This window comes from Roseateles koreensis (assembly GCF_028595305.1).
Lineage (GTDB): Bacteria > Pseudomonadota > Gammaproteobacteria > Burkholderiales > Burkholderiaceae_C > Paucibacter_A > Paucibacter_A koreensis.
In genome coordinates this window covers 111,344-169,014 of record NZ_JAQQXS010000002.1, presented here as the reverse complement: position 1 = coordinate 169,014, position 57,671 = coordinate 111,344, and the positions used below count along the sequence as shown (strand labels likewise).

General features: G+C 63.2%; 40 protein-coding genes (2 of these 40 running past the window's edge). 28 read left to right on the top strand and 12 right to left on the bottom strand.

All coding sequences use genetic code 11. The features are described from left to right. On the bottom strand, positions 1-2,152 hold the 5' portion of the coding sequence (locus tag PRZ01_RS02540) for an Rne/Rng family ribonuclease (RefSeq protein WP_273595186.1). 908 nt of this gene lie to the left of the window's left edge; only the first 2,152 of its 3,060 coding nucleotides appear in the window; the start codon lies at positions 2,150-2,152; the stop codon falls past the left edge of the window. A gap of 414 nt (positions 2,153-2,566) precedes the next feature. Further along, the gene (locus tag PRZ01_RS02535) at positions 2,567-2,815 is read right to left on the bottom strand and encodes a hypothetical protein (protein ID WP_273595185.1); all 249 of its coding nucleotides are present in this window, start codon (positions 2,813-2,815) and stop codon (positions 2,567-2,569) included. 249 nt (positions 2,816-3,064) lie between these two features. On the opposite strand from PRZ01_RS02535, the gene PRZ01_RS02530 reads away from it, so the two are divergent. The 5 genes from PRZ01_RS02530 (at position 3,065) to argJ (ending at position 7,593) form a co-directional block, all read left to right on the top strand. After that, positions 3,065-4,066: an RluA family pseudouridine synthase gene (locus PRZ01_RS02530; RefSeq protein ID WP_273595184.1), complete on the top strand. Its 1,002-nt coding sequence runs from the start codon at positions 3,065-3,067 to the stop codon at positions 4,064-4,066. Between the two features lie 50 nt (positions 4,067-4,116). Beyond that, on the top strand, positions 4,117-4,776 hold the full coding sequence (locus PRZ01_RS02525; RefSeq protein WP_273595183.1) for an HAD family hydrolase: 660 nt from the start codon (positions 4,117-4,119) through the stop codon (positions 4,774-4,776). Beyond that, positions 4,769-5,164 carry a Rieske (2Fe-2S) protein gene (locus PRZ01_RS02520; protein ID WP_273595182.1) on the top strand — a complete coding sequence of 132 codons (396 nt, stop codon included), beginning with the start codon at positions 4,769-4,771 and terminating at the stop codon, positions 5,162-5,164. The genes PRZ01_RS02525 and PRZ01_RS02520 overlap by 8 nt, the downstream gene beginning before the upstream one ends. A gap of 18 nt (positions 5,165-5,182) precedes the next feature. Next, positions 5,183-6,229 (top strand): S49 family peptidase, encoded by a 1,047-nt coding sequence (locus tag PRZ01_RS02515; RefSeq protein ID WP_273595181.1) that lies wholly within the window; start codon positions 5,183-5,185, stop codon positions 6,227-6,229. 134 nt (positions 6,230-6,363) lie between these two features. Beyond that, positions 6,364-7,593 (top strand): bifunctional glutamate N-acetyltransferase/amino-acid acetyltransferase ArgJ, encoded by a 1,230-nt coding sequence (argJ, locus tag PRZ01_RS02510; RefSeq protein ID WP_273595180.1) that lies wholly within the window; start codon positions 6,364-6,366, stop codon positions 7,591-7,593. A 64-nt stretch (positions 7,594-7,657) separates the two neighbouring features. On the opposite strand, the gene PRZ01_RS02505 is transcribed toward argJ, so the two are convergent. Then, on the bottom strand, positions 7,658-9,271 hold the full coding sequence (locus PRZ01_RS02505) for a hypothetical protein (RefSeq protein WP_273595179.1): 1,614 nt from the start codon (positions 9,269-9,271) through the stop codon (positions 7,658-7,660). Positions 9,272-9,765: 494 nt separating this feature from the next. Between PRZ01_RS02505 and PRZ01_RS02500 the strand changes: the two genes are divergently transcribed. Further along, positions 9,766-10,809, top strand: coding sequence for a response regulator (locus tag PRZ01_RS02500; RefSeq protein ID WP_273595178.1), 1,044 nt, complete (start codon positions 9,766-9,768; stop codon positions 10,807-10,809). Between the two features lie 60 nt (positions 10,810-10,869). On the opposite strand, the gene PRZ01_RS02495 is transcribed toward PRZ01_RS02500, so the two are convergent. Next, a complete protein-coding gene (locus PRZ01_RS02495; protein ID WP_273595177.1) occupies positions 10,870-11,355 on the bottom strand; it encodes a GNAT family N-acetyltransferase in 486 nt (161 codons plus the stop codon). A gap of 134 nt (positions 11,356-11,489) precedes the next feature. On the opposite strand from PRZ01_RS02495, the gene PRZ01_RS02490 reads away from it, so the two are divergent. The 3 genes from PRZ01_RS02490 to PRZ01_RS02480 all read left to right on the top strand — a co-directional run bounded on the left by PRZ01_RS02490 (position 11,490) and on the right by PRZ01_RS02480 (position 14,543). Continuing rightward, positions 11,490-12,170 carry a histidine phosphatase family protein gene (locus tag PRZ01_RS02490; RefSeq protein ID WP_273595176.1) on the top strand — a complete coding sequence of 227 codons (681 nt, stop codon included), beginning with the start codon at positions 11,490-11,492 and terminating at the stop codon, positions 12,168-12,170. 127 nt (positions 12,171-12,297) lie between these two features. Next, the gene (locus PRZ01_RS02485) at positions 12,298-14,304 is read left to right on the top strand and encodes a S9 family peptidase (protein ID WP_273595175.1); all 2,007 of its coding nucleotides are present in this window, start codon (positions 12,298-12,300) and stop codon (positions 14,302-14,304) included. A 44-nt stretch (positions 14,305-14,348) separates the two neighbouring features. Further along, positions 14,349-14,543, top strand: coding sequence for a hypothetical protein (locus PRZ01_RS02480; protein WP_276597945.1), 195 nt, complete (start codon positions 14,349-14,351; stop codon positions 14,541-14,543). 11 nt (positions 14,544-14,554) lie between these two features. On the opposite strand, the gene PRZ01_RS02475 is transcribed toward PRZ01_RS02480, so the two are convergent. Further along, entirely contained in the window at positions 14,555-16,870 is a 2,316-nt protein-coding gene (locus tag PRZ01_RS02475; RefSeq protein ID WP_273595174.1) for a TonB-dependent receptor plug domain-containing protein, read from the bottom strand. Positions 16,871-17,267: 397 nt separating this feature from the next. Then, entirely contained in the window at positions 17,268-18,905 is a 1,638-nt protein-coding gene (locus PRZ01_RS02470) for a S8 family serine peptidase (protein ID WP_273595173.1), read from the bottom strand. A gap of 209 nt (positions 18,906-19,114) precedes the next feature. On the opposite strand from PRZ01_RS02470, the gene epsA reads away from it, so the two are divergent. The 12 genes from epsA to PRZ01_RS02410 all read left to right on the top strand — a co-directional run bounded on the left by epsA (position 19,115) and on the right by PRZ01_RS02410 (position 44,337). Further along, complete coding sequence (gene epsA / locus PRZ01_RS02465; RefSeq protein ID WP_273595172.1) at positions 19,115-20,059, top strand: XrtB/PEP-CTERM-associated transcriptional regulator EpsA; 945 nt, start codon at positions 19,115-19,117, stop codon at positions 20,057-20,059. A gap of 328 nt (positions 20,060-20,387) precedes the next feature. Continuing rightward, positions 20,388-21,245 (top strand): PEP-CTERM sorting domain-containing protein, encoded by an 858-nt coding sequence (locus PRZ01_RS02460; protein ID WP_273595171.1) that lies wholly within the window; start codon positions 20,388-20,390, stop codon positions 21,243-21,245. Positions 21,246-21,370: 125 nt separating this feature from the next. After that, complete coding sequence (locus tag PRZ01_RS02455) at positions 21,371-22,924, top strand: hypothetical protein (RefSeq protein ID WP_273595170.1); 1,554 nt, start codon at positions 21,371-21,373, stop codon at positions 22,922-22,924. 127 nt (positions 22,925-23,051) lie between these two features. Next, a complete protein-coding gene (locus PRZ01_RS02450; protein ID WP_273595169.1) occupies positions 23,052-24,221 on the top strand; it encodes a PEP-CTERM sorting domain-containing protein in 1,170 nt (389 codons plus the stop codon). A 322-nt stretch (positions 24,222-24,543) separates the two neighbouring features. After that, complete coding sequence (locus PRZ01_RS02445) at positions 24,544-26,205, top strand: ShlB/FhaC/HecB family hemolysin secretion/activation protein (RefSeq protein ID WP_273595168.1); 1,662 nt, start codon at positions 24,544-24,546, stop codon at positions 26,203-26,205. Positions 26,206-26,245: 40 nt separating this feature from the next. Further along, the gene (locus PRZ01_RS02440) at positions 26,246-38,440 is read left to right on the top strand and encodes a filamentous haemagglutinin family protein (protein WP_273595167.1); all 12,195 of its coding nucleotides are present in this window, start codon (positions 26,246-26,248) and stop codon (positions 38,438-38,440) included. Positions 38,441-38,509: 69 nt separating this feature from the next. Beyond that, the gene (locus tag PRZ01_RS02435; protein ID WP_273595166.1) at positions 38,510-40,207 is read left to right on the top strand and encodes a DUF2341 domain-containing protein; all 1,698 of its coding nucleotides are present in this window, start codon (positions 38,510-38,512) and stop codon (positions 40,205-40,207) included. Positions 40,208-40,240: 33 nt separating this feature from the next. Next, on the top strand, positions 40,241-40,654 hold the full coding sequence (locus tag PRZ01_RS02430) for an ExbD/TolR family protein (RefSeq protein ID WP_273595165.1): 414 nt from the start codon (positions 40,241-40,243) through the stop codon (positions 40,652-40,654). A 3-nt stretch (positions 40,655-40,657) separates the two neighbouring features. Further along, positions 40,658-41,059, top strand: coding sequence for an ExbD/TolR family protein (locus tag PRZ01_RS02425; RefSeq protein WP_273595164.1), 402 nt, complete (start codon positions 40,658-40,660; stop codon positions 41,057-41,059). Then, the gene (locus PRZ01_RS02420) at positions 41,056-41,787 is read left to right on the top strand and encodes a TonB C-terminal domain-containing protein (RefSeq protein ID WP_273595163.1); all 732 of its coding nucleotides are present in this window, start codon (positions 41,056-41,058) and stop codon (positions 41,785-41,787) included. The genes PRZ01_RS02425 and PRZ01_RS02420 overlap by 4 nt, the downstream gene beginning before the upstream one ends. A 25-nt stretch (positions 41,788-41,812) precedes the next feature. Continuing rightward, positions 41,813-43,627 (top strand): putative porin, encoded by a 1,815-nt coding sequence (locus PRZ01_RS02415; protein WP_273595162.1) that lies wholly within the window; start codon positions 41,813-41,815, stop codon positions 43,625-43,627. 17 nt (positions 43,628-43,644) lie between these two features. Further along, positions 43,645-44,337 (top strand): hypothetical protein, encoded by a 693-nt coding sequence (locus PRZ01_RS02410; protein ID WP_273595161.1) that lies wholly within the window; start codon positions 43,645-43,647, stop codon positions 44,335-44,337. Positions 44,338-44,433: 96 nt separating this feature from the next. Here the strand turns inward: PRZ01_RS02410 and PRZ01_RS02405 are convergent, their stop codons facing one another. The 4 genes from PRZ01_RS02405 to PRZ01_RS02390 form a co-directional block, all read right to left on the bottom strand. Beyond that, positions 44,434-45,981, bottom strand: a complete 1,548-nt coding sequence (locus tag PRZ01_RS02405; RefSeq protein WP_273595160.1) for an alanine/glycine:cation symporter family protein — start codon at positions 45,979-45,981, stop codon at positions 44,434-44,436. 292 nt (positions 45,982-46,273) lie between these two features. Beyond that, positions 46,274-47,242, bottom strand: a complete 969-nt coding sequence (locus tag PRZ01_RS02400) for a GlcNAc-transferase family protein (protein ID WP_273595159.1) — start codon at positions 47,240-47,242, stop codon at positions 46,274-46,276. A 36-nt stretch (positions 47,243-47,278) separates the two neighbouring features. Continuing rightward, a complete protein-coding gene (locus PRZ01_RS02395) occupies positions 47,279-47,938 on the bottom strand; it encodes a class I SAM-dependent methyltransferase (RefSeq protein WP_273595158.1) in 660 nt (219 codons plus the stop codon). Between the two features lie 153 nt (positions 47,939-48,091). Continuing rightward, positions 48,092-48,568 (bottom strand): hypothetical protein, encoded by a 477-nt coding sequence (locus PRZ01_RS02390; RefSeq protein ID WP_273595157.1) that lies wholly within the window; start codon positions 48,566-48,568, stop codon positions 48,092-48,094. A 470-nt stretch (positions 48,569-49,038) separates the two neighbouring features. On the opposite strand from PRZ01_RS02390, the gene PRZ01_RS02385 reads away from it, so the two are divergent. From PRZ01_RS02385 to PRZ01_RS02365, 5 genes are all read left to right on the top strand, one after another. Further along, positions 49,039-51,528 (top strand): type VI secretion system Vgr family protein, encoded by a 2,490-nt coding sequence (locus PRZ01_RS02385; protein ID WP_273595156.1) that lies wholly within the window; start codon positions 49,039-49,041, stop codon positions 51,526-51,528. Continuing rightward, positions 51,525-52,535, top strand: a complete 1,011-nt coding sequence (locus PRZ01_RS02380) for a hypothetical protein (protein ID WP_273595155.1) — start codon at positions 51,525-51,527, stop codon at positions 52,533-52,535. Before PRZ01_RS02385 ends, PRZ01_RS02380 begins: the two co-directional genes overlap by 4 nt. Positions 52,536-52,576: 41 nt before the next feature. Then, entirely contained in the window at positions 52,577-53,806 is a 1,230-nt protein-coding gene (locus tag PRZ01_RS02375) for a type VI immunity family protein (RefSeq protein WP_273595154.1), read from the top strand. Between the two features lie 49 nt (positions 53,807-53,855). Further along, positions 53,856-54,122 (top strand): hypothetical protein, encoded by a 267-nt coding sequence (locus PRZ01_RS02370; RefSeq protein ID WP_273595153.1) that lies wholly within the window; start codon positions 53,856-53,858, stop codon positions 54,120-54,122. Between the two features lie 234 nt (positions 54,123-54,356). Next, positions 54,357-55,088: a hypothetical protein gene (locus PRZ01_RS02365; protein WP_273595152.1), complete on the top strand. Its 732-nt coding sequence runs from the start codon at positions 54,357-54,359 to the stop codon at positions 55,086-55,088. Here the strand turns inward: PRZ01_RS02365 and PRZ01_RS02360 are convergent. Next, on the bottom strand, positions 55,039-55,329 hold the full coding sequence (locus PRZ01_RS02360; RefSeq protein ID WP_273595151.1) for a hypothetical protein: 291 nt from the start codon (positions 55,327-55,329) through the stop codon (positions 55,039-55,041). The two genes, PRZ01_RS02365 and PRZ01_RS02360, sit on opposite strands and share 50 nt — an antisense overlap. A gap of 251 nt (positions 55,330-55,580) precedes the next feature. On the opposite strand from PRZ01_RS02360, the gene PRZ01_RS02355 reads away from it, so the two are divergent. Both PRZ01_RS02355 and PRZ01_RS02350 read left to right on the top strand, forming a co-directional pair. Then, positions 55,581-57,005 carry an MFS transporter gene (locus PRZ01_RS02355; protein ID WP_273595150.1) on the top strand — a complete coding sequence of 475 codons (1,425 nt, stop codon included), beginning with the start codon at positions 55,581-55,583 and terminating at the stop codon, positions 57,003-57,005. Continuing rightward, positions 56,992-57,573 (top strand): GNAT family N-acetyltransferase, encoded by a 582-nt coding sequence (locus tag PRZ01_RS02350; protein WP_273595149.1) that lies wholly within the window; start codon positions 56,992-56,994, stop codon positions 57,571-57,573. The genes PRZ01_RS02355 and PRZ01_RS02350 overlap by 14 nt, the downstream gene beginning before the upstream one ends. A gap of 9 nt (positions 57,574-57,582) precedes the next feature. Here the strand turns inward: PRZ01_RS02350 and ugpQ are convergent, their stop codons facing one another. After that, positions 57,583-57,671: the 3' end of a glycerophosphodiester phosphodiesterase gene (ugpQ, locus tag PRZ01_RS02345; RefSeq protein WP_273595148.1), read on the bottom strand. It continues 676 nt past the right edge of the window; only the last 89 of its 765 coding nucleotides appear in the window; its start codon lies beyond the right edge, outside the window; it ends in the stop codon at positions 57,583-57,585.

Below are 57,671 nucleotides of genomic sequence, written 5' to 3'. Positions count from 1 at the left end.
GAGGGCGGCGGCCGCCTTCGTTGCGCTCAGTGCGATCACCGCGCTCGCCACGTTCTGTGCGCTCAGTGTTGCGGCCTTCAGCGTTGGCCACGGTGGTATCGGGCTTGGCCTCCGAACGCTCGCCACGCTCGTTGCGGCGGTTGCCACCTCGTTCATTGCGCTCGCCGCGTTCAGCACGTTCGCCACGCTCGGGGCGTTGCTGGCCGTTCTCGCCACGGGCTTCTTGAGGCTTGTCGCCGCGCGAGCCGTCGCGTCCGCCGTCACGCTTGGCGTTGCGATCGCCGCGCTCATTGCGTTCGCCGTTGCGGCCGCGACCATCACGTCCACCGCGCCCACCATCACGGCCGCCTTCACGCTTGCTGCGCTCGCCGTTGGTGGGCTTGGTTTCGGTTGCCGGCGTTGCCACAGGGGCGGGCGCCGGTGCGCCAAACAGCCCCTTGATCCAGCCGAAGAAGCCGCCGCTCGAAGCCGGGGCTGCCGCCACGGCCACTGGTGCAGCCGCGGGTGCCGCCTTGGGCGGAGCCGCCACGGGCATGGGCGCGGGCTGCTCGGGCAAGATACCCTTGATGACAGGCTCTTGTTTGCTACGACCCTTGTCGGAGTCGCTGCGGCGGGTGATGCCCACCTCGTCTTGCGGCTCTTCGATCATGGTGTAGCTGGCTTGCAGGTTCTCCAGACGTGGGTCGTCGTGGCGCAGGCGCTCCAGCTTGTAGTTGGGCGTCTCCAGGTGCTTGTTGGGCACCAGCAAGACGGTGACGCGCTGCTTCAACTCGATCTTGGTGATCTCGGTGCGCTTTTCGTTCAGCAAGAAGCTGGTCACTTCCACCGGCACTTGCACGTGCACGGCGGCGGTGTTGTCCTTCATGGACTCTTCTTGCACCATACGCAGGATCTGCAGCGCCGAGGACTCGGTGTCGCGGATGTGGCCGGTGCCGTTGCAACGCGGGCAGGTGATGTGGTTGCCTTCGCTCAGCGCTGGGCGCAGGCGTTGGCGGCTCATCTCCAGCAGGCCGAACTTGCTGATGGAGGCGAACTGCACGCGGGCGCGGTCCTGGCGCAGGGCGTCACGCAGGCGCTGCTCGACTTCGCGGCGGTTCTTCGACTCTTCCATGTCGATGAAGTCGACCACGATCAGGCCGCCCAGGTCGCGCAGGCGCATCTGGCGTGCGATTTCGTCGGCGGCTTCCAGATTGGTGCGGGTGGCGGTTTCTTCGATGTCGCCACCCCGGGTGGAGCGGGCCGAGTTGACGTCCACCGAAACCAGGGCCTCGGTGTGGTCGATCACGATGGCGCCGCCTGAAGGCAGGTTGACCGTGCGGCTGAAGGCGGTTTCGATCTGGTGCTCGATCTGGAAGCGGCTGAACAGCGGCGCATCGTCGCGATAGCGCTTCACGCGATGGCCCTGGTCGGGCATCACGTGGTTCATGAACTGGCTGGCCTGCTCGTACAGGTCGTCCGTATCGATCAGGATTTCACCGACATCGGCGGTGAAATAGTCGCGAATGGCGCGGATCACCAGGCTGGATTCCTGGTAAATCAGGTAGGCGCCCTTGCCGCCCTTGGCCGCATCGTCGATGGCGGTCCAGAGCTTGAGCATGTAGTTCAGGTCCCACTGCAGTTCGGCGGCGGAGCGGCCAATGCCTGCGGTGCGAGCGATCAGGCTCATGCCCTTGGGGTACTCGAGTTGGTCGAGGTTTTCTTTCAGCTCTTCACGGTCTTCGCCTTCGATGCGGCGCGAAACGCCACCGCCGCGGGGGTTGTTGGGCATCAACACCAGATAGCGGCCGGCCAGCGAGACAAAGGTGGTCAGGGCTGCGCCCTTGTTGCCGCGCTCTTCTTTTTCAACTTGAACCAGCAGTTCCTGGCCCTCTTTGATGGCATCTTGCACGCGGGCGGTGCGCACGTCCACGCCTTCGCGGAAGTACTGGCGGGCCACTTCCTTGAAGGGCAGGAAACCGTGGCGGTCTTCGCCGTAATCGACGAAACAGGCTTCGAGCGAGGGCTCGACGCGTGTGACGACGGCTTTGTAAATATTGCCTTTTCGTTGTTCGCGGCCTTCGATTTCGGTTTCGAAATCGAGCAGTTTCTGGCCATCAACGATTGCGAGGCGCCGTTCTTCCGGCTGCGTCGCATTGATCAGCATGCGTTTCATTGACATCACTCCTCGCGCGCCGCCCGGGGCATTTCAGCCGTTGTCGAGGGCACGCAGCATCAAGTCACCGCTTGGATTCGCACCCAAACGGCAACACCAGATGCACGGGCAATGTTGGAGGAACCGAGGAAGGAACCGCCCTGGACTGGCCGTGGATTCGACGTCGAAAAACCGAAGTCGATCAGGTGGTCAGCGTTGGCGCGTGCGGCTCAGCAGGTGGCGCAGATGCCTGTTCCCATGAACGCGCTGCACGGGTCAAACCCCGTTGCTGCAGCGCGGCCCGGCCACGGCCAAGCACAGCAGCCTCGCCGGCGTCTGGCCGGGGCTGCGCACAAGGGCGGTGGGGGGTGATGAGGGGAGTGAAGGGAATCATCTGCGGGGAGGACTGCTGGACGCTGGCACAAGACGGTCCGATCATGGATCGACCAGCCTCATGCCTTTGAATACCTTGTCTGTACCCGGCAGCATCATCTTCAGTCGGATGCTGCCCGGCGTGGTTCGTTCTACATTGCTCTGCCACGCAACACCGGAAGCCGCCTTGTCACTTGGGGACAAGGCCCTCTGCCGATTGATGCGCGTTGCATCACCTATTTTCACCGGGGCAAAATTCTTTGTCCCGGTGTACCACTTGCTCGCCGCTTGTACAGCCCCTTCGCCGGGCATGCCCCGCGCCGGGTAAAATTAAAAAAATCAAATACTTACGGCGGTTACGTGGTGAGCAACATTATAAGGGCGAAAGCCAGCGCGCCTGCCGCCGAAAAAACCCGCAGAAAAAGCACTTCCGGCGGGGCTGCGGTGCGCACCCATGACAAAGGGCGCGGTGAGCGCTCGCCAACTTCACGGGCAGGCGCTGCGGCGGCGCCCAGGGCGCAACGGGCGAATCCCCAGCCTGTGGCTCGGGCACAGGCAAGCGTGCCCGTGTCGCCCAAACCACCTGCCTCCCCCACTCCCGCTGTGGCGCCGGCCGTTCGCCGCGTCATCGTGGACGAAGGCTCGGCGGGGCAGCGCCTGGATAATTTTTTGCTCCGCGAACTCAAAGGCGTGCCCAAAACGCATGTGTACCGCGTCATCCGTGCCGGGGAAGTGCGGGTCAACAAGGGGCGTGCCCATGCCGATACCCGGCTGGAGTTGGGGGATGAAGTGCGCATTCCGCCGGTGCGCCTGCCGGAGCGGGTCGAAGCGGCCGCGCGGGAGTTTGTGCCGGCGCGCGAGTTTCCGGTGCTGTTCGAAGATGATCATCTGATCGCCATCAACAAACCTGCCGGCGTGGCCGTTCACGGTGGGTCAGGGGTGAGCTTTGGTGTGATCGAGCAACTTCGCCAGGCCCGGCCCGAGGCCAAGTTTTTGGAGTTGGTGCACCGACTGGACAAAGAAACCTCTGGGCTGCTGCTGATCGCCAAAAAGCGCAGCGCCCTGGTGGCCCTGCAGGAACAGTTTCGTGAACGCGAGACGGGCAAGACCTACGCCGCCCTGGTCTGGGGGGACTGGGCCGAGAACAAAAAAGTGATCGACGTGGCCCTGCTGAAATTCACCGGCAGCGACGGTGAGCGCTGGGTGAGGGCGGTTGAAAACTCTCACGATCCGCAGGCCGACCAGGCCAAGCGGTCTATCAGCTTGGTCAAGGTGCTCAAGCGCTTGAAGGGCGCCAGCCTGCTGGACGTAACTATCAAGACCGGCCGCACGCATCAGATTCGCGTCCACCTGGCCCATGCTGGGCATTCGATTGTGGGCGATCCCAAATATGGTGACTTTGAAGCCAACCGTGCCATGGCGCGCGGGGCCCACCGTTTCGAGCGTATGTTTTTGCACGCCAAGCGCCTACGCTTTGTCCATCCTTCCACCGAGCTTGAATTGGAGCTGCAAGCGCCCTTGCCGCCTGAATGTGAAAAACTTCTGCAAGATTTGAGTCCTTGAACTTTTGAGCCTTTGACTTGCTGTTTTCTGACCCTCGCCTTGGTTTTCGCATGCGCCCACAACAATTTGACTTGATCGCCTTCGATTGGGACGGCACCCTGTTTGACTCCACCGCCTTGATCACCCGTTGCATTCAGGCGGCGGCGGTCGATCTGGGCTTGCCCCGGCCCAGCGACGAGGCGGCCAGCTACGTCATCGGCATGGGTTTGCAAGAGGCCCTGGCGCACGCGGTGCCCGGCTTGGCGCGTGAGCGCTATCCCGAGCTGGGCTTGCGCTACCGCCACCACTACTTTGCCGCGCAGCACGAAATCACGCTGTTTCACGGCACGCTGGAGATGCTGGCTGCCTTGAAGGCGCGACACCATTGGCTGGCCGTGGCCACGGGCAAGAGCCGGCGCGGCCTGGACGAGGTCTTGCATACGGTGGAACTCAAAGGCATGTTCGACGGCACTCGCACTGCGGATGAAACCGCCGGCAAGCCCGATCCCACCATGTTGAACGAGTTAATGCGCGAGTTTGGCGCCGAGCCCGAGCGCACCCTGATGATCGGCGACACCACCCACGACCTGCAGATGGCTTTGAATGCCGGTGCTGCCAGCGTGGGGGTCAGCTATGGCGCGCACGACCCTGAAACCTTCGCCGGATTGCGGCCCTTGCACATTGCCCATTCCGTTCCTGACCTGCACGATTGGTTGATCCGCAATGCCTGAGTCAACGCACCCCGCCCAACCCGCAGCGCAGTGGGTCTGCACCAGCGAAGCCTTGGAAGAACGGGGCCGTGCGGTCGCCTTCGATGTGCTTCAGTACCGTGAACCGGCCCGCGCCTTTGCCCTGAGATTTGACGGTCAGGTGGTGGCGTATCTGAATCGTTGCGCCCATGTGCCTACCGAGATGGATTGGCAAGAAGGCGAGTTTCTAGACCGTGACAAGCGCTACATCATGTGCTCCATCCACGGCGCGGTGTACGACCCCTTGACGGGGCGCTGTGTGACCGGCATGTGCGGTCGCATGGGTCTGACCAAGCTTGAGGTGCAAGAGCGCGAAGGCAAGGTCTATTGGTATCCTTCCCGCGATACCCGTCCAGTTTTTGAAGATTGATTGAAAAAGAGTATGGCCATGAATTCAAACGATGATCTGCCCCCGCCCATGCAAGACCCCTCGGTCGAGCCCGGCGTTGTGGCCTCTGCGGCGGTGTCGGCCGCGCCTGCTCAATCCGCGAAGATCGAAGACCCCCGGCTTTCCGGCTTCGAGCCGCTGCTGGCCGAGTTCGCCAAAGAGTACTTGCGGGATCGCCGCAGCGAACGTCGCTGGAAGCTGTTCATGCGCCTGTTCTGGTTGGCGCTGTTGGTGTTTTTCGGCTGGGCCGTCTTTTCGCAGCAGCATCACCACACCGCATCAACCAGCAGCCCGCACACGGCCCTGGTCGAATTGCAGGGTGAAATTGCGGCGGACACTGAAGCCAGCGCCGAGCAACTGCTGTCCGGCCTGCGCGCAGCCTTTGAAGACCAGGGTTCACAAGCGGTGGTCTTGCGCATCAACTCGCCCGGCGGCAGCCCCGTGCAGGCGGGCATCGTCTATGACGAAATCAAGCGCCTGAAAGCCAAGCACGGCAAGAAACTCTACGTCGTGGTGGACGAAATGTGCGCCTCGGGCGCCTACTACATTGCGGCTGGCGCGGACGAAATCTTTGTGGACAAGGCCTCGGTGGTGGGCTCCATCGGCGTGCTGATGGACGGCTTTGGTTTCACCGGCTTGATGAACAAGCTGGGGGTCGAGCGGCGACTGATGACGGCGGGCGAAAACAAGGGCATGTTGGATCCCTTCAAGGTGGTTTCGCCCAAACAGCAGGCGTTTGCCCAGGCCATGCTGGATCAGATTCACCAGCAATTCATCGCGGTCGTTCGGGAGGGCCGGGGAGATCGCCTGAAGGAAACCCCGGAAATGTTCTCGGGCCTGTTCTGGAATGGCGAGCAAGCCGTCAAGCTCGGGCTGGCCGATCACTTTGGCACGCTCGATTTTGTGGCCCGTGAAGTGGTCAAGGCCGAAGAGGTGGTCGACTACACCCCTCACGACAATGTGGCCGAACGACTGGCCAAGCGTTTCGGCGCCTCGCTGGGCGAGGCCGCAGTCAAGTCGGTGCAACGCTGGCCGGGCCTGCGCTGATCGACCCGTCAAGCCGTAAGGCTGACGCGTTAAACACCGGCACAGACCCCGCGTGCCCAGCCGCCGCGTGCGGCAGAAGCAGGCCTCGGGAACCTACAATCCGCCATCTCTTTGAAGCCCCCTCACACACCACCATGCCCGTCAATCTTGTCGCCCCTGATCCAGCTGCCCTGCACCCCGTTCGTGGTGTGCGACTGGGCATTACCATGGCGGGTGTCCGCAAGGCCAACCGACGCGACCTGAGCGTGATTGCGCTGGACGCGGGCTCCAGCGTGGCGGGTGTCTTCACCCAAAACCGTTTTTGCGCAGCACCGGTGCAGGTTTGCCGGGAACATCTGGCGGGGGGGGCGGAGATTCGCGCCATCCTGGTCAACACCGGCAACGCCAATGCGGGCACAGGTGAAGACGGCTTGGCGCGTGCGCGCCAAAGCTGTGTAGCCTTGGGGGATTTGCTGGGTGTGAGCGCACAGCAGGTCTTGCCTTTCTCTACCGGTGTGATCATGGAGACCCTGCCGGTGGACCGCATCATCGCGGGCCTGCCTTCGGCCATCGCGGCCCTGCGCGGCGATGCCTGGGGCGAGGCCGCCGAGGGCATCATGACCACCGACACCTTGCCCAAGGCTGCGTCCATCCAAGTGCAGATTGGCGGCCAAACGGTCACGCTCACCGGGATCAGCAAGGGGGCCGGCATGATCCGCCCGAACATGGCCACCATGCTGGGCTATGTAGCGACCGACGCCCACGTGAACCCGGCGCTGCTGCAAGCCCTGGTGACCGAAGCGGCTGACGCTTCATTCAACCGCATCACCATCGACGGCGACACCTCCACCAACGACTCTTTCGTGTTGATCGCAACGCACCAGGCCGGCCATGCCCGCATCGAATCGCTGGACAGCGAGGAGGGGCGCATTCTGCGTGCCGCCTTGATCCAGGTCTCGCAGCAACTGGCCCAAGCCATCGTGCGCGACGGCGAGGGGGCCACCAAATTCATCACCGTGACCATCGAAGGTGGCCGTGATGAGGCTGAGTGCAAATTGGCGGCCTATGCCATCGCCCATTCACCGCTGGTGAAGACGGCCTTCTTCGCCAGCGACCCGAATCTGGGGCGCATTCTGGCGGCCGTGGGCTATGCCGGCATCGCCGATCTGGATCAAACTCTGATCGACCTGTACCTGGATGATGTCCATGTGGTGCGCGCGGGCGGCCGCCACCCCGACTACCGAGAGGAAGACGGCCAGCGCGTGATGAAGCAGTCTGAAATCACCGTGCGGGTCAAGCTGAACCGGGGCACTGCCGTGGCCACGGTCTGGACTTGCGACCTGAGCCACGAGTACGTCACGATCAACGCCGACTACCGCTCGTGAACACCCACTGAATCGGCGCGCCCACCCCTGCAAGGAGGGTTGAACGGCGCGTTCAGGGGCAGGCTCAGAAATCCACCGCCTTGGTCTTCAGGCCGCGGGCCACCAGCGTGGCGTTGATCAACTGTGCTTCTTGCCGATTGTCAAAGGGCCACACCGCGGGCCGCCAACCGTCCGGGGTTTGAACCACGCTGGTATGCAGCGCGCCCGGATGCAGCGGCGCGATCAGGCCCAGCAGACGGGTGGCGGCGGCTTGCGCATCGACTTGGCTGCTCACGACGGGGCCGACCAAGGCGACCACGGTCTTGGCCTCTTGCTTGGCATCGGGCTTCAAGACGGAATGGATGGTGCGGTCTTCCGCCTTGCCGAGCGGGCCGAGTTTTTCAACGAGCGCCGCCGCAGGGGGTTCCTCGCCATGTTTGGCGGAGGCGGAGGTTTTACCGTCTACAGGGCGGGCTTCCTGTGGCTTGCCCGTTGAGGTGCCAGCGTCTTTTTCAGCTGTTTTTCCTGCCGCTGATTTTTCATCCGGCTTGTCTGTCTTTTCGGTTTTGCCCGTTTTCAGCGCCTTGCTGCCAGCCTCTGCTTCATCTGCTTTGGGGCTTGAAAATGGCATGCGCTTGGGAATGGGCGTGACCAACTGCGGGCGAATGTCGGGCGGCGGTGCGCTGGCGGGTGTCGCAGCGGCCGATGCACCGGATTCAGCGCCAGACGCCGCACTGGATGCAGCACCGGACGCCATCGCCCCGGGCGTGAGGCTTGCCGTTGGCGATCCCGAGGCGGCAGGCTCAACCGCGTCGGCTCCTGTTTGTGAGGCCGCCGAAGCTGGCTCCGCCTCAGTCACCCGCCCGGATGCGGCGTTGGAAGATGCGCTAGCAACGTCTGATCCGGAGGCTGCAGAAGCCGCCGCCGTCGGTGCAGATGCCGGCGTTTCAGCCGTCTTGCCGAGTGACAGCCGCAGCGCCAAGCCCATCGCCAGCAAGCCCACCAACACCAGGGTTGCCAAGCCCAGGCGCAGTGGGCTCCAGCAACGCGGGCCGATAATTTTGGGCTGACGCCCCATGCCGATCAAGACCCGCGTGCGGGAGGTGCCGGCGTCGATGGCGGCGGTGAGCAGATAGATTTCATAGGGCCAGGCACCGCTATGCTTGCCCAGCAACTTTTCATCAATAGGCACAACGCGCTGGGGCCAACTGGCATCGCCCGGCGGGTTCAAGAAACCCTGGCGCTGCGCGAAATCGGCGACACGGCGCACGCTGATCGAGATGAAACGTTCACTGTAGGCGGGCCAACTGCCTGAGCTAGATTTTCCAGATTTTCTCGGCTGGCCTCTGCGCCAGAACGCCGCTGAGGCCAAGACACTCAGGCGCTGTTGCCAAGTCAGCTTGGCGAGTGCACGTGCCGGCGGTTCCTCCTGATCGGCCAGGGCATCCAGGTGCTCCGCTGTGGTGTTTGCGGCGTGTGCGTCCAGCGTGCTCTCACCCAGCGCAACCGCGCCCATCGCGGGCATGCCGTGCCCGTTGTCCAACATCGGCTCGACAGGCGCGCCGCCGCCATGGCTGCCGCCGCTGCGTAAAAAAGGCAGGGCGACGACCCCCATGGTGTGGACGTCGTAAATCGTGATTTTCTTTGCCAGTGGATGGCTGTTGTGCCATGCCACCACATGCTCGACCAATCGGTCCATACTTGTTATTTCAGGTTGGCGCAGGCGCTGCGAGGCCCCTGTCCGTCAAAAAGTCAATGTGTTCGGCGGCCGATTAGAACGCAATGCTGCATCCCGCCCGTCTCGCCGCCCATGTCTTGCCGATTGACAGACCCGTTTCAATGCATCGGCCGAACACCGTCGTTCGACCTCGTTCAATGAAGTATCGGCCAGCTGGGGGCACAACTTTGGCCTGAAGTCTCGATTCAATTGCGAAAAAAGCAGGTGAATTGCCCGCCGGGCCATGTCCTTGGCGCGTGTTGACGTCCAAAACGGGCGCGCGCTCGTGGTGCTTCGCAAAAACTCCTAGGGAGCTGCGAGGTCCGTAGTACCCCAATATGGTGCAAAAGCACCGTCATGGGGTGTGAAGGCGGTCCGGCACGTGCATGAAAGATGGCACGCCCTTTGCTGTAGAAGGCTTGTCTCTCGCCTTGCTCCCTTCTTTTCGTCAATTTGCGACGCCACCGAGTGTTCTTATGAGTTCATCCTTGCCCATCAAACCTATTGCCGCCAACGCAGGGTCGGCGACACGGGTCTGGTTGATGGTCAAAGCGCCTGAGCCAAGTTTGGTGCATGTGCTGCAAGATGTGCTGGAAGAGTCGGGTTACGCCGTCAGCCTGCACGGCTTCACGCTCAAGGACTTGGCCGAGGCCTCCGTTCCTGATGCGGTCTTGCTGGAATTGCGTGAGGCTGACGATATTGCATCGCTGTGCGAATTTGCAGCGCAACTCAAAATGCAGCCCGGTTGGGGCGAGGTGCCCTTGTTTTTGCTGGGCACCTACAGCGAGCCAGTTCAGACCGAAATGGCTTTGGCCGCAGGCGTAACGTTGTGTCTGGACCGTCCGGTGCGGCCGCGTGATTTGTTGAATTGCCTGGCCTCACTGGTCAGCAAGCGACCCAGCAAGCCGCTCTCGGGTGTGCCCGCCCTGGGCATGCTGGACCACGACAGCATGGTGGTCCAAGAGCAAACCGGGCGCTGCATCTGGCACACCACCCGGGTGCGCGGCTTGATGGCGGACTACTTCAGCGGCGGGCATTTCGAGCGGGGATTTCTACCGCCCGAATTGACGCTGTGGATGCACCGCGAAACGCTGCGCCGCAGCGCCGGCGGTGAAAGCAAAGGCTTGACCGTCCTGCCACAAGCGCAAGCCGGCGCCCGTGCGTTGCGCTCCTCATCGACAGGGGCGGGCGGCAAACGGCTCAGCTTTGACTTGCACGCCGTAGACCCTGATTTTGTCGGCGAGGGGCACTGCCTCATCGTCATGCGCGAGGCCGACGACTGGGCCATGCGCCAGGGGCTGGCGCGGGCCTTGACGCTGAATGCCGCCGAGGCGCAATGGCTGGTGTGGCTGCTGCTGGGGAAAAGCCAGCAAAACATGGCCGCACTGCAAGGGTGCAGCGCGAGCGAGTGGCATCAACTGCTGCAAGGGCTGCAGCAAAAACTGGGCGTCACGTCGCTCGACGCTGCACTGACCCTGGCCCGTAGCCAATTGCAAGCTTTGGGCATGCCATTGGTTTGAGCGGGGCCAGTCTTTTGGGGGAACAGGGCGATTCAGCGCTTCTAAACCACGTCGCCGGCCTCAAGCTGCGGGATGTCTTGCGAGATGCTGCCCCACGTCGGTGGGCCGCGCCATCTCAAACCGCAGTTCCGCCTCCTCGGCGTCATGGGTCTTGCCCATGCTTTGCCAACCGGCGCGGCGGTAGAAGGCTTCGGCGCGGGTGCCGGGGGTGGTGGTGAGCCAGACTTTGTTGAGGCCCTGCGCCCACATCCACGCCAACATTGTGTCGTGCAGGCGCCGGCCGTGGCCCTGGCCGGCATGCTCGGGGTCGACGAACAAAGCCCAGATGTTGCCGTTGCGGGCATTGGCAATCGCAAAGCCCATGAGGGTCGGGGCCTGGGCTGAAGCGGGTTCGCCAGGCTTTTCAATCACCCAGCCGCGCCCGGTCACTTCAATCTGTTCGTGCAGTTCGATGTCGGGGATGCGGCCAAACGGCAAGGTGTTTTCGCGCACGGCATAGCGCACGCGCCATAGCTCAGCGGTGTCGCCCCGTGTGGCTTCACGCAAGAGGGGCAGGGACGATGGGGGAGCAAGGGTTTGAGACTGAGGCTGCATGCCGCATTCTGGATGGATTTGGCGCCAAAGTGCAGGGGGTCCCGGCGGAGACAGCAGGGCAAGGACGATACGGCGATGATGGCGGCATGGGAACCATCTACCTTGTGCGCCATGGGCAGGCTTCTTTGGGGGCTGACGATTACGACCAACTCAGCCAATTGGGGCGCCAGCAGTGCGAGTTGCTGGGGCGCTATTGGCGGGCGCGGGGCCTGCGTTTTGATGCGGTGCTGACCGGCACGCTGAAGCGCCACACTCAGTCGCTCGCCGGCATTGCTGAAGGCTTGGGTGAGGCCTTGCCTGCTGAAGCCTGGCCGGGCTTGAACGAGTACGACAGCGAGGCCTTGATTCAGGCGATTCATCCCGGTGTGCTGGATCGCCCCACAACGGCCGAGGGTGCGCGCCAGCACTTTCGCTTGTTGCGGGACGGGCTGAAGGCCTGGATGGAAGGCCGCACTGCGCCTACGGGCATGCCCAGTCACGTCGACTTCACGGCTGGTGTGATGGGCGCGCTGGCGCATGTGCAGCAGATGGCGGCGGACCGCCCGGAGGCGAAGATTCTGCTGGTGTCCAGCGGCGGGCCGATCTCGACGGCGGTTGCGCAGGTACTTGGTGTACCCGGCGAGGGTGCGATCGAGTTGAACCTGCGCCTGCGCAACTGCGCGGTGACCGAGTTTGCGCTCTCGCCCAGGCGCATGGCGCTGTTGAGCTTCAACAGCGTGGCGCATCTGGATGAACCTGGGCTACAGGCCTTGCAAAGCTACGCTTGAGATTGTCCGCACGTTCATCCGCTTCAATCCACGTTTCGTCGCCTGAGGGCTTGTCAAGGCGCGCACGCCTTTTATAGTCGCGCTCAGCTGAGGGCGGCCTTGGCATTGACGAGAAAAGCGACGCACCATGACCATGACCTCGACCCACTTCTCCCAGAGGCTGCTGCCCCGCTTGCTGATCGTTGCGGGGGTGTTTGCGGCAGGGGCGTCGGGTTCTGCTCAGGCGGCCGATACGCCATCGCCAGCGGGGTCAGTGGCGACTCAGGCAGCCCGACCCAGCCTGCAGTCTGCCCACGTCAAGCGTTATGCCATCGAGCAGTTCATGGCTACCACCTCGATCATGGGGGCCTCGTTCAGTGCGGACGAAAAGCGCATTTTGTTCAGCAGCAATGCCAGCGGCATTTTCAATGTCTACAGCCAAGACATCGCGGGCGGCGCCCCCCAGGCGCTGACCCATTCCACCACCGACAGCCACTACGCGGTCAGCTATTTTCCCAAGGATGACCGGGTGCTGTTCACCCGCGACAAAGGCGGTGATGAGCAAAACCACCTGCTGGTGCGCCAGCTCGACGGCAGCGAGCAAGACCTGACCCCAGGTGAAAAACTCAAGGCAGGCTTTGAAGGGTGGACGCCCGATGGCAGCGCGTTCTATGTCAGCAGCAATGAGCGAGATCCCAAATTCTTTGACCTCTACCGCTTTGATGCCAACACCTACGCGCGCACGCTGATCTACAAAAACGAGTCGGGCTACGACCTGTCGGGTATCAGCCCAGATGGCCGCTGGATCGCCCTGGACAAAGTCAACACCACTGCAGACTCCGATGTGTATTTGTGGGACACCCAGACGCAGCAGCTGAAGCACCTCACGCCGCATCAGGGCGTGGCCAGCCATCGCGCGGCCAGCTTTACGCCCGACTCCACCGGTTTGATCCTGCAAAGCAATGCTGACGCTGAATTTGATCGGCTGCTGCAGTACGACTTGGCCAGCGGCAAGCTCCAGGAGCTGGAAAAGGCCGATTGGGACATCGCCTTTACCTTTTTCTCGTTGGATGGCCGCTACCGGGTCAGCGGCATCAACGCCGACGCCAGCACGCAGATTCGCCTGACGGAGCGGGTGAACGGGCGCGAGCGTCCGCTGGCGCTGCCGCAACTGCCGGGGGGTGAAATTCGAGGGGTGAAGTTCTCCCGGAGTGCCGCCAAAATGGCCTTCTACTTGAACGGTGACCGCTCGCCCAACAACTTGTTCGTCTACGACATGGCGACCCGCAAGGTGTCGCAGCTGACGCACAGCCTGTCGAAAGACATCGATCCGGCCGATCTGGTGGACGCCCGCGTTGTGCGCTTCAAATCGTTCGACGGCATGGTGATTCCTTCGGTGTACTACCAGCCCAGGGAGGCGTCTGCGGCGCACAAGGTGCCCGCTGTGTTGTTGGTGCACGGCGGCCCGGGCGGGCAGACCACGCGTGGCTATTCGGCGCTGGCGCAGTACCTGGCGAATCATGGTTATGCGGTGCTGGGCATCAATAACCGGGGCAGTTCGGGCTATGGAAAAAGCTTTTTCACGGCTGACGACGGCAAGCACGGGCGTGAGCCTCTGTGGGACTGTGTGGAGGCCAAAACTTACCTGGCAAGCTTGGGCGTGATCGACCCCGAGCGTATTGGCATCATGGGCGGCTCCTACGGCGGCTACATGACGCTGGCAGCACTGGCGTTCAGGCCCGAGGCGTTCAAGGTGGGCGTCGATATCTTCGGAGTTAGCAACTGGCTGCGCACCCTGGAGAGCATTCCGCCGTACTGGGAGTCGTATCGGCTGGCGCTGTACCAGGAGATTGGCGATCCGGTGAAAGACCGCGAGCATCTGATCGCTACCTCGCCCCTGTTCCATGCCAAGGAAATTCGGCGTCCGCTGATGGTGATCCAAGGCGCCAACGACCCACGTGTGATCAAGCCGGAGAGCGACGAAATTGTCGAGGCCGTGAAGAAGAACGGCGTGCCCGTGGAATACCTTGTGTTTGATGATGAGGGCCATGGTTTTTCCAAGAAGAAAAACCAGATCGAGGCGAACCGGCGCATTCTGGAATTTCTGGACCACTACCTGCGCCCAGGTGTTGGCGCCGAGCCTGCTGCCCGCTGATCACTGAGCACTGAGCACTGAACGTCAAGCCCTGTGAGGAAATCATGAAACTGCTTCTATGGCTGTTGCTGTTTGTGCTTTGCTGGCCACTCGCACTGGCCGCATTGGTTTTGTGGCCGATTTTCTGGCTGCTGTCGCTGCCATTCCGTTTGATCGGCATCAGTGTTGAAGCGGTCTTTGCCTTGTTGCGCGCAGTGCTGTTTCTGCCGGCGCGTCTGCTGGGCTACAAGGGCGCCTAAACCTTCGGGGCTTAAACCTTCATCTCCAGGCGCAGCTGCCACAGCGTGTAGCTGCGCCCGCCGCTGTTGGTGGTGATGACCTGATCGCCCGTGTTGATGATGTTGCCGTTGGCGTAGCTCAGTGGGTCCAGATTGGTGGCGGACAGGCGCAGCTGGGTGTTGAGCTGGAGGCTCCACAACGCAAAGGCATCCAGCACCACCTTGCGCGAGTTGTGCACCTCCGTCAGCAGGCTTTGCTGCACCGTGACAGCGGGCGTCCAGTTGAGCCCGGCACCCAGTGACAGCGGGAGCGAGCGCAGCTTGTAGTCCGCGCCGAGATTTGCGGTGCCGCGGGGCTGCTGATCCAGTCGGTTATTGGGGCCGGGTATCCCGTCCACCTGCGAGCGGAACAGGCTCAGGTTGCTGCGCACCGAAACCGGCCAAGCCCCGTCGAAGAATTCATCCAGCCTGAACTTGGCCTCCAACTCCAAACCCATGGTGCTGGCGTTGCCGATGTTTTGCGGCTGCGACACCCAGCGTGGTACGGCGGCATAACTCACAGTCTGCAGGGTGGTGAGAGTGCGCATCAGGTCGCTGATGCGCCGATAAAACACGTTGGCGCTGAGCACCCCGCCCTTGGAGAGGTAGCTCTCATAGGCAACGTCAAGACCGGTGGCCAATTCAGGTTTCAGATTGGGATTGCCACTGCGGTCAGGGTAGTTGGCGGCATTGGCGCCGCAGGCCTGGGTGTCGGGGCAAGGGTATTGGGCATTGATCGTGGGTTGTGCGATCAAGTCTTGCAGACTGGGGCTGCGGTAGCTGCGGGTGAGGCTGGCGCGAATTTGGTCGCGCGTGGGCTTGCCCTTGTCGTCCAAAAATTTCCAAACGGCGTGAAGCAGCGGTGTCCAGACGGCGGACTGGTTGCTCACCGAGAAATTGCGCGCCGTGCTGCGCGTGGCAATGCGCTCGCCCCGTATGCCGGCGTAGAAGGCCCATTGCTGGCCCACGCTCCATTCATCTTGTCCATACAGGGCAACGCGCTGCGTGGCGGCTGAAAGATCGTCGCCAAATTCAAGCGCGTTGCGGCAGGCGAGGCCGTTTTGCAGGCATGCGCGGTCTTGCGTGCGCGTGGTGCCTTCACCTTCCAGCCCGGCGACCAAGCTGTGCTCGTTGGCCAGTTGCTGAGAATATTTGCCGTTCAGGCTCCACGAGCGGTCTGTGCTGACCGTGGTGTCGTCTTGCGTGCGGGTGAGCGCCGCTTTGTAGAACTCTTGCCGCAGGCTGTGGCTCTCTGTGCGTGCCTGCCCCAGGCCGCCTCGCAACTCCAGCTTGCTGTCATCGTTGATGCGGTGCTGCCACTGGCTGTTCAGGCGCAACAGATTGAAGGTGTTGTCGCCGGCTATCTGTGCGTGATCAAAGTCCCCTGGCGAGGCTAACGAGTGGAACTGGTCAAAGACGTTGCTGCTTTTCCCTTTGGCGGCGACCATAAAAGGTTGCAGGCTCAAGGCATCGCCGTCCGGCAACTTCCACTGCAGACGCAGGCTCATATTGAGGCTGCGGCGCTCGTCTTCGCTCTGGCCTTGGGTGGCCAAGAGGCTGTCTCCGCTGCCGTCGAGGTTGTGGGTCAAGGCCGTGGTGTTTACGGCATCGCGATGGTTCACCTGTTGGGCATTGAGACTCAGGTTGTAGGCACCACCCTGGTCGTCGAGCTTGTCATTGCGGGTCCAGCCCACGCTGGGGGTGAGTATGTCGCGCTCCGCACCGAGGCCCAGGCGCACATCATTGATGCGCTTTTGCAGGGCTTCGCGCAGCACGATGTTGATGGTGCCGGCCACGGCGCGTGCGCCATATTCGGCCGAGGGTGCGCGCAGAATTTCGATGCGCTCCACCTGGTCGGGCGGCAATTGGTCCAGCGCGAAGCCCGGTGGCATACGCTCACCGTTGACCAAAATTTGGGTGTAGCCATTGCCCATGCCGCGCATGCGGATTTCACCGCCGCGGCCGGGCCGCCCGCCCGTGCTGACACCGGGCAAGCGTTTGAGCACTTCGCCGAGCGAGCTGTCGCCAAAGCGCTCAATCTCATCGCGGCCGATGACGATCTTGGCCGCCGTGGCATTGCGGCGCAAGTCTTCATCGCTGGCGCGAACGCTGACGTCAACACGATCAAGCTGAGCAGTGGCTTTGGGCTTGGGGTTGGCGACAGGCCGCTGGGTCGCGCTCGCCGCTGAATCGGGCGGATTGTCCGTCTGAGCTGGTGCATTCTGGGCCCACGCCGGCAGCAGCGTGGGCAGCAGCAATACCAGGCCCAGCCTCAAGCCGGTTGGGGCGGCGCGTGCTGAAACGGACAAGATGGGACGCGAAGTAGACAAGCGCAAAGTAGACGGGCGCAAAGACTTGGGGGCAGACATCACAACAGAGCAGCGGCGACTCGAATGGGGCGAAGCATCGCATGCTTTGACCGCATCTCGCTGCTGCATACACCGCGTCGCAGGGACTTCAATTTTCTTTACGCGAGCCTGGCCCTTGTGCTTGCTAGAACATTGGGCAAGTACAAAGCAAAAGGGCCACAACCCAACGGCTGCAGCCCATTTGACATCCGGACACCTGTGAAGGAGACGGATTCTCGGCGCTGGTGACGGGTTCCAGAATTCTGCCCAATCTGCAGTCGGTTTGTCGCCTCGAATGCTTTGCAGTATGCCCGCGTTTTATGACTGCTTCTTGACGGGAAGCGGTGAATCCTCCCTCTTATTGCGTTGAATCAAAGTCCTCATCACGGCGGCGCAACAAGGCGGCAGCGGCTGCAACACCCAACACCCACAAGGGGGCTGCGGCGCCGCCACCGTGGCCGGAGGCGGGGGCCGGGGTGGGCGCGGGCGTGGGTGCAGGCGTAGGGGCCGGTGTTGGCGCGGGTGTGGGGGCGGTACCTTGCTGCAAGCCGCATTGGTCGAGCGCCGCGCTACTCAAGCTTACCGGGGTGCGCGTGGGTGCCACGTAGCTGGTGGGGACTTGTGCATAACGCAAAGCTTCTTCGGCGTCGAGCACGCCGGTGCCGCAGGTGTCGGTGGTGCAACCGCAGCGGCTGGTGTTGCTGCTACTGCAGGTGCCCAGCGCCGCAGCGGCTACGTGGGGGCGGGCCGTTATCTTCAGTCCGGCTTCAACCTGGGCGAGTGTCAAGGCCGGGTTGGCCGCCCACATCAACGACGCGACGCCCGCCACCTGTGGTGCAGCGAAGCTGGTGCCCGAGGCAGCAGCGTAGTCTTCACCCGTGGGTGAGGGCGTGCTGCCGGGGCCGTTGGTTGAAAAAATGCCGTCGTCTGGAATGCCGCTGATGTCGTCGCAGGTGTGGCTGTTGGCTGCATCGCCGCCGGTGGCGGCCAGCGCCACCTGGGCGCCCATATTCGCGTACAGCGCCTTGAAGCCCTGGCGGTTGACCGCCGTGACCCCCAGCACGCCGGCGCAGTTGGCGGGGCGGCCCACGGCGCCGCGCGAGTTGCCGGCTGCAGCAACCACCAGCACATTGTTGGCGCGCAGGTCGGCAATGGCGGCCTGATACAGCTTGGCTGCCGCGGCGACATCGGCATTGCTGTCGTTGGCGTCGCACGAGGCCGCGCTGGAGAAACCAATCACCACAATTTTCGCCGGGTGGGTGTTGGTGGGTACGCCGCTGACGGGCATACCCGCCGCCCAGCGCATGCCGTCCACCATGTCTTGCACGGAGGCGCCGCATTTGCCAGCCACCCGAACCGGGAGGATCTGGGCATGCCAATTGATGCCGGCCACACCTTTACCGTTGTTGCTGACCGCGCCGAGTTGTCCGGCCACGAGGGTGCCGTGCCAACTGTTGGAGGTTTGTACCGGGCAGCCGTCCCACAGCGTCGGGTTGGCGTCTTTTTCAGCCTGAGTGAGGGCGTCGCCGGTGTCGGTGGGGTCATTGTTGCGGCCCATGCCGCCGTTGTTGGCGTACTCGGGTGTGCTGATGAAGTTGTAGCCCGGCAGCACCAGGTTGGCACGCAAGTCCGGATGGTCGCGCACGCCGGAGTCCAGCACCGCAATGACCGGCGCGGCCCCTGAAACGGGACTGCCCGTGCTCAAATCCCACGCCTTGGGGTAGTTGGCCAACCCGGCATTGGCGCTGCTGTCCAGCGCGCCCAGCCACCATTGTTTGTTGGTGTACAGGCTGTCGTTGGGCGTTGCCGCCTGCAGCCCGTTCAGCGGTTGCAGGGTGAAGCACAAGGTCAACACGGCGCAGGCAACAGGGCTGCGGCGGCGTGGAAATTGAAGGGTGGAGATCATGCGGGGCAGGCTAACCACCGCTGGTGAAGGCTGCGTGACAACCGCGCCAAAAAGCACATGTCGGACACAGGCGTAGTCCGAATGGCTCATTTGATTTTCACTTCTTCAAACACCAGTCACATCCGACACATATCCTGCGCACCGAGACGAGGCATGGGTTTGGTGCTGTTGCGGCAGACCGTATGTTTAACGAGTTATCAACTGTGACCTGATCGCCCGGCGGGAGTCGATGCGGTCTGTCGTTCCCAATCCATCGGGTGCGGAACCCACGAATGCGCAATAAAAGAGGTCAAACCTTTATGCATGCTTTGCCTGACCAGGAGGAACCGCTGGGCTTGAGGTGCACCGCTGTGCAGGGCCCCGTCGTCAAGCCCATCGAGGACGTGATTGTGCAAGCTTTGGGCGCGGCTGCGGCATTGCCACGCATCGTCCCTGGGCCTATCAATGCGGACCAGGTGGACGCCATGGTGCGCGCCGTCGAGGCGTCGCTGGAGGTGCGCAGGCGTTATCAGTTCTTTGTATGGAGCCAAAGCAATCTGCAGGCCCTGCTGCCGCATCAACTGGCAATCTGTGGTGCCTATGCCCGGCAACGGCGTGAGTTGGAGTTTGAGGCCTTCAACAGCGTGTCGGTGCCGCCCGACTTGTTGGTGAGTTTGACGGATGGCCGCAGCGCCTTGATGCAGCAACTGCAGGGCCGCTGGATTGACGCACGCTGCAAACCTTGCGCCGTGAGCGTGGAGAGCCTGCAAGGCCAGGCCTTGCAGGCGACGCGTGTAGACCTGCTAGCGGCCGGCTTTGTCGAGTTGCTGGTTCACGGGGTGTCGCGCCCGCAGCGCCCTACCGAAATCGAGAGCTTCTTCATTCTCTCCAGCCATGACCGCGTTGCCACCCAGCCGCAGCGCCTGATGATGGAATTGCTGATGCCTTATCTGCACGGGACCTGGCTGCGCGTGCAATCTGTCGAACGTGACATCAACGAATCACCCCGGCCCATGGGCGCGCGCCTGCCTCAGGGCAGTGCGGTCACTGAGCGCGAGCGAGAAATTCTCTCCTGGCTACGCGAGGGCATGAGCAATCAGCAAATCGGCGAGCAACTGGGCATCAGCGCCTTGACGGTGAAGAACCATGTGCAGAAGATTTTGCGAAAACTCGGTGCCGCCAACCGCGCCCAAGCCGTGGCGCGGGCAATGTCCATGAATCTGTTGGGGCGATTCAACGCCGAGAGTGGTCGGGAAGGGCGCTGAGGCCCTGATCCAGCGTCGTCCGAACTGGCGTACCCCTTCATCTGCGGGGCGGCAGCTAACACCTGATCCAAACGGACTAGTTGGTGCTTTGTTTCTGGTGTGTTTTTTAACCTTGCTCTGACATTATTTGATGGTTGGTGCCAAGCGCACAAAGCTCTTTTCCCTTGCAGGCCTTGCTGGCCTGCCCCGCCCGAAAGCGGCCGCCGCAACGTTTGAAATTTCAGACGCTCGCCAGTGGTTGCTCCTTAGGCGGCGCCGATCTTCATGGGGCCTGTTCGGGCCACGGTCGGCACCTGTCCTTTCGAGTTCAATCCACTGGAGTTTTCAAATGAGCATCAAGAAAATCGCTGCTGCTGCAGCTTTGCTGGCCCTGGGCGTGAGCCCGGCTTTCGCGACGATCACCGGTGACGGTACCACTCCCTCTACCGGTGCGGGCAAGCCTGGTGAAATGTTCCTGACGGTGTACGACGCCGTTGCCAAGGTGTCTTACACCAAGGACCTGGGTGACCAGTTTCCCGACCAGGCTTCTTTCCTGGCCGTGGCCACCACGGCTGGCTATAGCACGACCTGGGACTTCGCGGGCGATGCCAACTGGAAGACCTATTTGGCCAATGCCAATCTGGCCACCTCTTCTTGGTTGGTGATGGGCTGGCAGTCCACCACGTTTGGCACCACGGTGCCGGGCCACACCAATATGGTGGTGACGGTTAAAAATGGCGACGAGAGCAAGTTGGGCGTACAAGGTCAGAGCCTAGTGACGGCCTCTTTCTTTGCCTTCAAGGGCCAAGTCGCTAATTTCTACAATGCGGTCAATGCTACGGGCACGCATGCTACGCAGGCCAATGGCTCCAGCTACAACACCGTGTTGGACGGCAAGGCGCTGGCCGGTGAGGACTTCACGGGCGCTGTGCTGACCCCCACTTTCAACGGCAATGCGCAAATCCATGACGTCAACGTGATCGGCGCTACCGCCAACGTCACGGTGCAGACCAACAACACGCAAGCCGCCACTGACCCGACCAAGTTCACCATGCTGGGCTCGTTCACGCTGAACGCTTCCACCACCGGTAATGCCACGCTGGTCTACAACGCACCTGCCGCTGCCGTGCCTGAGCCAAGCTCTTACGCCTTGCTGCTGGCTGGCCTGATGGGTGTCGGCTTCGTGGTGCGTCGCCGCCAAGCCTGATCGCTCAGCACTTGGCCTGAAGTGGGTGCCTTGCCACCCACTTCAATGTGCCCTGATTTCTATTTTTTTGTCGAGTGCCCGGCGCGTGCCGGGCACGGGTCCGACTCGTCCAAAGGTTGAATTTCATGAAAATCCGCTCCATCGCTCTTGCCGCCGCCGCCCTTGTCGGTGCATCTTCCGCTTTTGCGGCTCCTGCCGTTAACGTCAACAGCAGCAGCACGGTCAAGATCTATCTGGCTGGCTCTTCCGCCCTGCGCCTGGCTGTGGCCGGCATCGTCGGCAATGACGTGTGCGGTGGCGCTTCCGCTGCTTCCGTCACGCTGTACAACATTGCTGCCGACTTGACCACCATCAGCGGCAACGACTGGGCCATCACCTGCAACGCGGCTTCGGGCAACACCCTGGGCCTCACCGCCGGCACGCCGGTCGCGTTTTTCAAGACTGACGCTGGTGGCTCCGCCCAAGGCGTGTTCCCGATTGCCGCCAACACCGCCATCCCCTTTGTCAATGTGGCTGACGTGAGCAAGTGCACCATGGTCACGGCTGACCATGTGTACACCGGCTGCCCGGTGACTGATTCCAAAGTGCCTAACTTCGGTATTTCCGACTTGGAGCCCGGCATGTTCAAGGGCATCAACGTGCCCAACGACCAAGGCCTGGGTGCACCGACTTATAGCGCCAATGGCCTTAGCGCCGGCGACATCAGCGCTTTGTCCATCACACCTGTGGTGCAAACAGTCTTCGGCGTGGTGGTCAATGACAATTTGTATGCCGACATGTTCGACTACCAAGGCTTGTCGGCCAAGAAGGACGCTTCGGGCGTCGCTTGCACAACCACTTCGACGGACGAGACTTGCATTCCGTCTATCGGCCAAGCTGTGGCCCGCACCGTGTTCACAGGCGCGCCCAGCTGGAACTTGTTGGTGAAGAGCACTGCGGCCAAGGTGGGCACCCAGTTCAACATCTGCCGCCGCGTGCAGGGTTCGGGCACTCAGACCGCCGCCAACTTGCAATTTGGTGCCTATGGCTGCAGCAACAATTCGCTGACCTCGTTGGACGTCAATGCCTCCACGTCAGCTGCGCCTGACTTCATGTCGGCATGGACTGGCAAGACTGTGAATGGAAATCTGACCCCGATCAACTACGCCCGCGCCAATATGGGTGGCACCTCGGCCGACGGCATCACCTTTGCCGACGGCACGATGCCCACAGGCGGCGTGTTTGTGTTTGAAGGCCCCGGCACTGGCGACGTGGTGAGCTGCATCAACAGCGCACAAAAGGCAGGCGGCTACGCCATCGGCCACGTGTCCAAGGAAAATATCCGCAAGTCCACCGACTCGTGGAAGCACATCCGTGTTGAAGGCGCTTACCCCACCAGCACCAACGCCAAGGGTGGCAACTACGACTACGTGGTGGAGTCCACCATGCAGTACGGCACAAGCGCTTTGGCAACCCTGGGCGCCACGCAACAACTGTTCGTGAAGAACTTTGTCAAGGCCATGGGCAAGCCTGCCACCTTGAACTACCTGTCGGCGGGTTCGCAGCAAGGCGTGTTGACCCTGTCCAACAGCTATACCGATGCTGACCCGACCTTGAGCGCCGATGCCAACGTCGTCAAGTTTGGTTCGCGGGTTACTCGCCTGGGTAACAGTTGCAACCCCTTGACACGCGCCAACTGATCGTGCGGAAGCACTGAATCCCAGCTCTCATGCAAGGCACTTTGCAGTGCATGACGGTTGGGTTGGGCAGGAAATGCGGGCAGAAGGGGCAGAACCCTTCTGCCCTTGAACTATTTTGGAGAATGTGATGATCAAGAAGCGAGCTCAATCCCCTGGTGGCGCGGCGTGGGCATTGTTCGACTTTCTTTTTTGTGCACGAAAGGGCCTCGGGCAAATCGGCTTTCTGAGCTTGAGCGTTGCGGCGGGCGGCTCTGCTCTGGCGGCAATTTCGCCAGGCGTGGGCACCAATTCGACCAATCTGTACAACTCCAACGGCGAGTTGGCGTTGTCGGTGTTCGATGCGACGGCCCAGGTGTCTTACACCCTGGACCTGGGCTTGGACATCAATCATTTTTTCGTGGCCGCGCAGCAGGAAATTGGGGTGCACCAATACATTCCGATCAGCGATGCGGCTTGGACCGACTTTTTGACCAACCACAATGTGGATGCCAGCAATTTGCGGTGGATGGTGTTTGGCATGAAGCAAACCGGCTCCACCGGGAGTACCGGTGGTGTGCCCGGTGATGGCAAATTTTTTGGCGTGGGCCCGCGCCTGTTCACGACCATTCAACAAGGTGATGAAGGCAACGTGGCCAGCTTGAAAAATAGCTTGCTGGGTAATGCGCTCAATCAGGCGGGAAATTTCTATACCCAGGTGAATGTGACGGGAACCCAAGGGAGCGGCGTTGCCGACTACACCGTCAATGGCAGCAGCGTCAATGCCCTGTCTGATTCGACAGTCAATGCCTATGACGGCACGGGCGGTAAGTCCATGACCCCGACCCTGAACGGCAACGCGCCGTTTGACATCAGCAACAAGGTGGGTGTTTCCTCCTGGTTCTACTACCTTTCGTCGTCCGGCGGCAGCAATGCGAACAACACCATCGTGACCGACAAAATGGACAACCTCAGCGCCAACGGCTACTGGGGTTTTACCAAGGTGCCGAGCGATGCCAACTCGATTTACGCGGGGCAGTATTTGCTGAGCTACACGCTGAATTCTTCATTGCCGGTGGCGACCTCTGCGGCAGGAATGCAGCGCCTGAGCTTCACCGATTTTGCGGCGGGCTTCAGCACAAGTTTTTATGTACCGGCGGTGGCGGAGTTTGCGAATTACAAGCCCTCGTCGCTGGTGGTGGGCACGCTGTTGGCCAGTTCGCTCGCAGCCACTGTCACGGCGGTGCCTGAGCCATCAAGCTGGGCCTTGATGGGGCTGGGCTTGGCGGCTATGGGATGGCGGGTGCGTCGCCGCGCTTGAGCCGGTTTTGAGCCGGGTTTGCGTGCGCACCTTGTTGCGCAATGCAGAAAAACAGGGGCTGGTGAGGCGACTCGCTGCCCCTTTTTGTTGCGGCGTCATGTCAACGTTTACATGACCGTTCATCGACCCCTTGGCTTGTGGGGTCTGAGCCGAACGGACCATGCCTGTTCATCGGCGATTCATCGCGCCGGCCCATACTTTTTCCATCATGAAATATCTCGCGGCGTCTCTGCCGGCGAGGCTTTGCCTCGCCCTTGCTGGAAAGTTCTCTCTTCGGAAAGCCGAGTCTTCGGCGGGTCCGGCGATGTGTCTTGGTTTGCTCGTGTTGGGGGGGCTTCTGGCGCCTGAGGCGTCCCGGGCGCAGGCATTTTCAGCCGCTGCTGCCGCTGCTGCCGCTGCTACCGCGTTTCCCGAGGTACCACGTTTTGCCATTCTCGAATTCGAGATTGACGGCAACACCGTGCTGCCTGTGGCAGTGGTGGAGCAGACCGTCACGCCCTTCATGGGTGATGACCGCCAGATGAGCGATGTCGAGGCCGCGCGTGACGCTTTGGAAAAGCGTTATCAGCAGGCGGGCTATCTCACGGTGTTTGTTGATGTGCCCGAGCAGCGGGTGGACGGCGGCGTCGTGCGCCTGCATGTCACCGAGGGCCGTGTGGAGCGCTTGCGCGTGACGGGCGCGCGCTACTACGACCAAGGCGTGATTCGCGAACGGGTCAGCCAGATGGCGCCCGGCCAGGTGCCCGACTTCAACGAAGCAGCGCGGCAGATTAGCGAAATCACGCGCGATGAACGGCAGATCCAGCAATTGCTCAAACCCGGCCTGACGCCCGGTACCTTTGATGTGGAGTTGCGGGTGGCTGACAAGCTGCCCATGTCCGCCAGCCTGGAGATCAACAATCGGCATACGGCCGACACCGATCCTTGGCGTGCATCGCTCAATGTGCGGTATGACAACCTCTGGCAACGCGACCACAGCCTGTCGTTGACCTTGACTACGGCGCCGCGTGAAGTGCGCCAGTCCAGCGTGTTTGTGGCCAACTACAGCGCGCCCTTGGGCGGACAAGACAGCGTGCTGGGCTATGCCGTCTTGTCTGACAGTTTGGTGGCCCCCTTGGGCGCCGGCACGGTGATTGGCAAGGGCGCCACTTACGGCTTGCGCTGGGTGCGCACGGTGGGCCTTGCCGATGAGGCGCACAGCTTCAGCCTGGGGGCCGATTACAAAGACGTGCGCCAACGCCAACAGTTCGGCGGTACGGATCTCTCGACACCCGTGCGCTACCTGCCTTTTCAAGCGGGCTATACCGGCAACTGGTTTGGCACTAGCGGCCAGACTCAGCTGACCACCAGCCTGGTGTTTGCCAGCCGCAGTCTGTTTGCTCAGCAAATCGATTGCCCTGGCAATGTGGGGCAGGTGGATCAATTCCAATGCTCCCGCGATGGTGCCGATGGCAGCTTCGCCTATTGGCGTGGCGACCTGCGGGGCAATCGTTCCGTCACGCGCCTGCTGGGGCAAGACAGCGCTGACGCGGGCAGTTGGGGCGATCTGCATCTGCACTTGGGTTGGCAGCTGAGCACTCAGCCGCTGGTGTCGGGTGAGCAGATGGCCATGGGTGGCGCCGATACGGTGCGAGGTTATCTTGACGCCGAAGCCGCGGGTGATACCGCATGGCTGGGCTCGCTGGAGTGGCGCAGCCGCAATCTGCTGAGCGGTTGGGCTGCCTCCGGCGCGGCTGCGGCGGGCGCAGGCCGGCCGCGTGAGCTGAACCTGCTGGGCTTTGTCGAAGCCGGCCAGGCACGCACGTTGCAACCTTTGCCGGAACAGCAAGAGCATGTGTCGCTGGCCGGAACCGGCTTGGGCCTGCGGTTTCGCGCCGCGCCGAATATCAATGCCGATCTGGATGTGGGCTGGCCCTTGAAGACCACCCGCCTGAGCCCCAAGGGCGAACCCCGCCTTCATGTGCGCCTGAGCGCACAGATCTGACCCCGGGCGTCACCACGTCCTGTGACCCGCGAAAGCCACCATGTCTCCCAACGCCCGCACTCCGTTCAAAGCCTATCGCCGGTCTGAGGCCTCGTCAGGGGCAAGAGGTTTTGCGCCTGCCGCAACTTCTTTCGTGCCCGCATTTGCGCCCGCCGTGGCGCCGTTGGTGGTCAGCCTGCTGGCGATTTGGCCGTTGCAGTCGATGGCGCAGGTTCGCGCGGGCGTGGTGCCGCCCGCTACCACTGCCTTGCCCGCAGGCATGCGGGTGATCAACGGTAAGGCGGTGCAGTCGGTCAGCACGAACAGCGCAGGCACCGGGCGCAGCATGGTGATCGACCAAAGCACCGCTCGCACGATCTACCAGTGGAACAGCTTTGACATCGGCGCCAACAGCAGCGTGGAGTTCCGCATGCCCTCGGTGGGCAGCGCGGCGCTCAACCGGGTGGACAACACCAGCGCGCCCAGCTTGGTGTTTGGCAAGCTGTCTTCCACGGTGCCCAATCCGGCTTTTGTGACAGGCGGCAGCCAGGCCGCGCGCATCACGGGTGGCGATGTGTTCGTGCTGAATGGCAACGGCGTCTTGTTCGGACCTAACGCGCAAGTCAATGTGAGTTCTTTGGTGGCCGCCACGTTGAACGTGGACAACGATGATTTCTTGAACGGCCTGACTAAATCGATTTACAGCGGCATCCCCAGCTTTCAGCGGGACCCGAACGGCTTGGGCGTGCCGCTGGTGGGCGCCGGTTTTGTCGAGGTGTCGAAAGGCGCCTCCATCGTCACGCCGGAAGGTGGGCGGGTGTTCTTGTTCGCTGAAGAAGTGGTGAACAAGGGCCACGTCGAAACCCCCGGGGGGCAGACCGTGTTAGCTGCGGGCCAGCAGGTGTATTTGCAGGCGCCGACCGCTGAAAAGCTCTATGCCTCTGAGGTCAACCCCGCCGTGCCGGCTGTGCGTGGCCTGCTGGTTGAAGTGGGCACGGGCGTGGGCCGTGTCGATCAGCTGGGCGAGATCATCAGCAACCGGGGCAACACCACGCTGGTAGGCATGGCGGTGAATCAGCTGGGGCGCATCAGTGCCAGCACCAGTGTGAGCGAAAACGGCTCCGTCTTCTTGCTGGCGCGCGGCGGCGCGACTTCGGGGAGCAGCACGCCCATTACCAAGCGAGCCACCGTGGGCGGTGTGCTGACCTTGGGTTCGGGCAGCACTGTGGAGATCACGCCCGATGCGGGCACCGCCACCGCAACGTCGACCAGCGACCAGTTCACCGCCTCGCGCATCGAGATGAATGCCCAGAGCATCATCTTGCAAGGCGCCGCCGGCACAGACCCCGGTGCCAAGGTGACAGCACCGGGCGCGGTGGTGCGCCTGCGCGCTGAAACAACGCCGAATTACGACGGCTACTCCGGCACCAGCTTCACTGCTTTGGCACCGCCCAATCTGAGCCGCAACTACGATCCGCAAGCCCGCCTGGTGATGGGCACCGGCGCGGCCATCGACGTCTCCGGCACGAGCGACACCGTGGTGTCCGCTGCGCGCAATTTCGTCACCACCGACTTGCTGGGGGCCAATGACCTGAAAGATGCGCCCCTGCAGAAGGACGGGCCCCTGTACCGCGCGAAAGTGACGTTTGACATTCGCGCCGGTTCGCCCATCCTGGGTGACATCAGCAGCTACAAGGCCGGTATCGCCAAGACGGCGGACGAGCGCATGGCCGCCGGCGGCACGCTCTTGCTGGAAAGCACAGGTTTGGTCGCGGCCCAGTCTGGCTCATCGCTGAACGTGTCGGGCGGGCAAGTCAGCTACACCGCCGCCAAGGTGCAGCCTACCGTCTTGACGGCTCAAGACGGTAGCCCCTACACGCTCAATAACGCGCCAAGCACACTCACCTACACCGGCATCAGCAATGCCAGCTACGGGCTCTACGGGCGCTGGGGCAAGGTGCTGGGCTTTGGCGCCAGCACGCAGGGCATCGTCACGCCCGGTTATGTGGATGGGCAAGCCGCTGGCACCGTGCGTGTACTGGGCCAGCAGGTGGTGCTGGACGCCAAACTGAGCGCCAACACGGTGACGGGCAGCCGGCAATTGGCTGGGCAAGACGCCTTGCCCACCCTGGGCACCTTGCAGATCGGGCAGATGCCTTTGACCGCTGCCAGTGCCGAGGGCGCCACCACCGGTGTGGACAGCGCCATCGCGCTGCGCAACACGCTGACTGACATCGACGCCAGCTTCTGGGCCAACCCTGGGATGGACTTGAGCGCCGCGCCCTTGCGCAATGGGCGAACCGAGCTCAGCGTAGGCTTGCTCCAGGCCTCGGGCCTGGGGCGCATCGTGCTGGCAACTGACCAAGGCATTTCCAGCGATGCGGGCGCTGCGCTGAGTTTGCCGGACGCCGGTGCGCTCAATTTGTACGCACGCGGTGGGCAGGGCATTGACCTGGCGGCAGACGTGACGATGGCTGGCGGCAGCCTGACGGCGCAGACCGTGGCCAACAACCAGCGCGGCACCACGCCGGGCAACATCAAGGTGGCCACAGGCGTTACCTTGGATTTGGCGGGGCGTCTACTCAATCAAGAGCGTGATGGCTTGACGGCGCAGCGTGCCATCACCGGCGGCAGCGTGACGCTCAATTCGGGCGCAGGCTTGGTGTTGGGCCAGGCTGCCGTGGTGGATGTGTCAGGTGGCGCACGTGTGAACGCCGCAGGCGGTGTGCTGGCGGGTGATGCGGGCAGCATCGCCTTGAGCAGCAGCTTGGTGGGCGGGGTCAATCAAGTCTTTGATCCGGGTGCTGCCGGCGCCTTGCGGGCGTTTGGTCTGAGCAAGGGCGGCAGCCTGACATTGCGCACGGCTGAGATCCAGATCGACGGCACACAAGCAGCTAACACCCATGGCACCCTCACAGGCCAGTTGAATCTGGCTGCTGACTTTTTCTCGCAGGGCGGGTTTGGCAGCATCGCTTTGGACGGTCAGCGTGAATTGAGCGTCACGTCAGGCACCCAGATTGCACCGGTGCTGCATTCCTATTTGAACGCAAACCCCAGCCTGCGCCAGGGGCACACCGGGGCGGTATTGTCGCAGTTGCTGCCTGTCACCGTGCAGGATGTGAGCTTGCGCCGGCCTGTGAACCTGGCGTTGCAATCCAGCGGCGATGCGGTCAATGGTTCGGCCGGCCAGTTGACCCTGTCTGCGGGCAGTACAGTGCAGCTCGACCCGCTGGCGAATTTGGTACTCAAATCCGGTGGCACCGTGCAGGTGGATGGGCAGTTGAGCGCAGCCGGCGGCACGGTGTCGCTTGCCGCCAAGACGGGTGCGGTCAAGTTGGGCAGCACCAGCGCGATCGATGTGTCCGGGCGCTTGCTGCAAACGCCGAGTACCGATGGCTTGTTGCGCGGCAAGGTCTTGAATGGCGGCAGTGTCACCCTGACAGGATCGGCCTTGAATCTGGCGGCCGGCTCGGTGATCAGCGCCAATGGCGCGCAGGCCGTGCTGGATGGCGGCGCCACGGGTGCCGCCTTTGCGGAAGGCCGGCAGACAGTGGCCAGTGCGGCGGGCCAACTCACGGTCAATGTGGCGGTGGACAATGCGGGCGACAGCCTGCTGGCCAGCAAGTTTCAAGCGGCCGCAGGTGGCGCTGGGCAGGCCGCGGGTCAATTGACGGTGAGCACCTTCAAGGCGGACCCGACCAGCACGGGCGTGGTGGCGCATCGCTTGCTGGTGATGGCGGGCGCCGCGCAGGCGCAAGCTGTGAGCGGCGTCAAAACCGTTGCCTTGGGGCAGGAGTTGCTGGGCATGCCGGGCAGCCTGGCTGATATCAGTCTCAGCTCGCTGGACAGCCTGGTGCTGGGCGACTCGCTCAATCTGGGTGCTGCGCGTCACTTGAACTTGAACGCAGGCCTGGTCCAGCTGGACCCGGCGGCGCAGGCGATGCTGAGCGGCGCGTCGGTGACGCTGAGCAATAACAATGTGGGCTATGCCGCTTCGACGCAGGCGCAAGCCGGCTCGGGCAAGCTCACGGTGGTGGCGGCACCCACGGCCACAGCCGGCACGCTGGCTGCCAGCCAGGGCGGGGCGAGCAGCATTGATGTGGTGGGCCAGGTGCAAATCGGCGGCGCCTCGGCGGTGGCGTTGAACAGCCAGGGCGACATCCGGCTGCAAGGCGTTGCGGGTACCAACGGCAGCATCACAGGCGGCTTGAGCAGCCCCGCCGATCTCTCACTGGCGGCTTTGCAGGTCTATGGCACGACGGCCAGCCAGTTCAGCGTGGATGCGGGGGCGCACACGCTGACGATCTCGCGTCCGGCGACAGCCAGTGACGCCACGGCCATTCCAGCTGCGCCGCTTTCGGCGGGCTCGCAGCTGATCTTGAAGGCGCAAGACATTGTTCAAGGCGGTGTCTTGCGCGCGCCGTTGGGCAGCCTGAGCTTTCAGGCCACAAACAGCGTGGTGCTGACGCCCAACAGCGTGACCTCCGTGTCGGGTAACGGTTTGTTGGTGCCCTACGGCAGCACGCTGGGCGGTGCCTCCTGGTACTACGGCTCGGAGCCGAATTTGGTGGCAGGCGTGCCCGCTAAGCAGATTGATTTGGTGGCGCCGCAGGTGCAGTTGCTCAGCAATGGCACGCAGAAGGCGCAGCTGGATTTGTCTGGCGGTGGCGCGCTGCAGGCGTCTGAATTTGTGGCCGGGCCGGGGGGCTCGCAGAATGTGTTTGCTGGTGCGGCCAACGGTGCCTTTGCCATCGTGCCGGGCAGCGCGCTGTTGGCGCCGCTGGACACCCATTTGGCGCAGCAAACCGATGCCAGCGGTGCGAGCGCGTCGATCCCGGTCGGGCGGCAGTTGCGCTTGTCGCGTGATCTGCAGTTCGGCACGCAAACCCTCAAAGCGGGGCTCTACACCGTGTTGCCGGCGGCCTACGCCGTATTGCCGGGCAGTTATCTGGTCAGCCCCAACAGCGGCGCGGGCACGGTGTCGCGCAACACAGCGGTGGTGCAAGACAACGGGGCGATCGTCGCGGGTGCGCAGTTCTCCGTCGCGGGCACTGATCTGGAAGATTCACGGCCCAGTGCCTTCACCTTCACGCCAAGCGCCTTGGCGCGCAAGTCGTCTGAAATCAGAACCGTTCAGGCTGACAGTTACTTCGCAGCCCTGGCTGCGCGTGATGGCCTGAGTGCGCCCGCCGCAGCGGTGGATGCGGGGGCGTTGAACATCAGCGCCGCGCAACTGGCCTTTAAAGGCAGTATGAATTTTGGGCACGCCGACTCGGCTGGTGCGGGGGCGCTGAGCCTTGCATCTGCACGCATCGTGGTTTCAGACAACGCGGCAGCCACAACGTCTACATCAGCGACAGCAACCCAAGGCGATGCCCTGGTGTTATCAGCCGCTGATTTGAACGCCTCCGGCGCCGGCAGCCTGGTGCTGGGCGCCACGCGCAGCACCAATGCCAAGGGCTATCAACAAGCCAATGTCACGGCGCAAAGCGTGTTTGTTGATGCTGGCAGCACGCTGACCTCGCCCGACCTGGTGCTGCTGGCGCAGCAGTCGATTGCGTTGGCGCCCGGGGCCAGCTTGGCGGCCAAGGCGGGTACTGCCGGCACAGCCCTGGCGGATCTCAATGTGAGCGGCGATGGCGCATCATTGCGGCTGTCGTCCGCCGCCTCGGTGTTGACCCGGACGAATGTGCCGAGCAGCCCGCAGGCCACCCTGACGGCAGGTGCTAACAGCAGCCTGAGCGCAGGCACGAGCGGCAGCCTGAGCCTCGAAGCCACGGCGCGCACCCATATCGACAACAGCGCGACCTTGCAAGCTGGCGCGGTTTCGGTGGGGGCCGGGCGCATCGTTATTGGCGGCGCGCTACCGACGCAAGACGACGGTAGCAGCCTGCATCTGGATGCCGCTCAGGTGGCGCGTTTGGGCCAGGCCACGCAACTGACACTGCGCAGTTATAGCGACATCCATTTTGAAGATGGGGCGCAGCTGGGTGGGGCTGATGGTTCAGGCCGCACAGGCAGCAGTTTGCAAACCCTGCGCCTGGACAGCACCGCACTGAGCCTGTCCGACGGTGCCCGCGCTACAGTGAGCGCGCAAAACCTCAAGCTCAGCAACAGTACGGGGCAGCTTGCCGCGGCCTCAGCCGGCACGGGCACGCTGCTGCTGCAAGCACTCGGCGGCGATTTGCAGATCGGCCCCGGCGCGCAGCAATTGCAAGGCGTGGCCTCGTCGACCTTGCAGGCGAGCCGCGATATTGTGTTGTCCGGCAGCGGCGGTGTTTCGACCGCTGGCGATTTGACTTTGCGTGCCAGCCGCCTGATCGCCACAACGGCCGCACAACAGACCCTGAAGGCCGGCGGCAGCTTGAAGCTGGAGGCCGCAGCGGCCCCGGCCGGCAACACAAGCGCCCAAGCGGCCAATACGCCGGGGGTCGGCGCCAGCTTGACCTTGGCTGGGCAAACCGTTTTGCAAGACACGCAGGTGCTGCTGCCTGCGGGCCAGTTGCTGGTACAGGCGCAGGGCAATCTGCAGTTTGGCCCTGATTCAAACACCTCGGTCGAGGGCTACAGCCGCTTGATCGGCGACCAGACGGTGGCGGTATCTGCCGGCCGTATCGAGGCCGACAGCGCCACGGGCACACTGAACCTCGCCTCCGGGGCTAGCGTTTCAGTCTCCGGCATTGCCGGTATTGCTGGTGTCACGGGTGGCGCTGGCGGGCAATTGCTGCTGAGCGCGCCGCTTGGCGGCTTGGCGCTGGACGGGCAACTGCTGGGCGCGGGCGCGGTCTCAGGGGGCACCGGTGGGGCCAGCTTGCAGCTTGACAGCGCGCAGGCCGTGGACCTGCAGCAACTGGCGCAACACCTGGGTGCGGGCCAATTTGCGCAGATGATTTCGGTGCGCAACCGTGCCGGCAATCAAGTGGTCTCGGCCGCCACCACCCTGCAATCTGCCAAATTGGTGCTGCAAAGCGACACCGGCAAGCTCGATGTGAGTGGCAAATTGGTGGCCGGCAGCGACCGCGGCGCGGCCCTCACCCTGGCCAGTGGCAGCGACCTCAGCCTGCACGCCGGCGCCAGCTTGAGTGCGGCCAACAGCGCCGCAGCCGCCGACGGCGGTGACGTGCAATTGATGACCAGCAACGGCCGCATCATCACCGAAGCCGGTGCCTCAGTGGCCACACCCGGCGGCGCGGGCGGCCGCGATGGCACGGTTTTGCTGCGCGCACCGCGCACTGGAGTGGATGACAGCCATCTGGGCGGCACCGGCGTGGCCATTGACGCCTTGCAGGCAAGCTTTCAATCCGTCCGCGCCGTTCAGGTGGAAGCCGTTCGCGTGTACGACAACGTTCAACTGATCAGCGAAACGGGCACGCTGCCCACGGTGACGCCGACCGTTGCACCGACCGTCACCCCCACAAAAGCGCCCACCGCAGCGCCTACGGTCGCCCCGACAACGGCACCCACTTCAGCCCCCACCGGTAGCCCGACGGCCTCGCCTGGCAACACCAGCACAACCGTTGACGTGACGCCGCCCACGCCGCCCCTTGGCCCGACAGCCTATCCAACGGCTACACCAACCGCTACACCAACGGCTGCACCGACTGCGGCCCCAACCGCTGCGCCCACAACGGCGCCGACTGCAGGCCCAACGGCCTCGCCAACTGCGGCACCCACCGCGACCCCAACCGCGGCGCCAACTGCAGCACCCACGGCCACGCCGACTTCGGCGCCCACGGCTGCACCTACTGCGGCCCCTACCGCCGCCCCTACCGCCGCACCAACTGCTGCACCAACCGCCGCGCCGACCAGCGCCCCAACCCCTTCGCCGACGGCTTCGCCCGGTAACGGCACCACCACCGTCGGTGTGACCCCACCTACGCCTCCGCTCGGCCCTACGGCCTATCCGACCGCGGCGCCCACGGCTGTGCCGACTGCTGCACCAACGGCTGCGCCGACTGCTGCACCAACGGCTGCGCCGACTGCTGCACCAACGGCTGCGCCGACTGCTGCACCAACGGCTGCACCGACCGCTGCGCCCACGGCTGCGCCGACCGCGGCGCCCACGGCTGCGCCGACCGCGGCGCCCACGGCTGCGCCGACCGCTGCGCCCACGGCTGCGCCGACGGCTGCGCCGACCGCTGCGCCGACGGCTGCGCCGACCGCTGCGCCGACGGCTGCGCCGACCGCTGCGCCGACGGCTGCGCCGACCGCTGCGCCGACGGCTGCGCCGACCGCTGCGCCCACGGCTTCACCAACTGCGTCACCCGGCAACGGCACCACCACGGTGGGCGTGACACCGCCTACGCCGCCACTGGGGCCCACTGCGCGACCGACCGTCGCCGGTAGTGGCATTCAGGCTGCCAGTGCGGACCGGAAGATTGCTGCGGTTCCCACGGCTCAGCCACCGGGTGTCGCGTGGCAAGACTGGCCCAGTACGGTATCGCCCACGGCATCCCCCGGCAATGGCACCACTACGGTGGGGGTGACGCCACCTGCGCCGCCGACGGGCCCGACCGTCACCCCGACGGTGGCACCCACGGTAACGCCGACGGCGACGCCAACGATCGCCCCTACGGCGACGCCAACGGTCGCCCCCACGGCGACGCCAACGGTCGCCCCTACGGCGACGCCAACGGTCGCCCCTACGGCGACGCCGACGGTAGCCCCTACGGCGACGCCAACGGTCGCCCCCACGGTGAGGCCCACGGCCGCGCCGACGGTGGCCCCCCGGTCGCCGGTGCTCAAGCCTTCGCTGGTGGCTGCGGACAACGCTGCCTTTGTGGGCACGGGGGCCAGCAACACCAACAATCTCGCACTCACACTGGCCAACGGCGATGCGAGTCTGCTGAAGACCCTGACGGTGGCGCCGGGCGTGGAGGTGCGCTCCAGCAGCAATCTGACCCTGAGCAGCGACTGGAACCTGATGCCGACCACGGCCCGTGTGGGGGCGGCGCCAACGCTGACATTGAGGGCCGCCGGTCAATTGCTGATTGCCAACAGCTTGAGCGATGGTTTTGCCGCAGCAGCGGGGGCGACAGACAAGATGGCCATCACGGCCACTGGGGTGGCGACTGCGGGGAGCGCGGCCTCCTTCCGCTTGATTGGCGGGGCCGATTTGAGCGCGGCGGATGTGATGACAGTCCAGCAGGGCAGCAGCGCCGGGGTGACCATCGGCCGCGCGGCGACCACGACGTCTGCGGTACCGCCGGTGGTGTTCATCCGCAGCACGACGGGCAATATTTCCATCGCCGCAGCAGCGGACATTGACCTGGGCGTCGCTCTCGACACCAAGGGCAGCAAGAGCCAAGTGCGCATCTACACCACCGGTACTTCGGTGTCGGCGGCAGACACACCTGGCCTCAACCAAGTGGGAATTCCCAACGCCCAATTGCTGAAGTCCAGCACGGGCCTGGTGGGTCCATTTTTTGAGAATGCGGGCGATATCTCGCTCAGCGCCGGGCGTGATGTGCAGGGCCTGCCGTCGGCCATCTACACCAATGGCAGCAGTGCCGCCAGCGTCCAGTACGTGACCGATTGGTGGTGGCGACAGGCCAATGCCAACAATGCCGACCAAGGCGTGGCGCTGTGGGCGCGCTACGACTTGTTTGCGCAAGGCATTGCCTCCTTTGGTGGCGGCAATGTGGCGGTGAAGGCGGGGCGCGATGTGATCGATGTGGATGTCTCCACGCCGACCACAGGATATGCCGTTTCAGCCGTGGGCAATGTCGGGGCCGCCAACTACACACCGGCCCAGCAGCGCTGGACCGTTGGCGGCACCTTGGATGTGCGGGCCGGGCGTGACGTGCTGGGGGGGGTGTTCAATGCAGGCGGTGCAGCGGCCAGCCTGGTGGCGGGCGACAAGATCGCCGGCAGCAACGCGCAGGCTTTGAGTTATGCCGCGCCGCAAATCTTCTACATGGACACGGCCTGGCGCATCAACGCGGTGAACGATTTGACCGTAGGCACTTTGACGAACCCGGCCATGATGTTGTCCCCCCTGGGCAGTACGGCGCAGCGCTTGAGCATGATCTCCGGCTTGTCTGATGACTCGCAGGCGCAACTGGTCAGCGCGGCGGGAAATGTGACGGTGAGCAGCCGCCGCCCGGCGTCCTTGTCGGGCTCTGCACCCGGTGATGTCGGCGCGAACATTTCGCCGGATGAGTTGCTGATTGCCGCGCCGCAGGGCTCGGTCAGCGCTGGCATGCTGTTGCAAAATCCGGTGGGCGCCTCCAGCTTGTCGGTGCTGGCCGGCCAGCAAGTGACGCTGGACAGTTTCCAGATTGCAGCGGCTTTGCCCAGCACGAGCGCCGGGCCCAAGCCGGTGTTGCAGCCCAATCTGTCAGATCTGTTTTGGATCTACGGCGGCCAGTGGAGCCAGACCACTGCGGGCCTGGACGCCAGCGGTGGCAGCCCGGTTCGCATCGTCGCGCAGAGCGGTGATTTGACTCTGATGGGCTCCTCGTTCAGCGTTCGTCCAGTGCAATTGATCGCCGGGCAAGATTTGAGGGTGGTGGGCACGATTCAGATTCAGCACGACCAAGCTGACCAACTCAGCGTGCTGGAAGCGGGCCGTGATGTTGTTTTGGCCAATGGCTCCTCGCAGCTGCGCATCGACGGGCCGGGCGACCTGCTGGTCTCGGCGGGCCGCGACATTCAGATGAGCGGCAGCCAAGGCATCCTCACCGTTGGCAACCAGGACAACCCGCGCCTGCTACCGGCCAGCGGCGCTGCGGTGACCTTGCTGGCGGGGGTGAAGGTGGCGGACATGTCCAAGGCCGTGGACAGCCAATTCCAGCTGCTGGGCGCCGGCCTGGAGAACTTCCCGGCGGAGCTGGCGGTGCAACTGCAAGCCTTGGCGAATGGCGGCAAGTTGCTGTCTGCGGCCGATACCGCAAGCGCGGCAGCGGCATTTGCGGCCTTGCCGCTGGCCACCCGCCAGCAACAGGTGCGCAGCCTGGTGGGCGACAGCGTGTTCAGCACGGCGGTGGACGCCTATGTGAGCCGGGGCATCGCCCTGGCCGAGTCGGTGAGCACAGCTGCCACCGCTGCCACCGCCGCTGGCGCAGTGACCGGCAGTGCCCGCGACGCCGCCAATGCGCCAGTGCCCGGCTCGGAGTTGCTGGCGGGGGCCGCACGCCTGCTGCCGGCCAATGCGAGCAGCACGCAGAAGCTGGCGTCTCAGGCCGCGACTGAAAGCGATCTGCGCACCGCCCTGCAAGGCGCGGCACTCGGCGCGGCGCTGGCCGCCAAGGTGCAGAGCCTGGACGCCATCACGCGCCAAGCGCTGGTCTTGGCCATTTCGCCCTACAGCACGGCCTTGACCACCTTCGTCAACACGCATGGCGGCGGCGCGCTGGATGCAGCGGGTGCCGCGAATGCCTTCCAAGGCCTGCGCCCCGAATTGCAGGCCGTCTTCATGAGCCAAGTTCTGGCCAGTGAGTTGCGGGCGGCCGGCCGCGCTGCGCTCAGCCAGGACCGAACGGCTTATCTGCGCGGCTACCAGGCGCTGAACGTGTTGTATCCGCTCTACCCGCAGGGCACGGCGCGCGTGGGTGGCAACATCACGCTGTCCAACAGCCAGGTGAAGACGGTGCAGGGCGGCAACATCACGATCGCCGCGCCCGGCGGCACGCTGGATGTGGGTGACATTACCGGCGCCACGGCGATCAACTCGCCCGCCAACCTGGGCATCATCACGGTGGGCGGCGGCAATATCAACGCCGCCGTGCGCAACAGCGTGGAGGTCAACCAGTCGCGGGTGTTCACCCTCGCCCAGGGCGATGTGCTGCTGTGGGCCAGCCTCGGCAATCTCGACGCTGGTCGCGGCGCCAAAACCGTGGTCGGCGCCCCTGCGCCGGTCTACAGCATCAACACCAACGGGCAACTGGTGGTGGACACCTCCGGCTCGTTCAGCGGCAGCGGCATTGCGGTGCTGGACGCCAAGAGCAGCCTCGATCTGTACGCCCCGCTGGGTGAAATCAATGCGGGCGACGCCGGCATCAAAACCGCAGGTAACGCCTTCTTCGGCGCCACTCGCCTGGTGGGCGCCGACAACATCCAGGTCACCGGCAAGGTGGACGGCCTGAGCCCCAAAGTGGAGGTGTCGGCCAGCAATGTCAGCGTGCCCCTGTCGCCCTCCGCCACGGCGGCCGGCAATCAAGACATGAAGGGCCCGGGCGATGACGACGAGCGCAACAAGCGCAAGCCGCGCCGCAATCTGATTCTCGACTTCTTGGGCTTTGGCCGGAGCGATTGATCGCCCCCTCAATTGCCCATGCCGCCATTGCCACCCATCTGCTCATTTTTCAAAGACTGCACACGCACCATGCACAAGAAAATTCTCGCCGCTCTCGGCTTCGCCCTGCTCATGCCCTCGGCCCACGCCTGGTGGAATGGCGATTGGAGCCAACGCACCCGCATCACCTTGAACACCTCGGCCCAAGGCCTGGAAACCAAGGAGGCTGTCAGCAATGTGGCGGTCGCGGTGCGCCTGCACTCCGGCAACTTCGACTTTGCAGCGGCCAAGGAAGATGGCGCTGACCTGCGCGTGCTTGCCGCCGACGACAAGACGCCGCTGAAGTTCAGTATCGAGCGTTTTGACAGCGTCAACGAGCTGGCCGTGCTGTGGGTGCAGCTCCCCAGCGTGCTGCCGGGCAGCGACAAGAACCAGCTCTTCGTTTACGCCGGCAATGCCAAGGCGGCGCTTGAATCGGCCGACCCCGCGATGGGCTTTGACGCCGCCACCGTGGCCGCCTTTCACTTCAGCGACAAGGCCAACCCCGGCGCCGACCAACTGGGCCTGATCAAGCCCGAGAGCCCCGTGTCCATCGAGCCTAACGGCCTGCTCGCAGGCAGTGCGCGGCTGGACGGCAAGGCCATCGTCTACCCCCTGAGCGACAAGGGCGTGGTGGATGCCGGCAACCAGCTGAGCCTGAGTCTGTGGGTCAAGCTCAACGAGGTGGCGAGTGCCGGCCTGCTGCAATGGGGCGGGCTGAAGTTGACGGTCAAAGACGGCAAGCTGGTGGTCAATGCCGACGGCAAGTCTTCGCTGACGGGGGGCGAAATCGCACCGGCCCGCTGGACACAGCTTGGGCTGCGTCTGGGCTCAGGCAAGGTCACCTTGTTTGTGAATGGCGTGCAGGCGGCGCAGGGCGATATGGCCACGCCGACCCTGGGCAACCGCCTGGTGGTGGTTGAGGGCGCGACCGGCTTGCTGGATGAATTGCAGATTGCCAGCAGCCTGCGCAGCGCCGACTGGTTTGCGGTGAGCGCCGGTGCGCAGGGCGCTGAAAGCAAGCTGGTGGCCTCGCAGCGTGAAGACACCGCCACGGCAGATGGTGCCGGTGAAAGCCAAGGCCACATGGCGATCCTGGTGAAGAACCTGACGACGGACGCCTGGGTGGTCATCATCATCCTGGCCATCATGTTTGTGATTGCCGTATGGGTGACGGTCTCCAAGGCCTTGCTGGTTTCGCGTGCGGACCGTGGCAACCGCAGTTTTCTCAAACGCTTCCGCGATGCCGAGGGCGATCTGCTCAAGTTGGGGGATGACAAAGGCCATGGCGCCTCGCCGCTGTTTCGTCTCTACAAGGCCGGCGTGCATGAGCTGAGCAAACGCAAGATCGGGCATGAGGGCGGCCCCGCACTCAGCGCCTCGGCCATGAATGCAGTGAAGGCCTCGGTGGACGCCGACTTTGTGCGCGAGAACGCTCATCTCAACTCGAACATGGTGCTGCTGACCATCGCCATTTCCGGCGGCCCCTTCCTGGGCCTACTGGGTACGGTGGTGGGCGTGATGATCACCTTTGCCGCAATTGCCCAGGCCGGCGACGTGAACGTGAACGCCATCGCCCCTGGCATTGCCTCGGCGCTGCTGGCCACGGTGGCGGGCTTGACGGTGGCCATTCCGGCCTTGTTTGCCTACAACTATCTGGCGGCCAAGATCAAGAACGTGGCCTCAGACATGCAGATCTTCATCGACGAGTTCATCACCCGCGTGGCCGAAGTGCACGGCGCGCAGTGATGACTGTCTTGCTGAAACACAGAGGGCTGCGCCATGTCTGCTGACGTCAAGACCGAGCTGACCCCGTTCGATGACATCAACGTCACGCCGATGCTGGATCTGGCCTATGTGCTGCTGGTTGTTTTCATCATTTTGACCACGGCATCGGTGCAGGGCGTGAAGGTGCGGTCTCCTGTCACACAAGCCGCCAACAATCTGGCCAAGCCGCAGACGCGAGCGATCACGATCACGGCTGATGGTGCCGTGTACCTGGACGCTTATCCCGTCAGCATGGAGCAGCTGTCCGCCAGCCTGGCCCAGTACAAGGCGGCCAACCCCGCCTTGCCCGTGGTGCTGAAAGCGGATGCCACCGCCCAGTACGACAAGGTCATGCAGGTGCTGGAAGTGGCCAAGAAGCTGGACATCACCGAGATCGGCCTGGTCACCAAACGAGCCCAGTCTGAATAAGCTATGCAGATATCGACGGAAGCTAAACCCTACGACACCATCAACGTCACGCCCATGCTGGACCTGGCGTATGTGCTGTTGGTGGTGTTCATCTTGATGACCACGGCGTCGGTGCAGGGCTTGAGCATCACCATGCCCAAGCCCAGCAACAAGCCCAGCACCGAAAAGCATGATCTCAAAATCGTACAGATCACGCCCGAGGGCAGCCTGCTGATCAACGGCGTTGGCGTGAGCATGGCCGAGCTTGAGCAGCAACTGCTGCGTGCCAAGGCGGCGGACGCGCAGATGTCCGTGGCCATCAAGGGTGACGGGCGCAGCCAGTATGCCCATGTGGTGGCGGTGGTTGACCTGTGCAACAAGCTGCAGGTCAATATGGGCTTGGTCACGGCCAAGATCGGCACATGACTCGGAACACGAGCGGGCTGGCCGAAGACCATCTGGACGATGCACCCAGCCGGGTGTGGTGGGTGCGTGGTGCTGTCGCGTTAGCGTTTGTGGCCGTGGTCGCACTGGTGGCCTGGACGGTCAGCCACATGAAGGTGAGCGGAGCGCCCAAGCACCAAGTGGCCAAGATCAGCATCTTGCCCGACACGCCCCCGCCGCCTCCGCCACCCCCCAAGGACGAGAAAAAGCCTGAGCCGCCCAAGGATGAGCCCAAGCAGGTGATGCGCGAAGAGCAGCTCAAGCAGGCGGAGGCGCCCAAGCCCGCCAACGAACCGATCAAGATGGAAGGCGCCGCCGGCGACGGCCCAAGTGCCTTTGCCGGCGGCAGCGTGGGCCGCGAGTACAGCGGTGGCACGCCAGCCACGGGCGCGGCGGGCGGCGGGCTGGGCACCAATTCAGACCGTGCGCAAGAGCGCTTCTACGCCAACACCGTGCGCCAGATGCTGCGCGACGCGGTGGAGCGGCATTTCAAGAGCGACGCGACCCAGGCCACCGCCGAGTTCAGCATCTGGGTGGCGCGGGACGGTGGCATTGGCCGTTATGAATTGCGTCCCACCGGCGATGCGCGCTTGGACGAAGCGCTGACTGCCGCCCTGGACGAAACCACCCGCGCCCTGAAGTTGCCCGCGCCACCCCTGGCCGCTGCGCAGCCGATGAAATTCCGCCTCAACCTTCGGCCCCTGGGCTGAGTATCTCGAATCCGGTTTCACCTTCATGAACAAGCACAAAAAACATCGAGTGTCCTTGGCTGCGTTGAGCGCGGCGCTGTTGATGGCCTCCGCAGGCGCAGCCCATGCGGACGAAAAGCGCGAGCTGGAGCAACTGCGTGCCACCACCGTGGCGCTGATTGAAGCCCTGGTCAACCAGGGCCTGTTGACTCGCGAGCGGGCGGACAGCCTGCTGCGCCAGGCTCAGTCCAGCGCAGCGGCAAATGCGCCTGCCGGGGAAGGCCCGGCCGCTGGCACTTGGGGTGCGCCCATCGCTGGGGCGGCGGCCGGTGCCACGGTAGGCAGCAAGGTGATCCGCGTGCCCTATGTCAGCGAGAGCCTGCGCCAGCAGATGCGAGAAGAGATCAAGAACGACGTGCTGATCACCGCGCGGGAAGAGGGCTGGGCCGATTCACGCGCCATCCCCGAGTGGGTCAAGGGCGTCAAGGTGGAGGGCGACGTGCGGGTGCGCTGGCAGAACGAGCGCTACCCCCAACCCGGCTATGCCAATGACGCCACCACCGGCCTGCCGATTGGCGTGCCTTGCCTCAACGTCAGTGGCAATCTGCCGGCCGAATGCTACCGCAGCCAAACCAGCTCCCCCGCCTGGGCGCCGGACCTGACCAACACCACCAACGACCGCAATCGGCTGACTTTGCGTGCGCGCCTCGGTGTGACGGCCAAGGTGTCTGACGACATTGAGACCGGCTTACGCCTTTCCACCGGCAACACCAGCGGCCCGACATCTTCGTCGCAGACGCTGGGCACCTTCTTCAATAAATCCGCCGTGGTGCTGGACCGCGCCTACATCCGCTGGGAACCACACAACAACCTGCGCCTCGTGGCGGGGCGCATGGCCAATCCCTTCTACGGCAGCGATCTTTTGTGGCCAGAGGACATCGGCTTCGACGGCGTGGCCTTGCAAGGCGATTTGAATCTGGCCAATGGCGTGTTCGGCTTCGCCACGGCGGGCGTGTTCCCGCTGGAAGAATTCAACAGCGCAGCGCGCAATAAGTGGTTGTCGGGCCTGCAGGCTGGCGTGGACATGAGCCTGGGCAACAGCACGCAATTGCGCACTGCGTTTGCGGCTTACCAGTTCAATAACGTCGAAGGTCAGCGGGCTACCGACCTGCCGCTGTCATCCAGCAACCCGCGTGCGGCCACCCAAAATTACCTCAGCTCGCAATACCCGACGACGGTTCGCCTCAAGGGCAATACCTTGATCAATCTGTGCCCGCTGAGCAGCGAGAACAACGCCACCGTGGCAGCCCCTTGCACCAACGGCGGCCCGGTGTGGGGTTTGGCAGCCAAGTTCGCGCCCATCAACTGGACCACCGGCGTCGTGTTCAAACAATGGGACCCGGTGGAATTGGCCGTCAATTTCGACTGGGTGCGTAACAGCGGATTTGATCTGACTGACATCCGCAACCGCGCCGGCACCAGCGCGGTGGATGCGCTGGCCGCCAAGACCACGGGCGTGCAGCTGCGCTTCGCGTTGGGCCGCCCCAAGATGGCGAACAAGGGTGACTGGAACGTGTTTGCCGCACTGCGCCACTTTGAGCGTGATGCCTGGTTGGACGGCTTCACCGACACGACCTGGAACCTGGGCGGCACCAACTACAAGGGCTGGCAGCTGGGCGGTGCCTATGCCATCGACCGCCACAGCACTTTGGGCCTGCGTCTGACCAGCACCCGCAATCTGGACGACGGCGTACGCACGACCGTCACTTCAAGCACCGGCGTGACGGCGGTGAGCGGCGATCTGTCCAGCGCCACCTACAAGGTGGACGTGCTGCAGCTGGACTTGAACACGCGCTTCTGAGCCTGGAGAAATCGACTATGTTGAAGCTGTTGAACAAACCAGGCTGGCAGGCTGCGGCACGGCGATTGAGCGTTACGCTCTTGGCCATCGCCCTGCCGATGGGCGCGGTGGCGGAGGGTGATGCGCGTGCCAATCGCGATCGCGAACAACTGCGCCGCTCGCAAGCCGCGCTGCAGGCCGCGCAATCCAAAGCCGATGCCTTGGAGGCCGACAAGGCGGGCCTGCTGAAAGACAAGGAGGCGCAAGCCAAAGAAGCGCAAGGCCAACGTGCTCGGGCCGGTGCCCTGCAGCGCCAGTCGGAGCAGGCGACGGCAGAAGTTGCCCAATTGCGCAAGGAATTGGCCGAGGCCACCGGGCGCCAGAAGCAAGCCCAGGCAGAGGCTGAGGCGCGTGACACGCAGGCCCAGCAGCAATTGGCCGCCGCACGCCGCGAGAACCACGAGCTGCGCCAAGCCAATGTCACGTTGTCGGCCCTGCTGGAGAACAGCAGTAGGCAGCTGACGCAGGCCGAGGCGCAAAACCGTGAGCTTTACAGCCTGAGCCATCAGGCCCTGGACCGCTGGATCAACAAGACCGCCGCCGAGGCCGCCATGCAACAAGAGCCGGCGCTGGGCCTTTCCAAGGTGCGCATGCAGGACAGCTATGAAACCTTCCGCGCTCGTATCGATGCGCAGCGCCTGACCCCCACTGCGCCCCAGGGGGGGCAGTGATGCGGCGGGGATGAATTTCAACAGATCGAGTTCGTCAGACCCGTGTTCAAAGCGACCGCAGGCCGACCTTGCCTAGTTGCGGATAAGTTCTCAACGTTAGCGATAACGTTTAATTGCTCCTGAGCGAATTTTGTTCAAAAACTGCCGGTACTCAGCCTTCACCACGGGTGCCAAGATATAGACGCCAATCAGGTTAAAGATCGACATTGCAAAAATCGCCGCGTCTGAAAAGTCAATCACCCCGCCAAAGCTGATGGATGCGCCAACCACAATGAATGTGCAGAACAAGAGCTTGAATGAGGCGTCGGCCAACCGGCTTTCGCCAAACAAATAGGTCCAGCCCTTCAAGCCGTAGTAGCCCCAGCTGATCATCGTAGAAACCGCGAACACCACCACAACCAACGCCAATGGGTAGCGGAACCAGTCGGCTGTGCTGCGAAAGGCCGCTGATGTCAGCTCGATGCCGCTCAAGCCGGAGGGGTTCGGAAAGGGCCCGGCGTTCACGCCAGCAATGGTGATCACAAGGGCGGTGGCGGTGCAGATCATCACCGTGTCCACAAAGGGCTCCAACAGTGCCACCAAGCCCTCGGTGACGGGCTCCTTCGTCTGCACCGCGCTGTGGGCAATCGCGCTGGACCCCACGCCCGCCTCATTAGAAAACGTGGCGCGCTTGAGGCCTTGGATCAAGGCACCGACCAGGCCACCCGCCACGCCCTCCGCTTGAAATGCGCCGTCCCAGATCGCGCGCATTGCGCTCGGGATCTGATCGAAGTCGATCGCAATCACAAACAGCGCCATGCCGATATAGACCCCGGCCATCCAAGGCACCATGGTGGCGGTGACTTTGCCAATCTGCGGCATACCGCCCATCATCACGCCAAACACCAGCGCGGCCAAACTCACACCGGTCACCCAACCGTAGCCGTCGGGTAGACCAAAGGTATGCACAATCATCGCGTTAGCTTGATTGCCTTGGAACATATTGCCGCCGCCTAAAGCGCCCAAGATCACCATCACCGCGAAGCCGGCCGCCAGCACTTTTCCCAAACCGGGCAAGCCACGCTCGGCCAAGCCGTCTCGCAGGTAATACATCGGGCCGCCCGACACCGCGCCCGAGGGCAAAACTACCCGGTACTTCACGCCCAGCGTGCATTCGGTGAACTTGGCTGCCATGCCGAGCAACCCGCATAAAATCATCCAAAACGTGGCGCCGGGCCCTCCAATCGCCAGTGCCGCACCCACGCCCGCCATATTGCCCAGGCCCACCGTGCCAGATAGCGCTGTGGTGAGAGCCTGAAAGTGGCTCACTTCGCCAGGGGCTTTGTTGTGAGGGTCGCTATAGCGGCCGCGCACCAAATCAAGTGCTAATTTGGCACCCGTGAATTGCGGAAAGCCGAAGTAGATGGTGAAGATCAGCGCGGCTAACAAGAGCCAGCCCACGATGAGCGGGAATTGCGCGCTGCCCACTGGCACGGTGTAGAAAATCAGGTCCACAAACCAACCGAATGTGTGCTTGAAAAATTGATCCACGGCTTGGTCGAAGCCTCCCCCCGAAACTTGTGCATGAGCGATATGGGGTGTCAAAAGCGACAAGAAAAGGGCGAATAGCAAGGTGCTGCGCCCAAGTTGGCGTTGCAATGGCATGGAAGCTTCCTCATTGAATGCATCGGCTGCATCGTCAGACCTGCCGCAAAGTCCCGCCGTGCCCTGAGCCCGTTGCGCCGTTACGTCGGTACATGTCGATTCGAACGGCAAGGATCTCAGCATTCGCGCAATCAAGAGCTCGGTACCTTCCCGTCGCTCCTTAACGGGGCTTGACTGGATAGCGAGGCTGGCGTGTCTGTTCAGGTGAATGCCTTGAAGAACTCAGTGCTGGCGCTTCTGCTCGTTCAGGGCGAACGGGGATTGGGTAACGCCGTGAAGCCCCCCAACGCTGTCAAAACCCGTAACGCGCCTTGTAAGCGTACGGTGCGATCTGGCGGTTCACATAGTCGATGCCGCTGAAGGCCGCGTAGTCGGCCAAATCGCGGGCCGATCCGAGACCGTAGATGCCGAGGTCGGCGTCGTCCCACAGCAGGGCGCGCAGGCGCAGGTTGGCCGCCTCGCTCAGCACCTGGGATTGCACTTGGCGTTGCGCGTCCAACTCAGGCGACCAGTGCATGGGCCGGCCTGCGCCGGCGGCGCCGACATAGTGGTGGTACAGCGGCGCGCCGGGCAAATGAAAAATATCCCAGCCTCGCGTCCAGGCGCGCAAGGCGAGGGATTGTTCTTCGCCGTGAAAGTACAAAAACGGGTCGTAGGGCAGGGCTTGAATCATCTCCGCCGGGGCGAACAAAAAGCCTGCGGCAATGTGCATGGCCGGCGTGGGTTCGAGGCTGGGCACGGGCACGGCTTCAAAGTACAGCACCGGGTGGTCTTCGCTGAAGGTGCAGCCTGTTTTCACCACATGCGCCAGCACTTGATGGGTCACCGGGGCAGCGACGGGTTGATTCGCCACCATTTCAAAGGGATTGGGGTAGGCGGTGATCAGGCAGCGGGGGTTGAGGGCCTGGCAGCGGTGGCCGTCTTGCACCAGCTTGTCGTCCCAACCGGGTTCGAACCAGGTGTGGGAGTCGATCTGCAGAAACCATCGCTCGCCCTGATGCAACGACATGGCGATGGCACGCGCCCAGCATGGCCCGCGCGCCTGCAGGGCAGGCACATGGATGCTGCGCAGTTGCCGCCCCCATGGCTCGGGCAGTTGCAAGGCTTGGCCGGGCAGGTGCTGGTCCACCAGGCCGATGAAGACGCGCTCCGGGCGGCTGGCTTGTGAAAAGGCGCTGCGCACGGTGAAGGACAGCAAGGGGTCGCAAAAGGACGCGATGCTGATAAAAATGCTGTCGGGTGACGGGGCGGGGGCCAACATGTTGGGGACGAAGGAGGCGCGGCGTCAGGCCAAGCGTCAGGCCAGCCGGTAGCTGGTTTCCCGGCCAAGGCTGACCCTGCGCAGGCGGGCGGCTCGAACCTTGACGGCCCGGTCGGCGAAGTCGTGAATCGGCACGGCCGCCGCGTTCATCCGTTCGACCAGATCGTCCAAGCTGACGGGCGCGGGCAGGTAGCCGCGCAGCAGCAACAAGGACACCGAACGGCAGTTCTCCCAAGCCCAGTGCTCGTGCCAGGCCATGTCGCGCTCGCTCCAGATCGAGCGCAAGGCTTCATGCGGGGGCGCGGGTTCGTCGCCCATGGTCAAGAATTCAGGGCTGATGATCAGCGTGTAGGCGCTGCGATAGCTTAGGAAGTTGAGCAGGTCCAGCCCTGCGGACTTGCTGCCGTGCTCCAGCACATTGCCCAGAATGGCCAGGTCGTAGCGCTTGTTCAAAGCCTGCTCTTGCCAATCTGCCGCGCTGCCCGTCCAGACCGATTGATAGCGCTGTGCGAGTTGAAAGCGCTCGACGTAGTCCGCATTCGCTTCCACCGCGCTGCACCGGCAGGCGGGCGCGACCTGCGCCAGCATGTGGCCGTACTTGCCCGCACCCGCGCCAATGTCGACTGCCGTGGTGGGTTGAAGCCAGCTCAGCAACTGCTCAACCACCGAATCAAAAACTGCAAATGAACTGGCCATCAGCGGAGTGTCTCGCACCCATGTGACGCGCGTTTGACGAGTGGCGATCGGACATCGGGGCGGGGGGCGATAGGTGCGCGTGGTGACGCCCATGAAAAATCCCCGCCGACCCCGGGTGGGGCCGTGCGGGGATCAGGGGGAAGTGCTCAGCGTTTAGTGCTTGGCTTCAGCAGCCACCGGCGTTTCAGCCTTGTCGTGCTTGACGTGGTTGTGATGCTTCGTGCCCTTGGCGCTCTTTTCGCCCACTTCACCCTTCGCGGCAGGCGTTGCAGAAGCTGCCGGTGTGGCGGGCTTGGCGGCGGCGGGTGCTGGCTTGACCTCGGCGGTTGCTGCCGTGACTTTGGCTGCCGTGGCGGCGGTGGCAGCGGTGGCAGCGGTGGCAGTGTTGGTGCTGGTCACTGCCTTTGACGCGGTGGTGGTGGCGGTACTGGCTGCGTCGCCTGCAGTTTTTGTTGCGGCCTTGGTCGCCGTTTTGGCAGCATCGCCAGTGGCCGTGACAGCCGCCGCAGTGGCATTTGTCTTGGCGGCGGAAGCTGCAGCCGGCAGCGTGGTGGCCGGGGCTTGCGCCAGTGCCAGGGTGGTGCCCAAGGCCAGCAGAGCGGGGATCAGAGCAGTCTTCAGTGCGTTCATCAGGGTTCTCCTTGGGGGTTGTGGAACAAGTCCGTGAGGTGCTGGTTCAACGAGGGCAGAAGGGCCTTCGTTGACCCTGGCTTGACTTTGTTTCAATGGCTTACAAACGTGTGTGGTGTGTAGTTTGTTCGGTGCGGGAGGAGCGTGACTCTCTATAAGGGGATTGATGTCAAACGACGCGGCCTGTTGCTGCGAGCCGGCCTGTGGCTTGGCAGTCGCGCATTCGTACCCGATTTCTCGTGTGTTGTCTGTCCCTGCTCGCGCAGGCCGCCGATATACCTTCCCGGCGACCCGTACCGTACCGTCTGCGGGGCTCGCGACAATCTGAGGAATCCCAACTTAATTGGCCCCGATCAATGCGCGCCAAGATACGTTCAGTGCATTGGCAATTTGCCCCCTTTTACAGGCTCAGCACCACACAATTTCCGGAATACACGTTGACCCTGTAAGCCCTGCTCTCTAGGGTGTTGTTGATCCAACTCAGCGACACCGAGGGACTGATGCCCAATGCCCCACTTGCATGGCCAGATAGCCACATCCAGCACCGCCTGCACATCGTCGGCATGCCGCAGCGGGAGGAGCTGGATCTGATCGGCGTGCAGGGCCGCGAACGCCTTGGCGGCTTGTACCGTCACGAGCTGGCCTGCGAGGCGCCCGCTGGTGTTGACGTGAGCACCTTGATCAAGCAGCTCATCGGTTGCCGCGCGCAACTGACGTTAGGGTCACGCGGCATTTGGGGCCAGATCAGCGCTGCCCATTGGCACTACGCGCGCGGCGTGCCGCGCCTGAACCTGGTGCTGGAGCCACGCCTGGCCCTCTTGGGTGTGATGCGCGCCAACCAAGTCTTCCTGAACCAAAGCTCGGTGCAAACCGTGCAGGCCGTGTTGGAACAAAGCGGCCTGAGCGCGCAGTGGCAAGACTGGCAGACCACGGCCCAGTACCCCGTTTTTGCGCAACGCACAATGTTTGAGCAAACGGCCTTGGACTTCGTGCTGTGGCTGCTGGCGTACGAGGGCATCGGGCTGCGCTTCGAGCATGCCCGCGAAGGCGAGCGACTTGTGTTCTTCGACGACCACGCCGGCCTGGACCGCAGCAGCCCCTATCTGCAAGGCCTACGCGTGGCGCCGCGCGCCGGCTTGGTCAACGACTCCGAACCTGAAACCCTCACCCACGCCAGCCTCCAAAGCCGCGCAACCGCCCAAGCCGTCGATCTGACGGAGTACGACGCCCAACAAGCCCAACTCAACCTCTCCGTCACGCAGGGCGAGGCCCAAGACGGGGAGCAGGTTTTTCACAGCCATGGGGAGCATTACAAGACCGTGGTCGACGGCGATCAAATCGCCCAGGTCCGCCTGCAAGAACGCCTGTGCCGCCAGCAAACCCTCCAAGGCCAGGGCCCGCTGATGGAGCTGCAAGCCGGCCGGGTCATCAAGGTGGATGGCGATGACGTAGCAGGTTACTGGCTTGTGACTGAGCTGCACCTCGACACCCACCGCGACGGCAGCCTGCACACCCGCTTTGAAGCCGCCCGGGCCGACAACCCCCAGCAAATGTGGCGGCCCGAGCGCGTCACCCCTCGCCCCAAGGTCCACGGCTTGGTGCCCGCCAAAATTCACCGGGGCCAGCCCATCGCCCAGCTCGACGAAGTAGGCCGTTACCACGTCGGCTACCCCTGGCAGGATCAACCCGAGTCCAAGGCGCTGCGCATGGTTCAGCCCTATGCCGGCCCCAGCTACGGCAGCCACTTCCCGCTCAAAGACAATGCCGAGGTCTGGCTGGGCCATGTGCAAGGCGACCCCGACCGGCCCATTGTTCTAGGCGTGAGTCACTCCGGCCAGCAAGCCGATGTGGTCACCGCCAAAGACAATAGCCGCAACGTCTTGCGCAGCCAGGCCGGCAACAAGCTACGCCTGGAAGACCGCCAAGGCGAAGAACACATCAAGCTGTACACGCCGCATGGCCATACCCAGCTCAACCTGGGCCATATGGTCACCCATGGCAAAAAGCAACGCGGCCAAGGGCTAGAGCTGCGCAGCGCGCTGCACGGCGCCATCCGCTCGGCGAACCAGTTACTCATCACCACCGGCACGGCCAGCCCACGCGCCACCGGCGAGGCCCAGCGCAGTGCCAGCAGCAGCGAGGTGCGCGCCACGCTGCAAAACCTGCACAGCTTCATCGGCAACCGCAGCCTCGCCGCCCACCAGGTCGGCGCTTTTACGCTGGCCAGCCTGCCCACCGCCACCGGGGTCAAGAACGCCCTCGACACCACCGTCAAAGACGCGCTGGGTCCCAGCAAACCCCATCAAATCCACTGGGCCGCAGCCGGTCAAGTGCTGGGTGCCCCCACCCTCCACGCAGCCGCGAGCCAAGACCTGGGCCTTTGGAGCATTGCCGGCCAAGACTGGCTGGCCGGCAGCCAGATCCAACTCGCCACCCAAGGCGCCAGCCGCGTCCACATCGAACAAGGCGGGCGCAAAGCCTTTGTGAGCGAAGGCAACTCAGAGACCACCGTCTCCAAAGGCCGGCTGCACATTCTGGTGGAAGGAAACATCACCCTCCAAAGCCAAGGCGGCGCCATCAGCCTGAAGGCCGGCGGCAGCAGCATCCAGCTCACGGCCCATGGGCATGCCGGGCTCAAATCTTCAGGCGCCAGTGTCATGCAGACCAGCTTGCATGAGATCAAGGCTGGGGCGGTGATGGTGCAAGGGGGGAGTACGGCGCAGGTACCGGGGGCCTTGGCTGCCATGCCTTTTTTACCCAACGGCTATAGCAAACGCTTCCAACTCAAAGATGCCAAGACGGGCCAATGGGCGGCTAATGCCAAATATTGGCTGACGGCCAATGGCAAAACCACCGAGGCCTATACAGACGAGCAAGGCTGCACTCATACCGCATTCACTTACGGCCCCCAAGCCATCACGATTGAAGTCGAAGATGGCGGCCTGGAGCTTCACGCATGACGAACGCCGCTCCTGAGAAGTACATGATTTTGGATACCCAGGGTGAACGCCGCTTGATCGGTCGCGGCGTCACCACTGATGGCCCCACCACCAGCATCCCCGTGTCCAAAGACCCTTTGGCGGAATTCATGTGCATTCTGATGTGCGCCTGCCAAAAAATGGTTGAGCAAAATCGCAAAGCACCAGCGCTGCTGGAAGATGATGTCAGCCCCGGTGCCGACGCTGCGGCAGCAGCCCCCGAAACCGAAGAAACCGCCTCCGACATACCGCCCCAGCTCAAGCAACAATGCGTGGCCACATTCTTTGAGTTGCTGGACAAAGCCTGCAACTACCAAAGCTGGGCCAAGGCCGAAGTGAGCTATGACATGCAGGGCTATAAGTTTGGTTTCAACAATATGACCGACCGGGTATCAGGCCGCCCCCAACCGCTGATGTCACGCAAGACGCCAGGCAAGCCGCTCAAGTGGCATTGGGGCGTGATCAGCCATGTGGGGCGGAGGAAGAACCCGCTTCTTTCGCAGCCGGTGTTCCGAGCCAAAGGGATTTCCTTGCGGCGCCCTGATGTGGTGGTACTGAACACCCCGGGCGCCTGGCCTGATGAGCCGAACATTGCGATGATTTTTGAGATGAAATTTGATGAAAAGCCCAATGAGCGTCAAGAGTTCGCTTACCGACAGATTGTCCGCAACGATAAAAGTCGCGTCAAAGTCCTCGAAGTCAAAAACTGCAGCTGCGAACACCGCAAAGAAAAGCTGCGCGAAGTGAGCAAGGAAGAACTCGTGGCCTGGGCGGCGGCAGTCAGCGCCGCCTTGGCTGCTGCCGCCCAGGCGGGCAAGGGCAACCTGCCTAACGGCTTGGCGCCTCAGCATGTCCGAACGGGCTTGGCCTTGATTGGGGCGCTGGCCATCGGCGCTCTGGCGGTAGCCGCCCTGCCGGCCGAAGTGGTGGCGGCCACGGCAGGTTTTGCGGCCTGGCTGTTCACGGCCAACAAGGTGGCGACCCAGTAAGCCATTGCTTCAGACTCCACACATCAACTTCGGCACCGATCATGATCACTTACGACTACATGCAGCGATTGAAGCGCCTGGAGGGCTACGCCGAGCTTTGGCGTGATGACAAGAAATACATTGAACTCAAGGCGGGTCTTTATGCCACCTTGTTTTTTAAACATGTTGACCCGTCAATCCACAGCAACGAAGCCATTCGTGAGGCTTTGATTGCCTGCTGGCAGGACTACTGGCAACTGGTGGGGCCGGAACATCAGAAGCGTTGCTATCGATTCTCGCGTGGTGTGCATGCTGACAAATACCCCTCGGCCAAGGTACCGCCGATTGACGTCTTTTTGCGCGACCCGGAAAACTTTGACGTCTATCAATACTATGTTTATGGCGGAGTCAACGAAGACGATGCCAGCGAGTATTGCTTTAACTTGGGGGCCTTTCCCATTTATGGCCTCCCCGAACATCCTGAAGCCTTGGGCTATCTCAAGCTTCATGCACCGTTGAGTTTTGTCACCAATGGTCGGCTTGCCGAATTTGTCGCCCTTATCAAGCGCTGTGCTGCGCGATTGCAAGTCGATCAAGGCCATGGAGGGCTTGGATTTTTGCGAACCTACAACGCCGAAAGCACGACACGAGCGGCTGAGTACCAGCTATCGACTGTGTTCAGCGGGGTGGATATCGACGTCCCTGCACTTCAGTTGGGCGACATATTTTGGAGTACCAAGGGCGGGCATATCGGCATCAACAGCCCGCACTGGCTGAACTTCCTCCATGACCGCTGGGTTCAAAAGTTAGGCGGCGTTGAAGCGATACGCGCCCAACTGCCCGCAGACCACTTTGTTGTTGAGCCCTACGAGGGCGGGCTGTTCATCCAGGCTGGAGCCTACCCGGAGCCCGGCCATCGTGACGATGGTTTGCCGCCGAATTACGTACTGCTGAACCAAGTCCTCAAGCCTATACGCGCGCCAGAGATGGGCTATTGCTATGGTGACACGCCCGGCGAATTGGCAAGGTATCAAGGCGCTTATGAATACTTCACCCGCTTCGACCAACCCGAGCCCCCCAAGCCGGACCCGCTCGAAGAAAACCCCGTCTACGCCATGAGCGGCGAGCCCTGCCCGCGCTCAGGCCTGTGGAGCCCGCGCTCCGGCGATGTACCTCTGCCGGATGGCTATGTCAAAAAAGGCAATCGCATGCCCATGGCTGAATGGCATGACAGCGGCGGGCAGCTCCAACGGAAGGTGGTGAAGTGGCGCTTGGTCAAGGCGATGGATTGAGGTCGCTGACTCATCAGCTACGGTGCCGGGCCTTGTGCCATTGCAAACCATGACCCCCGCCAAGAACTGGCTGGCGCTCAAACGCCTTGACGATGAACTGCAGCCCGTCACGCCCTGCAAAGTCTCGGCCCTCTTCGCGGGCGGTGAGCGCAGGGAGGGCTCGCTCGACAAGAACGGCAGCATCCGCTTTGAAGACGTCCCTGCAGGCCTGGCCCAGATTGTCTATACCGACCCGGAGTCCCCCAAGCTGCCCCGTGAGTATGCGGTAGCGAAATTGCCATCCGGCCTCGCCCAACTCCTGGGGGGCCGAGGATGAATGACTTCTGGAAATCCGCCAACGACTATTGCGAATCACTCTATGCCGATCTGAGCACCGAGCTGGTCCGCGGTTACGACGCTGGGGTTGCCAAACTCAAGGCTATTGCCGGCAGCGCTGAAAACGCCGGGCTCTGGGTCTGGCACGCCTTGCAAGGTGACTGGAATGATGAGCGGACGGTGGGCCAGATTGCCGCCGATGCCGTGCTGGGCATGGTGCCCTTTGTGGGCACAGTTGCTGTGCCTCAGAGACTTGATCGCCAACGCCAAGAAGATTCTGGAAGACGCCCGCAACAGCTTGGCCTGGGTTGCCTTGGTGCTGACCTTGATCGCCTTGTTCCCGGTGCTCGGCGCGCCGGCCAAGGGCGTGGCCCGCATCATCTTTTTATACATCCGCAAGTTCGGCGGCAAGGTGGCGCCAGCCGTCGAGGCTGCGATGCAGCCGGTGCTGATGTTTCTGCGTGACCCCAAGGTTCAACGCATCCTGGGTACGGCGCAGATTGACAAGGTGCTCAAGACCATCGCCACAGAGCTGCGCAGCCTCAAAGGCCAGCTCACCGCTGCCCGGGTGCTGGCCCAGCTAGACGAGTTGATCAGCGCCTTCAAAGCCATGGTGGCCAAGCTCAAAGTCGTGCTGCCTCAAAGCCAGAGCGCATGGTTGCTGCAGGCGCTGAGCGAGTTGGAGCGGGTACGCCTGCTCGCAGAAAAGCCCATCCAAGAAGCCATCAGCCCGGTTCAAAAAATTCTGGACGAAGTGGCAGCCCGGCTGGAGCTGGAAGCCGCCAAACCGCAAGCCGCCCTGCATGCGCCCAGCAATGCCAAGACGGTGCACAGCGTGCCCGAAAGCCTGCACGGCATCGACCCGCGCAACCTCTCCAACGGCAAGAAGGGCTTGTTCGGCGAGATCATCAGTGCCTTTACCTGGATCTTGCGCCAGCGCTTTGACGGTGGGGCGGTGATGGCGTGATTTCACGAACCGGCAAGGTGAAGAACACATAACGCTGTGCAGCGAACTGCGCGGCACCCTCCGCTCGGCCAACCTGCTTCTCTTCACCACCGGCACGGCCAGCCCGCGCGCCACGGGCGAGGCCCAGCGCAGTGCCAGCAGCAGCGAAGTGCGCGCCACGCTGCAAAACTTGCACAACTTCATCGGCAACCGCAGCATCGCCGCCGACCAGGTAGGCGCTTTTGCGCTGGCCTGTTAGCATCACAGCCTCTCTTCTTGAAGCCGCTTTGAATCATGACCAAACTTCTCGACCGCGACCGACGTAGCGCACCCCGCGCTGCCGGCCCGCGTGCGCGCGAAGGGGTGGCGTTGGCGACAACAGTACCGCATTGACGGTGCTTGATACGCGCTGATACGCACATCGGCACGGCTTGCTGGCCCCAGAATTGAACAGCCCCGCTTGTTTCAATTCAGCGAAGCCAGAACTTTCGAAGACTCCTGGAGATTCCCTTTATGCAAACCCGAGAAACTCGGCGTCTGCCTTGGCCCGGTTTGTGGCAGCGATTGTGGCAAGCCGTGGCGCTGCCCCCCAACGACCTGCTGCGCGACCGCGTGTACCGCCGCCTTTTTTCGTCCATCTTGACCAGCTCCCTGGGGGGGCAGATCACCATGTTGGCGCTGCCTTTGACGGCAGCGCTGCTGTTGAACGCCTCCCCCACGCAGATGGGCCTGCTGACGGCCATGGAGATCGTGCCTTTTGTGCTGTTCTCGCTGCCCGCCGGCGTGTGGCTGGATCGCGTGCGCAAATTGCCGGTGTACATCGTCGGTGAAACGCTGCTGGCCCTGACTGTGGCCACCGTGCCGCTGGCCGCCTGGATGGGCTGGCTGAGCATGGCCTGGCTCTATGTGGTGGGCTTTGTGCTGGGCACCGTGTACACCACGGCCGGCAGTGCCTCACAAATCGTGCTGACCCAAGTGGTGGAGCGTGACCGCTTGGTTGAGGCCCATGCCAAGAACGCCCTGGCCAGCTCGGGCGCCGAGGTGGTGGGCCCCGGGGTGGCGGGCTTGCTGATCAAGCTGATGGGCGCGCCCATGGCGCTGGCCGTCGACGCGGTGCTGGTGCTGTGTTCGGCCTTGATCCTGCGTGGCATCACGGTGAATGAAGTGCTCAAAAGCCGTGACAACACCCGGTTTTGGCAAGAGCTCAAAGGGGGCTTGCGCTTTGTGCGCGAGCACTCCTTGCTGGTGGCCTTGGCGGGCGCGGTGGGGGGCTGGCAGATCTTCAACAATGCCGCGCAGGTGGTGCAGATCTTGTACGCCACGCGTAGCCTGGGCCTGACGGCGCAACAGATCGGCATGAGCTATGTGGCGCTGGGCGCCGGCACGGTGCTGGCCAGCGTGCTGGGCCATCGGGTCAGCGCACGCATCGGCCCAGGGCCTTGCCTGGTGCTGGGTTTGGCCATCAGCGGGGCGGGTTGGCTGGTGCTGGGTTTGCTGCCGCATCAATGGGTGGGGGCGCTGGCGTTTGCCTTCATGCTGTTCATGTTCGGCGTGGGCGCGGTGCTGATTTTCATCAACTTCTTGTCGTTGCGGCAGGCGGTTACCCCCACGCCCATGCTGGGCCGCATGACCAGTACCATGCGTTGGTTGATTTTGGTGCCGGCGGGCCCTGGGGCTTTGATGGGCGGGTGGCTGGGTGAGCATGTGAGCCTGCGCTCGTCCCTGCTTTTTGCAGGCGTGGGCGCTTTGCTGGTCAGCCTGATTGCCTGGCGCTGGGGGCCGATTCGCCATGTGCTGACGCTGCCCACACCGGCGCTGGACGATGAGCCCGTGCTTGGGGCCGAGGCCATGCCAGGTGCCTTGGGTGAGGCGGCGCTGGGGGGAGACCCCAGTGACAGCTTTCCAACCGAGCGGGAGGTGCCGCATGGCAAGACATGACCCTATTTTGATTCAGGTGCCCGAGCGCATTGAGGGCCAGCGCATCATCCTGGCCGCGCCGGTGGCCGGCCTGGGGCCCATTCTGGCGGCCACCATCGGCGCCTCGCTGGCGCATCTCAAGCCCTGGATGCCCTGGGCCCAGGAGGCGCCCAGCATGGAGGACTCTGAAGCGGTGATGCGCCGCATGCTGGCCGACTTCATCGCCCGCAGCGAACTGGCGTTTCAAATCTACGCCAAGGCAGCCGATGGCAGTTGCGCCGCCTTGCTGGGCAGCACGGGCCTGCACCGTATCGACTGGGCCGTGCGTAAATTTGAGATCGGCTACTGGATTCGGCCTGACGCAGCGGGGCAGGGTTATGTCAGTGAGGCCGTGCGCCTGCTGACCGAGCTGGCTTTTGACCGTTTACACGCCCGCCGCCTGGAGATACGCATGGATGAGCGCAACCTTGCCAGTCGCGCAGTGGCCGAGGCCTGCGGCTTTGAGTACGAAGGGCTGCTGCGGTGCGACAGCCTGGGGGTGGACGGCGAGCTGAGAAACACCCTTGTTTATTCGAAAATCGGGGCGTGAATCAACGTGTCAGGTGGCGAGTGAGGAGGGGCATGCGGCGGGGGCAAACTTGTCCACCGCGTCGGTGATGATGCCGTCCACGCCATGGCCCAGCAGCC

What these genes read in the sequence shown, in the direction of transcription:
- PRZ01_RS02535 (WP_273595185.1), bottom strand. Translation starts at nt 2,815, where the DNA reads ATGCCCGGCGAAGGGGCTGTACAAGCGGCGAGCAAGTGGTACACCGGG.
- PRZ01_RS02525 (WP_273595183.1), top strand. Translation starts at nt 4,117, where the DNA reads ATGCGCCCACAACAATTTGACTTGATCGCCTTCGATTGGGACGGCACC.
- PRZ01_RS02520 (WP_273595182.1), top strand. Translation starts at nt 4,769, where the DNA reads ATGCCTGAGTCAACGCACCCCGCCCAACCCGCAGCGCAGTGGGTCTGC.
- PRZ01_RS02515 (WP_273595181.1), top strand. Translation starts at nt 5,183, where the DNA reads ATGAATTCAAACGATGATCTGCCCCCGCCCATGCAAGACCCCTCGGTC.
- argJ (WP_273595180.1), top strand. Translation starts at nt 6,364, where the DNA reads ATGCCCGTCAATCTTGTCGCCCCTGATCCAGCTGCCCTGCACCCCGTT.
- PRZ01_RS02505 (WP_273595179.1), bottom strand. Translation starts at nt 9,271, where the DNA reads ATGGACCGATTGGTCGAGCATGTGGTGGCATGGCACAACAGCCATCCA.
- PRZ01_RS02500 (WP_273595178.1), top strand. Translation starts at nt 9,766, where the DNA reads ATGAGTTCATCCTTGCCCATCAAACCTATTGCCGCCAACGCAGGGTCG.
- PRZ01_RS02490 (WP_273595176.1), top strand. Translation starts at nt 11,490, where the DNA reads ATGGGAACCATCTACCTTGTGCGCCATGGGCAGGCTTCTTTGGGGGCT.
- PRZ01_RS02485 (WP_273595175.1), top strand. Translation starts at nt 12,298, where the DNA reads ATGACCATGACCTCGACCCACTTCTCCCAGAGGCTGCTGCCCCGCTTG.
- PRZ01_RS02480 (WP_276597945.1), top strand. Translation starts at nt 14,349, where the DNA reads ATGAAACTGCTTCTATGGCTGTTGCTGTTTGTGCTTTGCTGGCCACTC.
- PRZ01_RS02470 (WP_273595173.1), bottom strand. Translation starts at nt 18,905, where the DNA reads ATGAGCCATTCGGACTACGCCTGTGTCCGACATGTGCTTTTTGGCGCG.
- epsA (WP_273595172.1), top strand. Translation starts at nt 19,115, where the DNA reads ATGCATGCTTTGCCTGACCAGGAGGAACCGCTGGGCTTGAGGTGCACC.
- PRZ01_RS02460 (WP_273595171.1), top strand. Translation starts at nt 20,388, where the DNA reads ATGAGCATCAAGAAAATCGCTGCTGCTGCAGCTTTGCTGGCCCTGGGC.
- PRZ01_RS02455 (WP_273595170.1), top strand. Translation starts at nt 21,371, where the DNA reads ATGAAAATCCGCTCCATCGCTCTTGCCGCCGCCGCCCTTGTCGGTGCA.
- PRZ01_RS02450 (WP_273595169.1), top strand. Translation starts at nt 23,052, where the DNA reads ATGATCAAGAAGCGAGCTCAATCCCCTGGTGGCGCGGCGTGGGCATTG.
- PRZ01_RS02440 (WP_273595167.1), top strand. Translation starts at nt 26,246, where the DNA reads ATGTCTCCCAACGCCCGCACTCCGTTCAAAGCCTATCGCCGGTCTGAG.
- PRZ01_RS02435 (WP_273595166.1), top strand. Translation starts at nt 38,510, where the DNA reads ATGCACAAGAAAATTCTCGCCGCTCTCGGCTTCGCCCTGCTCATGCCC.
- PRZ01_RS02430 (WP_273595165.1), top strand. Translation starts at nt 40,241, where the DNA reads ATGTCTGCTGACGTCAAGACCGAGCTGACCCCGTTCGATGACATCAAC.
- PRZ01_RS02425 (WP_273595164.1), top strand. Translation starts at nt 40,658, where the DNA reads ATGCAGATATCGACGGAAGCTAAACCCTACGACACCATCAACGTCACG.
- PRZ01_RS02420 (WP_273595163.1), top strand. Translation starts at nt 41,056, where the DNA reads ATGACTCGGAACACGAGCGGGCTGGCCGAAGACCATCTGGACGATGCA.
- PRZ01_RS02415 (WP_273595162.1), top strand. Translation starts at nt 41,813, where the DNA reads ATGAACAAGCACAAAAAACATCGAGTGTCCTTGGCTGCGTTGAGCGCG.
- PRZ01_RS02410 (WP_273595161.1), top strand. Translation starts at nt 43,645, where the DNA reads ATGTTGAAGCTGTTGAACAAACCAGGCTGGCAGGCTGCGGCACGGCGA.
- PRZ01_RS02405 (WP_273595160.1), bottom strand. Translation starts at nt 45,981, where the DNA reads ATGCCATTGCAACGCCAACTTGGGCGCAGCACCTTGCTATTCGCCCTT.
- PRZ01_RS02400 (WP_273595159.1), bottom strand. Translation starts at nt 47,242, where the DNA reads ATGTTGGCCCCCGCCCCGTCACCCGACAGCATTTTTATCAGCATCGCG.
- PRZ01_RS02395 (WP_273595158.1), bottom strand. Translation starts at nt 47,938, where the DNA reads ATGGCCAGTTCATTTGCAGTTTTTGATTCGGTGGTTGAGCAGTTGCTG.
- PRZ01_RS02390 (WP_273595157.1), bottom strand. Translation starts at nt 48,568, where the DNA reads ATGAACGCACTGAAGACTGCTCTGATCCCCGCTCTGCTGGCCTTGGGC.
- PRZ01_RS02380 (WP_273595155.1), top strand. Translation starts at nt 51,525, where the DNA reads ATGACGAACGCCGCTCCTGAGAAGTACATGATTTTGGATACCCAGGGT.
- PRZ01_RS02375 (WP_273595154.1), top strand. Translation starts at nt 52,577, where the DNA reads ATGATCACTTACGACTACATGCAGCGATTGAAGCGCCTGGAGGGCTAC.
- PRZ01_RS02370 (WP_273595153.1), top strand. Translation starts at nt 53,856, where the DNA reads ATGACCCCCGCCAAGAACTGGCTGGCGCTCAAACGCCTTGACGATGAA.
- PRZ01_RS02360 (WP_273595151.1), bottom strand. Translation starts at nt 55,329, where the DNA reads ATGCTAACAGGCCAGCGCAAAAGCGCCTACCTGGTCGGCGGCGATGCT.
- PRZ01_RS02355 (WP_273595150.1), top strand. Translation starts at nt 55,581, where the DNA reads ATGCAAACCCGAGAAACTCGGCGTCTGCCTTGGCCCGGTTTGTGGCAG.
- PRZ01_RS02350 (WP_273595149.1), top strand. Translation starts at nt 56,992, where the DNA reads ATGGCAAGACATGACCCTATTTTGATTCAGGTGCCCGAGCGCATTGAG.